This is a genomic window from Neorhizobium sp. T25_27 (assembly GCF_002968565.1).
Classification (GTDB): domain Bacteria; phylum Pseudomonadota; class Alphaproteobacteria; order Rhizobiales; family Rhizobiaceae; genus Neorhizobium; species Neorhizobium tomejilense.
The window spans coordinates 274,848-329,541 of the sequence record NZ_PVBJ01000005.1 but is presented as its reverse complement, the minus strand read 5'-3'; the positions used below and the strand labels follow the sequence as shown (position 1 = coordinate 329,541).

General features: G+C 62.0%; 56 protein-coding genes and 3 tRNA genes (1 of these 59 running past the window's edge). 26 read left to right on the top strand and 33 right to left on the bottom strand.

The features are described from left to right. Positions 1 to 477: the 5' portion of a hypothetical protein gene (locus tag C5J24_RS17350; protein ID WP_105419517.1), read on the bottom strand. The gene continues 174 nt to the left of window position 1, outside the view; the window shows 477 of its 651 coding nt (coding positions 1-477); its start codon is at positions 475 to 477; its stop codon lies beyond the left edge, outside the window. Position 478: 1 nt separating this feature from the next. Further along, entirely contained in the window at positions 479 to 787 is a 309-nt protein-coding gene (locus tag C5J24_RS17345; RefSeq protein WP_105419515.1) for a DUF3572 domain-containing protein, read from the bottom strand. Between the two features lie 132 nt (positions 788 to 919). On the opposite strand from C5J24_RS17345, the gene C5J24_RS17340 reads away from it, so the two are divergent. Further along, positions 920 to 1,291, top strand: a complete 372-nt coding sequence (locus tag C5J24_RS17340; RefSeq protein ID WP_007765577.1) for a response regulator — start codon at positions 920 to 922, stop codon at positions 1,289 to 1,291. A gap of 16 nt (positions 1,292 to 1,307) precedes the next feature. Further along, positions 1,308 to 2,678 carry a PleD family two-component system response regulator gene (locus C5J24_RS17335; protein WP_105419513.1) on the top strand — a complete coding sequence of 457 codons (1,371 nt, stop codon included), beginning with the start codon at positions 1,308 to 1,310 and terminating at the stop codon, positions 2,676 to 2,678. 836 nt (positions 2,679 to 3,514) lie between these two features. On the opposite strand, the gene rpmG is transcribed toward C5J24_RS17335, so the two are convergent. The 6 genes from rpmG to topA form a co-directional block, all read right to left on the bottom strand. Beyond that, on the bottom strand, positions 3,515 to 3,682 hold the full coding sequence (gene rpmG, locus C5J24_RS17330; RefSeq protein WP_003547442.1) for a 50S ribosomal protein L33: 168 nt from the start codon (positions 3,680 to 3,682) through the stop codon (positions 3,515 to 3,517). 91 nt (positions 3,683 to 3,773) lie between these two features. Next, the gene (locus C5J24_RS17325; protein WP_105419511.1) at positions 3,774 to 4,958 is read right to left on the bottom strand and encodes an MFS transporter; all 1,185 of its coding nucleotides are present in this window, start codon (positions 4,956 to 4,958) and stop codon (positions 3,774 to 3,776) included. A 10-nt stretch (positions 4,959 to 4,968) separates the two neighbouring features. Continuing rightward, the gene (locus C5J24_RS17320; protein ID WP_105419509.1) at positions 4,969 to 5,655 is read right to left on the bottom strand and encodes an NUDIX hydrolase; all 687 of its coding nucleotides are present in this window, start codon (positions 5,653 to 5,655) and stop codon (positions 4,969 to 4,971) included. Beyond that, positions 5,652 to 6,104, bottom strand: coding sequence for a DUF983 domain-containing protein (locus tag C5J24_RS17315; protein WP_105419507.1), 453 nt, complete (start codon positions 6,102 to 6,104; stop codon positions 5,652 to 5,654). The genes C5J24_RS17320 and C5J24_RS17315 overlap by 4 nt, the downstream gene beginning before the upstream one ends. 1 nt (position 6,105) lies before the next feature. Further along, a complete protein-coding gene (gene rnr, locus C5J24_RS17310) occupies positions 6,106 to 8,460 on the bottom strand; it encodes a ribonuclease R (RefSeq protein ID WP_105419504.1) in 2,355 nt (784 codons plus the stop codon). Then, entirely contained in the window at positions 8,457 to 11,132 is a 2,676-nt protein-coding gene (gene topA / locus C5J24_RS17305) for a type I DNA topoisomerase (protein ID WP_105419503.1), read from the bottom strand. Before topA ends, rnr begins: the two co-directional genes overlap by 4 nt. Before the next feature lie 245 nt (positions 11,133 to 11,377). Between topA and C5J24_RS32385 the strand changes: the two genes are divergently transcribed. Beyond that, entirely contained in the window at positions 11,378 to 11,584 is a 207-nt protein-coding gene (locus tag C5J24_RS32385) for a hypothetical protein (RefSeq protein WP_105401045.1), read from the top strand. Here C5J24_RS32385 and dprA read toward each other — a convergent pair. The 6 genes from dprA to C5J24_RS17270 all read right to left on the bottom strand — a co-directional run bounded on the left by dprA (position 11,564) and on the right by C5J24_RS17270 (position 16,236). Beyond that, positions 11,564 to 12,706: a DNA-processing protein DprA gene (gene dprA, locus C5J24_RS17295; protein ID WP_105419501.1), complete on the bottom strand. Its 1,143-nt coding sequence runs from the start codon at positions 12,704 to 12,706 to the stop codon at positions 11,564 to 11,566. The two genes, C5J24_RS32385 and dprA, sit on opposite strands and share 21 nt — an antisense overlap. 13 nt (positions 12,707 to 12,719) lie before the next feature. Then, entirely contained in the window at positions 12,720 to 13,382 is a 663-nt protein-coding gene (plsY, locus tag C5J24_RS17290) for a glycerol-3-phosphate 1-O-acyltransferase PlsY (RefSeq protein WP_105419499.1), read from the bottom strand. Beyond that, positions 13,351 to 14,637 (bottom strand): dihydroorotase, encoded by a 1,287-nt coding sequence (locus C5J24_RS17285; protein ID WP_105419497.1) that lies wholly within the window; start codon positions 14,635 to 14,637, stop codon positions 13,351 to 13,353. The genes plsY and C5J24_RS17285 overlap by 32 nt, the downstream gene beginning before the upstream one ends. Next, positions 14,634 to 15,575 carry an aspartate carbamoyltransferase catalytic subunit gene (locus C5J24_RS17280; RefSeq protein ID WP_046667737.1) on the bottom strand — a complete coding sequence of 314 codons (942 nt, stop codon included), beginning with the start codon at positions 15,573 to 15,575 and terminating at the stop codon, positions 14,634 to 14,636. The genes C5J24_RS17285 and C5J24_RS17280 overlap by 4 nt, the downstream gene beginning before the upstream one ends. Before the next feature lie 74 nt (positions 15,576 to 15,649). Then, the gene (locus C5J24_RS17275) at positions 15,650 to 15,964 is read right to left on the bottom strand and encodes a type II toxin-antitoxin system RelE/ParE family toxin (protein ID WP_105419495.1); all 315 of its coding nucleotides are present in this window, start codon (positions 15,962 to 15,964) and stop codon (positions 15,650 to 15,652) included. Between the two features lie 5 nt (positions 15,965 to 15,969). Continuing rightward, complete coding sequence (locus C5J24_RS17270; protein WP_105419493.1) at positions 15,970 to 16,236, bottom strand: type II toxin-antitoxin system ParD family antitoxin; 267 nt, start codon at positions 16,234 to 16,236, stop codon at positions 15,970 to 15,972. A 160-nt stretch (positions 16,237 to 16,396) separates the two neighbouring features. Between C5J24_RS17270 and C5J24_RS17265 the strand changes: the two genes are divergently transcribed. After that, the gene (locus C5J24_RS17265) at positions 16,397 to 18,049 is read left to right on the top strand and encodes an acyl-CoA dehydrogenase family protein (protein WP_105419491.1); all 1,653 of its coding nucleotides are present in this window, start codon (positions 16,397 to 16,399) and stop codon (positions 18,047 to 18,049) included. Here the strand turns inward: C5J24_RS17265 and C5J24_RS17260 are convergent. Together C5J24_RS17260 and C5J24_RS17255 are read right to left on the bottom strand one after the other, a co-directional pair. Further along, positions 18,031 to 18,966, bottom strand: a complete 936-nt coding sequence (locus C5J24_RS17260; RefSeq protein ID WP_105419489.1) for an AEC family transporter — start codon at positions 18,964 to 18,966, stop codon at positions 18,031 to 18,033. The two genes, C5J24_RS17265 and C5J24_RS17260, sit on opposite strands and share 19 nt — an antisense overlap. Before the next feature lie 200 nt (positions 18,967 to 19,166). Next, positions 19,167 to 19,433, bottom strand: coding sequence for a hypothetical protein (locus tag C5J24_RS17255; protein WP_205836953.1), 267 nt, complete (start codon positions 19,431 to 19,433; stop codon positions 19,167 to 19,169). A 181-nt stretch (positions 19,434 to 19,614) separates the two neighbouring features. On the opposite strand from C5J24_RS17255, the gene C5J24_RS17250 reads away from it, so the two are divergent. The 3 genes from C5J24_RS17250 (at position 19,615) to C5J24_RS17240 (ending at position 21,431) form a co-directional block, all read left to right on the top strand. Further along, positions 19,615 to 20,259: a TetR/AcrR family transcriptional regulator gene (locus tag C5J24_RS17250; RefSeq protein WP_046636606.1), complete on the top strand. Its 645-nt coding sequence runs from the start codon at positions 19,615 to 19,617 to the stop codon at positions 20,257 to 20,259. Between the two features lie 65 nt (positions 20,260 to 20,324). After that, positions 20,325 to 20,810: a group II truncated hemoglobin gene (locus C5J24_RS17245; RefSeq protein WP_105401052.1), complete on the top strand. Its 486-nt coding sequence runs from the start codon at positions 20,325 to 20,327 to the stop codon at positions 20,808 to 20,810. A gap of 294 nt (positions 20,811 to 21,104) precedes the next feature. Next, positions 21,105 to 21,431, top strand: coding sequence for a DUF6105 family protein (locus C5J24_RS17240; protein ID WP_105419487.1), 327 nt, complete (start codon positions 21,105 to 21,107; stop codon positions 21,429 to 21,431). On the opposite strand, the gene ruvX is transcribed toward C5J24_RS17240, so the two are convergent. Continuing rightward, complete coding sequence (gene ruvX / locus C5J24_RS17235; RefSeq protein ID WP_046667735.1) at positions 21,374 to 21,862, bottom strand: Holliday junction resolvase RuvX; 489 nt, start codon at positions 21,860 to 21,862, stop codon at positions 21,374 to 21,376. The two genes, C5J24_RS17240 and ruvX, sit on opposite strands and share 58 nt — an antisense overlap. A 130-nt stretch (positions 21,863 to 21,992) precedes the next feature. Between ruvX and C5J24_RS17230 the strand changes: the two genes are divergently transcribed. The 4 genes from C5J24_RS17230 (at position 21,993) to C5J24_RS17215 (ending at position 24,960) form a co-directional block, all read left to right on the top strand. Beyond that, complete coding sequence (locus C5J24_RS17230; RefSeq protein ID WP_105401054.1) at positions 21,993 to 22,694, top strand: metal-dependent hydrolase; 702 nt, start codon at positions 21,993 to 21,995, stop codon at positions 22,692 to 22,694. A 109-nt stretch (positions 22,695 to 22,803) separates the two neighbouring features. Then, positions 22,804 to 23,091: an Asp-tRNA(Asn)/Glu-tRNA(Gln) amidotransferase subunit GatC gene (gene gatC / locus C5J24_RS17225; RefSeq protein WP_105401055.1), complete on the top strand. Its 288-nt coding sequence runs from the start codon at positions 22,804 to 22,806 to the stop codon at positions 23,089 to 23,091. Between the two features lie 57 nt (positions 23,092 to 23,148). Beyond that, a complete protein-coding gene (gene gatA, locus C5J24_RS17220) occupies positions 23,149 to 24,630 on the top strand; it encodes an Asp-tRNA(Asn)/Glu-tRNA(Gln) amidotransferase subunit GatA (protein WP_105419485.1) in 1,482 nt (493 codons plus the stop codon). Positions 24,631 to 24,693: 63 nt separating this feature from the next. Beyond that, entirely contained in the window at positions 24,694 to 24,960 is a 267-nt protein-coding gene (locus tag C5J24_RS17215) for a hypothetical protein (protein WP_105419483.1), read from the top strand. A 236-nt stretch (positions 24,961 to 25,196) separates the two neighbouring features. Here C5J24_RS17215 and C5J24_RS17210 read toward each other — a convergent pair whose 3' ends face one another. Both C5J24_RS17210 and C5J24_RS17205 read right to left on the bottom strand, forming a co-directional pair. Next, on the bottom strand, positions 25,197 to 26,057 hold the full coding sequence (locus tag C5J24_RS17210; RefSeq protein ID WP_105419481.1) for an NmrA family NAD(P)-binding protein: 861 nt from the start codon (positions 26,055 to 26,057) through the stop codon (positions 25,197 to 25,199). Positions 26,058 to 26,233: 176 nt separating this feature from the next. Further along, positions 26,234 to 26,491: a YjhX family toxin gene (locus C5J24_RS17205; RefSeq protein WP_105401058.1), complete on the bottom strand. Its 258-nt coding sequence runs from the start codon at positions 26,489 to 26,491 to the stop codon at positions 26,234 to 26,236. 283 nt (positions 26,492 to 26,774) lie between these two features. On the opposite strand from C5J24_RS17205, the gene C5J24_RS17200 reads away from it, so the two are divergent. Beyond that, positions 26,775 to 27,284, top strand: coding sequence for a GNAT family N-acetyltransferase (locus C5J24_RS17200; RefSeq protein WP_105419479.1), 510 nt, complete (start codon positions 26,775 to 26,777; stop codon positions 27,282 to 27,284). Here C5J24_RS17200 and C5J24_RS17195 read toward each other — a convergent pair. Then, positions 27,281 to 27,604 carry a DUF1294 domain-containing protein gene (locus tag C5J24_RS17195; RefSeq protein WP_105419477.1) on the bottom strand — a complete coding sequence of 108 codons (324 nt, stop codon included), beginning with the start codon at positions 27,602 to 27,604 and terminating at the stop codon, positions 27,281 to 27,283. The two genes, C5J24_RS17200 and C5J24_RS17195, sit on opposite strands and share 4 nt — an antisense overlap. A gap of 141 nt (positions 27,605 to 27,745) precedes the next feature. On the opposite strand from C5J24_RS17195, the gene gatB reads away from it, so the two are divergent. From gatB to C5J24_RS17170, 5 genes are all read left to right on the top strand, one after another. After that, positions 27,746 to 29,251, top strand: coding sequence for an Asp-tRNA(Asn)/Glu-tRNA(Gln) amidotransferase subunit GatB (gatB, locus tag C5J24_RS17190; protein WP_105419475.1), 1,506 nt, complete (start codon positions 27,746 to 27,748; stop codon positions 29,249 to 29,251). Positions 29,252 to 29,256: 5 nt separating this feature from the next. Continuing rightward, the gene (locus C5J24_RS17185) at positions 29,257 to 29,763 is read left to right on the top strand and encodes a GNAT family N-acetyltransferase (protein ID WP_038542070.1); all 507 of its coding nucleotides are present in this window, start codon (positions 29,257 to 29,259) and stop codon (positions 29,761 to 29,763) included. Positions 29,764 to 29,786: 23 nt separating this feature from the next. Further along, positions 29,787 to 30,248: a GNAT family N-acetyltransferase gene (locus tag C5J24_RS17180; protein ID WP_105419473.1), complete on the top strand. Its 462-nt coding sequence runs from the start codon at positions 29,787 to 29,789 to the stop codon at positions 30,246 to 30,248. 103 nt (positions 30,249 to 30,351) lie between these two features. Further along, the gene (locus tag C5J24_RS17175) at positions 30,352 to 30,750 is read left to right on the top strand and encodes an NADH:ubiquinone oxidoreductase subunit NDUFA12 (protein ID WP_046636622.1); all 399 of its coding nucleotides are present in this window, start codon (positions 30,352 to 30,354) and stop codon (positions 30,748 to 30,750) included. 76 nt (positions 30,751 to 30,826) lie between these two features. Then, positions 30,827 to 31,246: a DUF2155 domain-containing protein gene (locus C5J24_RS17170; protein WP_046667898.1), complete on the top strand. Its 420-nt coding sequence runs from the start codon at positions 30,827 to 30,829 to the stop codon at positions 31,244 to 31,246. A gap of 7 nt (positions 31,247 to 31,253) precedes the next feature. Here C5J24_RS17170 and aat read toward each other — a convergent pair whose 3' ends face one another. The 6 genes from aat to C5J24_RS17140 form a co-directional block, all read right to left on the bottom strand. Beyond that, positions 31,254 to 31,871: a leucyl/phenylalanyl-tRNA--protein transferase gene (aat, locus tag C5J24_RS17165; RefSeq protein WP_105419471.1), complete on the bottom strand. Its 618-nt coding sequence runs from the start codon at positions 31,869 to 31,871 to the stop codon at positions 31,254 to 31,256. 8 nt (positions 31,872 to 31,879) lie between these two features. Next, positions 31,880 to 33,226: an acetyl-CoA carboxylase biotin carboxylase subunit gene (gene accC / locus C5J24_RS17160; RefSeq protein ID WP_046636624.1), complete on the bottom strand. Its 1,347-nt coding sequence runs from the start codon at positions 33,224 to 33,226 to the stop codon at positions 31,880 to 31,882. 8 nt (positions 33,227 to 33,234) lie between these two features. Then, on the bottom strand, positions 33,235 to 33,690 hold the full coding sequence (gene accB, locus C5J24_RS17155) for an acetyl-CoA carboxylase biotin carboxyl carrier protein (RefSeq protein ID WP_105419469.1): 456 nt from the start codon (positions 33,688 to 33,690) through the stop codon (positions 33,235 to 33,237). Between the two features lie 28 nt (positions 33,691 to 33,718). Further along, on the bottom strand, positions 33,719 to 34,156 hold the full coding sequence (aroQ, locus tag C5J24_RS17150) for a type II 3-dehydroquinate dehydratase (protein ID WP_105419467.1): 438 nt from the start codon (positions 34,154 to 34,156) through the stop codon (positions 33,719 to 33,721). A gap of 132 nt (positions 34,157 to 34,288) precedes the next feature. Continuing rightward, a complete protein-coding gene (locus tag C5J24_RS17145; RefSeq protein WP_105419465.1) occupies positions 34,289 to 35,065 on the bottom strand; it encodes a DsbA family protein in 777 nt (258 codons plus the stop codon). 304 nt (positions 35,066 to 35,369) lie between these two features. Next, positions 35,370 to 38,336, bottom strand: coding sequence for a ribonuclease E/G (locus C5J24_RS17140; protein WP_105419463.1), 2,967 nt, complete (start codon positions 38,334 to 38,336; stop codon positions 35,370 to 35,372). Between the two features lie 685 nt (positions 38,337 to 39,021). On the opposite strand from C5J24_RS17140, the gene C5J24_RS17130 reads away from it, so the two are divergent. The 3 genes from C5J24_RS17130 (at position 39,022) to prfB (ending at position 44,184) form a co-directional block, all read left to right on the top strand. Then, entirely contained in the window at positions 39,022 to 40,212 is a 1,191-nt protein-coding gene (locus tag C5J24_RS17130) for an N-acetylmuramoyl-L-alanine amidase (RefSeq protein WP_371674541.1), read from the top strand. 256 nt (positions 40,213 to 40,468) lie between these two features. After that, positions 40,469 to 42,940: a penicillin-binding protein 1A gene (locus C5J24_RS17125; RefSeq protein WP_105401066.1), complete on the top strand. Its 2,472-nt coding sequence runs from the start codon at positions 40,469 to 40,471 to the stop codon at positions 42,938 to 42,940. A gap of 112 nt (positions 42,941 to 43,052) precedes the next feature. Next, positions 43,053 to 44,184, top strand: a protein-coding gene (gene prfB, locus C5J24_RS17120) for a peptide chain release factor 2 (RefSeq protein WP_105401067.1) whose coding sequence is annotated in 2 segments (ribosomal slippage) — positions 43,053 to 43,121 and positions 43,123 to 44,184 — 1,131 coding nt in all. Because the reading frame shifts where the segments join, the coding sequence is not laid out codon by codon here. 80 nt (positions 44,185 to 44,264) lie between these two features. Here the strand turns inward: prfB and C5J24_RS17115 are convergent. Then, positions 44,265 to 45,470, bottom strand: a complete 1,206-nt coding sequence (locus tag C5J24_RS17115; RefSeq protein ID WP_105419461.1) for a multidrug effflux MFS transporter — start codon at positions 45,468 to 45,470, stop codon at positions 44,265 to 44,267. A 170-nt stretch (positions 45,471 to 45,640) separates the two neighbouring features. On the opposite strand from C5J24_RS17115, the gene C5J24_RS17110 reads away from it, so the two are divergent. After that, positions 45,641 to 46,297: a TetR/AcrR family transcriptional regulator gene (locus C5J24_RS17110; protein WP_105419666.1), complete on the top strand. Its 657-nt coding sequence runs from the start codon at positions 45,641 to 45,643 to the stop codon at positions 46,295 to 46,297. Between the two features lie 47 nt (positions 46,298 to 46,344). On the opposite strand, the gene C5J24_RS17105 is transcribed toward C5J24_RS17110, so the two are convergent. Continuing rightward, complete coding sequence (locus C5J24_RS17105; RefSeq protein WP_046636633.1) at positions 46,345 to 47,118, bottom strand: NAD kinase; 774 nt, start codon at positions 47,116 to 47,118, stop codon at positions 46,345 to 46,347. A 251-nt stretch (positions 47,119 to 47,369) separates the two neighbouring features. Between C5J24_RS17105 and C5J24_RS17100 the strand changes: the two genes are divergently transcribed. From C5J24_RS17100 to C5J24_RS32205, 3 genes are all read left to right on the top strand, one after another. After that, a tRNA-Thr gene (locus C5J24_RS17100) sits at positions 47,370 to 47,445 on the top strand. Between the two features lie 620 nt (positions 47,446 to 48,065). Further along, on the top strand, positions 48,066 to 48,272 hold the full coding sequence (locus tag C5J24_RS17095; RefSeq protein WP_105419459.1) for a hypothetical protein: 207 nt from the start codon (positions 48,066 to 48,068) through the stop codon (positions 48,270 to 48,272). 398 nt (positions 48,273 to 48,670) lie between these two features. Beyond that, entirely contained in the window at positions 48,671 to 49,069 is a 399-nt protein-coding gene (locus tag C5J24_RS32205) for an oxidoreductase (RefSeq protein ID WP_105401072.1), read from the top strand. 54 nt (positions 49,070 to 49,123) lie between these two features. On the opposite strand, the gene C5J24_RS17080 is transcribed toward C5J24_RS32205, so the two are convergent. From C5J24_RS17080 to rlmB, 5 genes are all read right to left on the bottom strand, one after another. Beyond that, a complete protein-coding gene (locus C5J24_RS17080) occupies positions 49,124 to 50,017 on the bottom strand; it encodes a transglycosylase SLT domain-containing protein (protein WP_371674499.1) in 894 nt (297 codons plus the stop codon). A 115-nt stretch (positions 50,018 to 50,132) separates the two neighbouring features. After that, entirely contained in the window at positions 50,133 to 50,519 is a 387-nt protein-coding gene (locus C5J24_RS17075; protein WP_105419455.1) for a hypothetical protein, read from the bottom strand. Between the two features lie 60 nt (positions 50,520 to 50,579). Beyond that, positions 50,580 to 51,884 (bottom strand): UDP-glucose/GDP-mannose dehydrogenase family protein, encoded by a 1,305-nt coding sequence (locus C5J24_RS17070; RefSeq protein WP_105419453.1) that lies wholly within the window; start codon positions 51,882 to 51,884, stop codon positions 50,580 to 50,582. A gap of 172 nt (positions 51,885 to 52,056) precedes the next feature. Further along, on the bottom strand, positions 52,057 to 52,845 hold the full coding sequence (cysQ, locus tag C5J24_RS17065) for a 3'(2'),5'-bisphosphate nucleotidase CysQ (RefSeq protein ID WP_105419662.1): 789 nt from the start codon (positions 52,843 to 52,845) through the stop codon (positions 52,057 to 52,059). 86 nt (positions 52,846 to 52,931) lie between these two features. Then, a complete protein-coding gene (gene rlmB, locus C5J24_RS17060) occupies positions 52,932 to 53,810 on the bottom strand; it encodes a 23S rRNA (guanosine(2251)-2'-O)-methyltransferase RlmB (RefSeq protein ID WP_105419451.1) in 879 nt (292 codons plus the stop codon). A 202-nt stretch (positions 53,811 to 54,012) separates the two neighbouring features. Between rlmB and C5J24_RS17055 the strand changes: the two genes are divergently transcribed. Together C5J24_RS17055 and C5J24_RS17050 are read left to right on the top strand one after the other, a co-directional pair. After that, a tRNA-Tyr gene (locus C5J24_RS17055) sits at positions 54,013 to 54,097 on the top strand. A gap of 25 nt (positions 54,098 to 54,122) precedes the next feature. Beyond that, a tRNA-Gly gene (locus C5J24_RS17050) sits at positions 54,123 to 54,196 on the top strand. Positions 54,197 to 54,694 lie beyond the last annotated feature (498 nt).

Sequence of the window (54,694 nt, the reverse complement as noted above, 5' to 3'; positions counted from 1 at the left end):
CGCCATGTCGTCGATGAAGACGCAGGGCAGGGGACGTCCGGCATGCAGGCGCTGCATGATCGGACCCTTGGGCTCTTCGCTGGCGATCAGCGGGAAGGTGAGGCCGATCTGGTCGAGAAGCCGGCGGCGGTGGTCGCGATAGCGCGGCGGCATGGCGGTGAGGAACACGATGTCCGCATCGTCCGACAGCGTCTGCAGTGTCTGGACGACAAGTTCGGTCGGGATCTGCCAGTTTTCCTGCGCCTCGAAAAAGGCTTCGATCAGCCGCCGCACCTGCGCAGGCTCGAGCGCCGTCTGGGTCTCGGCGGAGACGATATTGCCGGTAAGGCGGAAGGAGCGCGGCAGCAGTTCATGACCTTCGCCGCGCAGAAAATCCTGAAAGGGGGCCACGAAGTGCAGCACCACATCGTCGATATCGCAAACGACAAGCGGCCGGTCGCCGAGGCGCACATGGGAAAGGTCGAGGATCTCGCTCATCTCAATAGTCGCCGGAGTCGAGCCCGGGACCGGAATAATGCTGCCAGGCTGCTGCCACGGTCTCGGGTTTTGTACCCGTCGCCTCACAGAAGGCGAGCAGCGTCGGTTCGTGACCCATCAGGAAATCGATCATCCCCGCAAGAAAGCCCGGATCGTTTACCGCATTGCGCAGCTGGTTGGGCTGTACGCCGGAAAGGGCGAGGAATCGGCCCAGCATGTCGGGTTCGTTGGCGAGCCATCCGAGAATGGCGCCTGCCGTCTCTTCCGCTTTGGCTTCGTTGCTTCGAGCATTACCGGGATCGCGCCGCATTATCCGCCGAGTTACCTCTTTTTCAACTAAATGGCTTTACCGTGCCTGATAGGCGCTCTGTGGAATCGGCCGTTCCGGGAGCTTATATACTGAAGGCACTCATGCAAGCCGGGATTTAAGGAACGGATCGCTATGCCCAAACGGGTCATGATCGTCGAGGACAACGAGCTGAACATGAAGCTCTTCCGCGACCTGATCGAAGCATCGGGATACGATACCATCCAGACCCGCAACGGTATGGAAGCGCTTGATCTTGCACGGAAACATCGCCCCGACCTAATTTTGATGGACATCCAGTTGCCCGAAGTTTCGGGTCTGGAAGTCACCAAATGGCTGAAGGAAGACGATGAATTGCACGTCATTCCGGTAATCGCGGTGACCGCCTTTGCGATGAAGGGCGACGAGGAACGCATTCGCCAGGGCGGTTGCGAGGCCTACGTCTCGAAACCCATCTCGGTGCCGAAGTTTATCGAGACAATTAAAACATATCTCGGCGACGCGTGAAAACGGGACGGACCTCATGACGGCGCGGATACTGGTAGTCGACGATATTCCGGCGAATGTGAAGCTGCTCGAAGCCAGGCTTCTGGCTGAATATTTCGACGTCCTGACCGCCGACGACGGCTACAAGGCGCTGGCAATCTGCGACAGCACGCATGTGGACCTGATCCTGCTCGACATCATGATGCCCGGCATCGACGGTTTCGAAGTCTGCGAGCGGCTGAAGGGCAATCCGCGCACCGCCCATATTCCGGTCGTCATGGTCACCGCGCTCGACCAGCCCTCCGACCGCGTGCGCGGCCTGAAGGCCGGCGCCGACGACTTCCTGACCAAACCGGTCAATGACCTGCAGCTCGTTTCGCGCGTGAAAAGCCTGGTGCGGCTGAAGACGCTCAGCGACGAGCTGCGTATCCGCGCCGACACTGCCAGCAACATCGGGCTGGAAGACATGCTCAAGGGTGCCGACGGCCGCGAAGAGACGGCCCAGGTTCTGCTCGTCGATGGCCGCGCAAGCTCGCAGGAGCGCATCATCAAGGCACTGAAGCCGGTTGCCGGCGTCATTGCCATGTCCGATCCGCAGGCAGCGCTTTTCGAAGCGGCGGAGAGCCCTGTCGATATGGTGATCGTCAACGCCAATTTCGACGAATACGATCCACTGAGGCTCTGCTCGCAGCTGCGCTCGTTGGAGCGCACCCGCTTCCTGCCGCTGCTGCTGGTGACCGAGATGGGCGCCGACGATTTGATCGTGCGAGCGCTCGACCTCGGCGTCAACGATTATATCGTCCGGCCGATCGATCCGAACGAACTCGTTGCCCGCGTGCTCACCCAGATCAAGCGCAAGCGCTACAATGATCGCCTTCGCATGAGCGTCCGCCAGACGATCGAGCTTGCCGTCACCGACGGGCTGACCGGCCTCAGCAACCGGCGTTATCTCGACAATCACCTCAAGGTTCTGTTCAACCGGGCTGCCGCGCGCTCCAAGCCGCTGTCCGTCTGCATCACCGATATCGACCGCTTCAAGTCGGTCAACGATGCCTACGGTCACGATGCCGGCGACGAGGTGCTGAAGGAGTTCGCAGCCCGCGTCCGCTCGACCGTTAGGGGAGCCGATCTTGCCTGCCGTTACGGGGGTGAGGAATTCGTGGTGGTCATGCCCGATACCGACGCTATGTCGGCCGGAGCGATTGCCGAACGGCTGCGCAGCATCATCGAGAGCCAGCCGTTCCATTTGAAGACAGCGGGTATCATGCTCAACATCACCGCCTCGCTCGGCCTCGCCTGCAGCACGCAGGGCGCCGAAACGCCGGAACAGCTCCTGAAGCAGGCCGATCGCGCGTTGTATGAAGCGAAAAATGGCGGGCGCAACCGGGTGGTTGCCGCAGCCGCGTAGAGAATCAGCAGATACTGAAATTCCTGCCCCGCCTTCGCCGAATGGCGAAAACACCGAGAAAAAAGCGCCCGGTCCCCAGTTATTTTTGAGCGGAACCCAACTTTTTGTAGGTGCTAATTAATGGAAGAATTTCATGAACAGCTGTCAGTTAACGGGACTGCTGCAGCGCATTCAAGAAATTTCGAATGTATCCGCGCACTCTCAGATTTGCCGGCAGAGAATAGCTGTTTGTATTGGCTTTGAATTTTTTGCATGGCTGAGAAGATAGACAGTGCTCGCCAAGGATGTGCTTGAAAGTTGGAAGGCATTTCTGAGAGCTAGATCAAAGTAAGCATATAAAGCGCCGGGAGTAACTTTGGATTTATGCCAGGAAAATCGAAAAAATATCAGTAGCGGCCGCGGATTTTAACCAACAACAGTGAAGGATTCGGTTCGAGATTAAGATTGTGTTGATTTTCTTTTCGTTTTGCGCAATTTTGGCCCCGACCAGACAGTGTACCCGAAATGGTACATAGATACCCCATGATGCTCAGGTCCGCCGCATCTCCTGGGTCGTGGGGTCGGTCGACCGGCAGGCATACCAAAGCGGTTCCTCGTGCCGTGATTGCAGGCTGGTCGACCCCCATTTGAAAGCGCCGCTTCCAGTTTCTGGAGCGGCGCTTTTTCATTTCTACGCAGCCCGTCCCGCTCTGGATCACTCGGCTACCGCAACGGCCCGAAAATCAGTTCCGAATTCTGGAAAGCCCGCGGCAATGGGAGAATGCTGGGTAAAGCCCAAAAGAAAAGGCGCCTGGCCCTATCGGCCGGCGCCCTTCGACAACCCTCGGATCAAGGTCTTACTTGATCTTGGTTTCCTTGAACTCGACGTGCTTCTTGGCGACCGGGTCGTACTTGGTCTTGGTCATCTTGTCGGTCATCGTGCGGCTGTTCTTCGTGGTGACGTAGAAGAAACCGGTGTCAGCCGTCGACAGCAGCTTGATCTTGATGGTCGTAGCTTTCGCCATGGTGTTCTGCCTCTAAGAAAAAATGAAGCCGCGGACGCGGGTTGGGTCCACGGCGAAATCTGGCGCGAAATTACAAATCGCGCCCGAAAAGTCAACTCCGTTTTGAGCGGAAAAGCATTCGGCAGATGGAAACCAGCACATAGAAGCCAAAGAATCCCGCCAATGCCCAGGCAAAACCGTCATTGCCGGCGATATCGATGGCCGCGCCGATGCCCTGCGGGCCGGCAACAGTGCCGACCGCATAACAGAAGATGAAGGCTGCGTTGGCCGCGGCAAGGTCGGCTCCGCTGAGCCGCGATCCGAGATGCGCCAGGCCGACGGTATAGAGGCCGGAGACGCAACCGCCCCAGAAGAACAGGACCACGGCCATCATGATCCAGTTCTCGATCAGGAAGGGCAGCGCAAGCGATCCTGCGACGCCGAGCACCGCCATGGCGGTCAAGAGTGGCCGCCGATCCCTCAGCTTGTCGGAATAGAGGCCGAGCGGGATCTGGAAGGCCATATTGCCGATGCCCATCACCGTCAGCAGCAGGGCGGCCTGCTGCTCGGTCAGCGCAGACCGAATCGCATAGATCGGGAACAGCGACAGCCCGCCCGCCGAAACCGCGCCGAAGGCGAATACCGCCGCGGTCGCCGTCGGCACAAGGAAGATGTAGTGGAAGAAGTGCCGGTCCGGCTTGGTATCCAGCACGGGGCTTTCATTGCGGGCGATGAAGATCGGGATGATCGCCAGCATGATGATCGCCGCGCCGACCAGGAAGGGCAGGACGCCGTCGCTGCCGAGCGCAGAGAAGAGCAGGGGTCCGATCGCGAAGCCGATGGCCAGCACCGTGGCATAGATGCCGAGAACGAGCCCACGGCGCCGGGGAGGGGCCGCCTCGTTGATCCAGAATTCGGACAGGATGAAAAGCGTCGTCGTCGCGCCGTGGAAGGTGAAGCGCAACGGGAACCACATCCAGAAGGCATCCGCGTAGTAGAAGCCGATGGCGCTGACTGCGGCGACGAGCACCGCGAACATCATCGTCCGCGCCACGCCGTAGTCGTGAGCGATCTTGGTGGTGATCGGCGCGGCAGCCATGGAGGCGACGCCGGCCATGGCTGCGTTGAGGCCGATCAGGGTGGAGGAAATTCCGCGCTTTTCAAGAATGATGCTGAGGAGCGGCAGGCCGAGGCCGATGGCGATGCCCACTGCACTGATGGCGGATATGGCGGCGATCAGCGATGGCCAGTGAATCTTGTCGACATGGCCGTTGGCGTCTGTCGTCGGCTGAGCCATTCAATATTCCTTACAGTCGGCTGCGGACGAATCGTCCATGACGCATGAAGTAGAAGGACACCGGGCTTCCAAACGGTAAAGATGGATCGGAGACCCTCAGGTTTTTCACGTCCTCCAGAACCGCCTGCGTGATGCGCGGGAGTTTCAGACCCGAAAGCTCGGCAATGTCAAGCCAGCGCACGTCCTGAAGTTCGCTTGAATCGCCCAGGCGCGTCATGTCGAAGCGGGTTTCGTCGGCGAAGGTGAGAAAGAAGCGGGTATCGTAGCGCCGGACATTGCCGGGCGGCGTGATGGCGCGGGCGACATAGCGCAGGCGGGAGAGGTCGGCAGCGCCGCCGCAGGCAAGCCCGGTCTCCTCCTGGAGTTCCCTGAGGGCCGCGAGCGCCAATGCCCGGGCGCGGGCCGAGGTCATGCGGGCGGTGGTGCCTGCCGCCAGCTTTTCGAAGACGAGCGGGTCGAGGTCGGCGCCGAAGGGAAGGGCATGGTCGCGAGGGTCGCGCTTGCCGCCCGGGAACACGTAGACATCCGGCATGAAGACATGGCCGCTGCCGCGCCGGCCCATGAGGACCCGGGGAGCCACGTCCGAGCGATCGATCAGGATCAGGGAAGCTGCGTCCTTGGGCGCCACGCCGGCCACACGCGCATGCTTCGGCGCGTCCATTGCGAACGGAGCCTGTTCCTCGGCAGACGATGTCATGCGATCGGTCCGCCCCGGCCCGGATCGACGGCTTCGTCGTCCGTGCCATTGAAGCCGTGCATCTTCAGCGCCCATTGGAAGCCGATGACGCCGCCCTTGATCGGCTGGATAGTCAGAAGCGCCGCGAGGATCGCCAGCGGCACCCAGATGGCGAGATGCACCCAGGGCGAGACGCGAAGCGTCATGTCGGTCAGCATGTAGCCCGTCATCAGCACGTGGCCGACGACGACGATGACGAGATAGGCCGGCAGGTCGTCGGCGCGGTGATGATAGATTTCCTCGCCGCAGACGGCGCAGGTATCGACCGGTTTGAGGAACGCCCGGAACAGGCGGCCGGTGCCGCAGGCAGGACAGGTGCAGAGCAAGCCCCGCCTGATGGAGCGGCCGAGTGGCCTTTCGGCCTCCTGTGCGCCACCGTATCGGACCGTCTGTTCGTCCTGCTTCTGCATCCTATCTCCTTCGGCCGCTCCGCGGAGGCCGCGTGCCGGGTTGGGTCCGGCCACGCCGCCCCGATTTGTGGAAGGAGCGGATCGCGGTCGGCAATTTCTTGCCCTCGCTCAGCATCTCGAACTGCAGCGCGCCGGCAAGCGGGATGGCCTGTTTCAGCCGCACATCGACCGTATCGCCGATCTGGTAGCCCAGACCGGTCTTCTCTCCGGACAGCGCCTGATGCGCCTCGTCGTAGATGAAGTAGTCGTTGCCGAGCGTGGATATAGGTATGAATCCGTCCGCACCATAGGTCGGAAGCGAGACAAATAGTCCCGCCTTGGTGACGCCGGAGATCCGGCCGACGAATTCCTCGCCAATGCGCTCGGAGAGGTGATGGGCGATCAGCCGGTTGATCGTGTCGCGCTCGGCGGCCATCGCGCGGCGTTCGAAGGTCGAGATCTCGGCGGCGATATCGTCGAGCTGGGCCTCTTCCTCCGGCCTGATACCGCCTTCGCCCAAGCCCAGCGATCCGACCAGCGCGCGATGCACGATCAGGTCGGCGTAACGGCGGATCGGCGAGGTGAAATGCGCGTATTTCATCAGGTTGAGGCCGAAATGGCCGATATTCTCGGGGCTGTAGATCGCCTGGCTCTGGGAGCGCAGCACCATCTCGTTGACCATCACCTGGTGGGCGGTGCCCTCGGCTTTGGCGAGAATGCCGTTGAACGAGTTGGCGCGCATCTGGCCGCCCTTGGCCATCGGAATACCGAGCGTCGCGAGAAACTCGCGCAGCGTCTCCTGCTTGGCAAGCGAGGGCGTGTCGTGGATGCGGTAGATCAGCGCCTGGCGCTTTTTTTCCAGCGTCTCGGCGGCAGCGACGTTCGCCTGGATCATCATCTCTTCGATGAGTTTATGGGCATCGAGCCGGTCCGGCACGAAGACCCGGTCGACCGTGCCGTCGGGCTTCAGCAGGATCTTGCGCTCCGGCATGTCGAGTTCAAGCGGCTGGCGGCGGTCGCGGCCGCGCTTCATCACCCCATAGGCATGCCAGAGCGGCTTCAGGATCGGCTCGAGCAGTGGCCCCGTCTTGTCGTCCGGCTTGCCGTCGATCGCGGCCTGGGCCTGCTGGTAGGAGAGCTTGGCGGCGCTCTTCATCATAATCCGGTGGAAGGTGTGGCCGGCCTTGCGGCCTTCCTTCGAAAACACCATCCGCACCGCAAGTGCGGGCCGGTCCTCGCCTTCGCGCAGCGAGCAGAGGTCGTTGGAGATACGTTCGGGCAGCATCGGCACGACCCGGTCCGGGAAATAGACCGAATTGCCGCGCTTCAGCGCCTCGCGGTCGAGCGGCGAACCGGTGCGGATGTACCAGGAGACGTCGGCGATCGCGACGGTGACGATCACGCCGTCCGGATTGTCGGGCGAGGGGTCGAGCTCGGCATAGACGGCGTCGTCATGGTCCTTGGCGTCGGCCGGGTCGATGGTGATCAGCGGCAGCGAACGCCAGTCCTCGCGCTGCGCCATGGTGGCGGGCCTGGCTGCTTCGGCCTCGTCCATCACCTGCTTCGGAAAGATGTGCGGAATGCCGTGCGAATAGACGGCGATCATCGAGATCGCCTTTTCCGAGCCGATCGTGCCGACGATCGACAGAACCCGGGCGCGGGGAAGGCCGAAGCGGCCCGAACGGACCACTTCCGTCTCGACTAGGTCGCCATCCTTGGCCTCGCCGATATCGGCGGGCTCGATCACCATTTCCTCGCCGCGCCGGTCGATCGGCAGCAGGCGCAGTTCGCCATCGGCGAGCTTGTGGACGATGCCGAGCGAGGCCCCGCGGCGCTTGTCGATGATCTTGATGACGCGGGCGGTATAGGCAGGACCGGTCCGGTCCTTGTTGGGGAAGATCTTTGCCAGCACCCGGTCGTTGAGGCCTGCGGCAATCGCCCTGCCTTTGCCGCGACTGTCGGACGACTGGCGGATGAGTACCGCCGGCGCCGCACCCAGATCCTCCGGCCATTCGGCCGGGCGGGCGATCAGTTCGCCATCCTTGTCGCGGGTGGTGATGTCGAGAACGGTGACCGGCGGCAGCGCATCGGGACGGGTCAGCGACTTGCGGCTCTTCTTGAGAAGGCCTTCCTCCTCCAGCGTCCGCAGGAGATCCTTCAGTTCGACGCGGGTGTCGCCCTTTAGCCCGAAAGCCTTGGCGATCTCCCGCTTCGACCCCTTGTCCGGGTTTTCGGCGATGAATTCGAGCAGGACATCACGCGGCGGCACGGCACCGTGGATGATCACCGGCTTCTCCGTTGCGGAAGCGGCGTGACCGCGGGCAACCTTTTCGGGGCGTTTTCCCGGATGTCTCGATCTATCGCGTGGTTCTCTCACGTGCCTGTCTTCTTCGCCTTGGGTGCGGCCTTCTTCACCGGAGCTTTCGCCTTGGCGGCCGTCTTGGCTTTCGGTGCTGCCTTCTTGGTGTCGGTGGTCGTCTTGGCGGCGGCTTTCTTCGGCTTTGCCTTGGACGACGGCGCCTTGCCGCCCTTTTCGATGATGAAGGCCATAGCCTGCTCCATCGTCACCGATTGCGGGTCGAGCCCCTTCGGCAGCGTGGCGTTGACCTTGCCCCAATTGACGTAGGGGCCGTATTTGCCGTCACGCACGGTGATCGTGCCGCCGTCCGGATGGTCGCCGAGTTCCTTCAGTGCCGCAGGCGTGCCACGGCCGCGGCCACCGCCAGCCGCCACCTTGCTCTGCTTTTCGGCAAGCACGGTCACAGCGCGGTTGAGGCCGATCGAGAACACGTCCTCGATGCTCTCCAGGTTGGCATAGCTGCCGTCATGGAGCAGGAACGGCCCGTAGCGGCCAAGCCCTGCCGAAATCATCTTGGCTGATTCCGGATGTTTGCCGACGTCGCGCGGCAGGTTGATCAATGCCAGCGCCTTTTCGTGGTCGATGTCCTCGGGCTTCCAGCCTTTGGGCAGCGACGAACGCTTGGCTTCCTTGCCTTCGCCGCGCTGGATATAGGGGCCGAACCGGCCGGAACGCAGCGTCAGTTCCTCGCCCGTGTGCGGATCGGCACCGAGTGCCTTCGGTTCGTTGAGAGCGTTCGCTTCCGCATCCGCGCCGCCTTCCGAGGAAAGCTGGCGGGTGTAGTTACAGTCCGGATAGTTCGAGCAGCCGACGAAGGCGCCGTATTTGCCGAGCTTCAGCGACAGGTTGCCCGTGCCGCAGACCTGGCAGATGCGCGGATCGCTGCCGTCCTCCCGCTTCGGGAAGACCAGCGGCGCCAGCGTCTCGTTCAGCGCATCGAGCACGTTGGTGACGCGCAGTTCCTTGGTGTCCTCGATCTGGGCGAAGAAATCCTGCCAGAATTCGCGCAGAACCTGCTTCCAGTCCAGTTCGCCGGCAGAGATCTTGTCGAGCTTTTCTTCCAGATCGGCGGTGAAGTCGTATTCCACGTATTTCGTGAAGAAGCTTTCGAGGAAGGCGGTCACCAGCCGGCCCTTGGAATGCGGGATCAGCTTTCGCTTGTCCATCGTCACGTATTCGCGGTCGCTCAGCGTCTTCAGCGTCGCCGCATAGGTGGACGGCCGGCCGATGCCGAGCTCTTCCATCTTCTTGATCAGCGAGGCTTCCGAATAACGCGGCGGCGGCTCGGTGAAGTGCTGGCTGGCATTCACCTTGTTCTTGTCGAGCTTTTCGCGGGCATTGATCTCGGGCAGGCGACCATCTTCATCGTCATCCTCGCCCTTTTCGGCATCCTCGCGGTTGTCCACGTAGGCGCCGAGAAAGCCGTCGAAACGGATCACAGAGCCGACGGCGCGCAGGCCAGCCTTCTCGCCCTGGTTGTCGGCAAGGATCTCGACCGTGGTGCGCTCGATTTCGGCGGACGCCATCTGGCTGGCGATGCCGCGCTTCCAGATCAGCTCGTAGAGACGGGCCTGGTCGGCGTCGAGATAACGGCGCACCTGGTCCGGGGTGCGGGTGAATTCGGTCGGGCGGATCGCTTCGTGGGCTTCCTGGGCGTTTTTCGCCTTGGTGGAATAGAAGCGCGGCTTCTCCGGCAGGTAACGCTGTCCAAACTGGTCGACGATGGCGCTGCGGGCAGCATCGACCGCTTCCGGCGCCATCTGCACGCCGTCGGTACGCATATAGGTAATGAGACCGACCGTCTCGCCGCCGATATCGACGCCTTCATAGAGCTTCTGCGCCACCTGCATGGTGCGCGAAGCGTTGAAGCCGATATTGGAGGAGGCGGCCTGCTGCAGCGTCGAGGTGGTGAAGGGCGGGCCGGGGTTGCGCTTGACGGGCTTCGCCTCGACCGTATCGACCAGATAGGTCGCGCCGTCGAGCAGCGCCTTCAGGCGGTTGGCGTCCTCGCCGTTCTTGATCGAGCGGGCCTGCAGCCGCTTGCCGTCGGCCGAGACGAGGCGCGCCTCGAACTCGTCGCCGCGCGGGGTGCGCAACAGCGCCGACAGGTTCCAGTATTCTTCCGAGACGAAACGTTCGATCTCCGACTCGCGGTCGCAGACGAGCCGCAGTGCAACCGACTGCACGCGGCCTGCCGAGCGTGCGCCCGGCAGCTTGCGCCACAGCACCGGCGACAGATTGAAGCCGACCAGATAGTCGAGGGCGCGGCGGGCGAGATAGGCGTCCACCAGCGGCACGTCGATATCGCGCGGATTGGCCATCGCATCGAGCACGGCCTTCTTGGTGATGGCGTTGAAGACGACGCGCTTGACCGGCTTGTCGCCGATCAGCTTCTTCTTCTTCAAAAGGTCGAGCACGTGCCAGGAAATGGCTTCACCTTCGCGATCCGGGTCGGTCGCGAGGAACAGGCCGTCCGAGCCTTTCAGGGCATCGGCGATATCCTTCATGCGCTTCTGGGAGGCGCTATCGACTTCCCACAGCATTTCGAAGTCCTGGTCGGGAAGTACGGAACCGTCCTTGGCCGGGAGATCGCGCACATGGCCGAACGAGGCGAGAACCTTGTAGCCGGGGCCGAGATACTTGTTGATTGTCTTGGCCTTGGCGGGAGATTCTACGACGACAACATTCATTTTGCTTCTCTGCAATAGAGGCTTGGCCCGGAACCTTTGCAGTCCAGGCGGAAATCTGACCTCCCGACATGGAGGGCGTTTGCCTCGCGGTCAAGGGGCGTGTGCCAAATTATAGGGTACAACGAGATGCAACCACAGGAAGATTTACAATTGGTTGCAATCTTAAATAAATGCGATATGGTCCCTCGCATACCTCGAGGTGAATTTATTTGGACCGGTGGCCGACTTTTTTGACAGGATAGAATATGATTTCCCGAAGTGAGACAAACGGCCGGCGTGAGGACGATACCAGGGAGAGTATAGCCTATATAAGGCAGATGCTCGGAGAGCTCCGGCAGGTCGCCTTGGGAGAGGGAGCCGATATGCTCTGTTACCTCATCGAGATGGCCTATGTAGAGGCGGGGGATGTACAGGCGGGCCGGCGTCCCCGCTCAGTCTTCCATCGCGATTGAAACCAGACCGCCGACATGCCGATGCAGCCGGCCGGCGAGATCAAGTTCCAGCAGGATGAGATAGACGGAAGAGGCGGGCAGTTCCGTGTGGCGGATGATGTCGTCCACTTCGACCGGCGTCGGCCCCAGCGCCGAAACGATGATCGCCCGGTCGTCGTCATTGGGCGGCAGTATGTCGCTGAACTTCTTGGGCTCTTCCACCACAGAGCCGCTGAACAGATCGAGTTGCGAGAGCGGCGCCAGGGCTTCGATGACGTCGGCAGACCCGGTTGTGACGATGGCGCCCTGTTTCAGGAGCCCGTTGGTGCCGTGGCAGCGCGGATCGAGCGGCGAGCCGGGAACGGCGAAGACAAGCCGTCCGAAATCGGTCGCCATCCTGGCGGTGATCAGCGAGCCGGAACGCTCCGCTGCCTCGACCACGACGACGCCGAGCGAAATGCCGGATATCAGCCGGTTGCGGCGGGGAAAATCCCGTGCGCGGGGCTCCCAGCCGAAGGGCATTTCACTGACGGCAAGGCCTGCACCCTCGGTGATCTCGTCGAGCAGAGGCACGTTCTCCGGAGGATAGGGCTGGTCGAGCCCGCCGGCCAGCACCGCGATCGTTCCGGTTTCCAGGCTGGCCCGATGGGCGGCGGTATCGACGCCGCGGGCAAGGCCTGACGTCACCGTATAACCGGCCCGGCCGCAATCCCTTGCGATCATCGCCGCGAACTTGGCGCCCGATATCGAAGCGTTGCGTGATCCGACGACGCCGACCGACGGACGTGTCGCGGCGGAAAGGTCACCTTTCATGGCAAGAAGCGGTGGCGCGCCTTCGATCTGGCGCAACGCCGGCGGATAGTCCGGTTCGCCGATGCCGATGAAGCGAGCCCCAAAGCGATGAGCGGCTTCGAGTTCGCGTTCAGCCTCCTCCACCCCGGCAATCCTGATCGCTCTGGTCGCTCCGCCGCGGGCGGAGAGTTCGGGTAGCATGGCAAGAGCGTTTTCCGCCGAGCCGCAGTGGTTGATGAGATCTCGAAACGTGGCGGGGCCGACATTGTCCGAACGGATCAGCCTCAGCCAGGCGATCCTTTGCCTCTCCGTCAGCGCAATTCCTGTTCGTTTCGCGCTGCCGTCCGGCATTGTTTCCCCCGGTCTATCCCTTTTGGCCGATCCTGCTTTCGGTGCCGGCAATCAGCCGCTTGATATTTTCTTCGTGCTTCCACCAGGAAATCGCGGTCATGACGGCCAAGACGAGCGCGATCTTCGGCTCGTTTAAGAACCACAGCACAACCGGAATGACAAGAGTTGCAACCAGAGCGGAGAGCGACGAATATTTGCTGATCTTGGCGACGCCGAGCCAGATCGCCGCAAACACCAGCACCATCCAGGGAGCGACGCCGAGCAGCGTGCCGATATAGGTGGCGACGCCCTTGCCGCCCTTGAAACCGAGCCAGACCGGGAAGAGATGACCCATGAAGGCCGCAAAGCCGGCAAGCAGGCCGGCTTCTTTCCCGAACAGATACCAGGCGATCAGCGCAGCGACGGTCGCCTTCAGCGCGTCGAGCAGCAGGGTGGCCGCGGCAAGCTTCTTGTTGCCGGTGCGCAGCACGTTGGTGGCGCCGATATTGCCCGATCCGATCGACCGGATATCGCCGAGGCCCGCCGCACGGGTGAGGATCAGGCCGAAGGGAATGGAACCGAGCAGATAGCCGAACACCAGCGCGGTCAGTGCGATCGGCAGAGTGATCTGCCAGTTGAAGAGTTCACTCACGCCCGTGCTCCCCTTAAAGCGTGTAGACGCACTTGCCGGCCACATAGGTGGCGACGGCGCGGCCCGAGAAACGCGCGTCTTCGAACGGCGTGTTCTTCGACCGCGACAAGATCATATCCTTCGAAACGATCCAAGGCTCGTCGAGATCGATCAGCGTGATATCCGCCTTGGCGCCGGGCTTCAGCGTGCCGGCATCGAGGCCGAAGATCTGCGCCGGCCGGGTCGACATCGCATCGATCAGCCGCATCAGCGGCACGCGGCCGTCATGGTGCAGGCGGAGTGCGGCCGCGAGCAGGGTCTCGAGGCCGATCGCCCCGTCCTCGGCATCGGCAAACGGCAGGCGCTTGGTATCGACGTCCTGTGGATCGTGCGAGGAGACGATGATGTCGATCGTGCCGTCCGCGAGCGCATCGGCCATCGCCACGCGGTCGTCCTCGGAGCGCAGCGGCGGCGAGAGCTTGAAGAAGGTGCGGTACTCACCGATGTCGTTCTCGTTGAGCGCCAGGTGATTGATCGAGACGCCGCAGGTGGCGTTGGCCCCGCGGGCGCGGGCGACGCGCATGGCTTCGGCCGATTCCGCCACGGAGATCTTCGCCGCGTGGTATTTCGCCCGCGTCAGGCCGGCGATCCTCAAATCCCGTTCGAGCGGGATGATCTCCGCTTCCTTCGGCACACCGGACAGGCCGAGCCAGCTCGCGAACAGGCCCTCGTTCATCACGCCGTTTCCGAGATATTTTTCGCGCAGTTCCAGCGAGACGACCGCATCGAACTCGCGCGCATAGGTCATCACCCGGCGCAGGAGCAGCGTATCGGAAAGCCCGTGCCGGCCGTTGGTGAAGGCGACGGCGCCCGACTGCTGCAGCAGGCCGATCTCGGTCATTTCCTTGCCGGCCAGCCCCTTGGTGAGGGCGGCGGCCGGATGGACGTTGACGACCGCCTTGTCGCGCGCCGTCTTCTGCACGAATTCGACCAGCGCGATATCGTCGATCACAGGATCGGTGTCGGGCATCATGATGAAGGAAGTGACGCCGCCGGCCGCCGCCGCCCGGCTTGCCGATTCGATCGTTTCGGTGTGTTCGGCGCCCGGTTCGCCGACATAGACGCGGGCATCGACGAGGCCCGGCGTCGCGACGAGGCCCTGGCAGTCCCGAACCGTCGCGCCTTCCGGCGCGCCCTGGTTCTGGGCATCCTTGCCCGATGCGAGGATGCGGCCGTTGGCGCCGATGATGATCGTGCCGGTCTCGTCGAGATTGCGCGACGGGTCGATGATGCGGAGGTTCTTCAGCACGGTAGGGGTCATGCGCGTTCTCCCTGGTTCTGGGAGACGAGCAGGGCCTCCATCACGGCCATGCGGACCGCGACCCCCATTTCCACCTGTTCCTCGATGACGCTCTGCGGACCATCGGCCACTTCGGATGCGATCTCGACGCCGCGGTTCATCGGGCCGGGGTGCATGACCAGCGCATCCGGTTTGGCAGCCTTCAGCTTTTCGGCATCGAGCCCGTAGAAGCGGAAATATTCGCGCACCGACGGCACGAAGGCGCCGGCCATTCGCTCGCGCTGCAGGCGCAGCATCATCACCACGTCGGCATCCTTGAGGCCTTCTTCCATGGAATGAAAGACCTCCACGCCCATGTCCCTGATGCCGGAAGGCAGCAGCGTCGACGGCGCCACCACGCGAACCCGCGCGCCCATGGCGTTGAGCAGGAGAATATTAGAGCGCGCGACGCGCGAATGCAGCACGTCGCCGCAGATGGCGACGATGATGCGCGACAGCTTGCCCCTGGCGCGGCGGATGGTCAGCGCGTCGAGCAGAGCCTGGGTCGGATGCTCATGCTGGCCGTCGCCGGCATTGATCACCGAGCAGGCGACCTTTTGCGCCAGAAGTGCGGCGGCCCCGGCCGAGGAATGACGCAGCACCAGCACGTCCGGGCGCATGGCATTCAGCGTCATCGCCGTGTCGATCAGCGTTTCGCCTTTTTTCACCGAGGAATTGCCCACCGACATGTTCATCACATCGGCGCCGAGGCGTTTGCCGGCGAGCTCGAAGGACGATTGTGTACGGGTGGAAGCTTCGAAGAACAGGTTGATCTGGGTGAGACCACGCAGCGTGGAGGTCTTTTTCTCCCGCTGCCTCGAAATCTTCACGGCCTCGTCGGCCTTGTCGAGAAGAAAGGTGATATCCTGTTCGGTTAGGCCCTTGATGCCAATCAGATGGCGGTGAGGGAAGAAGACCATGGACACGTCTCCGCTTGCGTTCGGCGGTCTATAAGGTCTGACGGCAGGAGCCGCAAGCGGGCGCGGGGTTTATCTCACTGCTTGTTTGAGAGTATGGCTTCGTAGTCCCGGCCACGATAGAAGATGTTGAGGACTTCCACCGTGTCTCCATTTAAGCGGTAGAGAATGACTGCGCTCCGCTCGAACGGCACGAGACGCACTCCCTCTCCAAGGTCGCCGCGGGAAATGCCGCCTCTCGGAACGTCGCTGATGCGCTCACAACGCTCGAAAATCCTGTCGGTAAAACTTTGGGCAGTCGCCAGGCTCTGGCTGATGTCGAGGACATAGAGAAATATTGAGTCAATATCGCGAAGAGCTTCCGGCCTATATGTTACCGGAAGGTGCTCCATCGCAGCTAACTTTTGTGCCGCGCATAAAGGGCATCGAGATGCTGGCGAACCTCGGCACCCGTCAAGCTGGGGCGCGGGTCGTCGATCGATTTTCGCACCCGCTGGCGAATCGCTTCGATCCGGCTTTCCTGGTCTTCGTCTTCTCGCAGCAGTGCGCCGACGGCAGCACGCATGGCGTCATCCGTAGAGCTGTAGCGCCCGGACTCAACCCACTCCTTGATGGCGTCAGCCATATCGTCAGGCAGCGTGATGCTCAGTTTTTGTTCGCCCATGACAAAGCCTTATCTCCGCCGTTTGAAAATACGATGAAAGGCTGTGTTTCGCAAATGCTACGACCGTTTCTCAATGTGGGTGCGGCCTTTTGTTGAGAACGCCAGAAATCCTGAGCGGGCGCCGTTCCCAGGCCCGGTAACTTCCGCTAGAACCCGTTTCATGAACCAGATGTCGCGCGCCGAAGAAAAATTTGCCGAACTGAACCAGCCAAAACCCTGGTCCGGCATCAATGCCTACCGATCCGATCCGCTGGTCGTCGACCTGACGAGCACGCTGAACCGCACCATCCGCGAGGAATACGACCAGCTCGGCCGTTACGTGACTTCGCCGGAGGCGCAGGAACTGGCGCGCATGGCGAACGAGAACCCGCCGAAGCTGAAGACCCACGGTCCGCGCGGCGAGCGGCTTGACGTCGTCGAGTTTCATCCGGCCTGGCATGCGCTGATGCGCCGTTCGATGCAGACCGGCCTGCATTCCTCGGTCTGGGAAAACATCCCCGAAGCCAAGGGCCACGAGCACAAGGCGCGGGCGACACGATTCTATCTGTCGGCGCAGCTCGAATGCGGCCATCTCTGCCCGCTGACCATGACCAGCGCCTCGATTGCCGCACTGATGGCCTCGCCGCGCGTACAGAAGGAATGGGCGCCAAAGATCCTGTCGCGCAAATACGATTCGACGAATCGCCCGGCCCTGCAGAAGAGCGCGGTGACCCTCGGCATGGGCATGACCGAGAAGCAGGGCGGCACGGACGTGCGCGCCAACCGCTCGACCGCCGAGCGGGTCGGCGAGGGCATCTACCGGCTCTCCGGCCACAAGTGGTTCATGTCGGCGCCGATGAGCGACGGTTTCGTGATGCTGGCCAAGACCGGCGACGGGATCGGCTGCTTCCTGGTGCCGCGGCTGCTCGAGGACGGGTCGGCGAACGGCCTGCAGTTCCAGCGCTTGAAGGACAAGGTCGGCAATCGCTCGAACGCGTCCTCCGAAGTCGAATTCACCGATGCGTTCGGTTATCTGCTTGGCGAACCGGGCGGCGGCATCCGCACCATTCTTGACATGGTGACCCTGACGCGGCTCGATTGCGCGCTGGCATCTGCCGGCATCATGCGCGCCTCGCTCGCCGAAGCGGTCCACCACACCCGCGGCCGCAGCGTCTTCGGCAAGAAGCTCGTCGATCAGCCGCTGATGACGCGCGTGCTTGCCGACATGGCGCTCGATGTTGCCGCGGCGACGGCGCTTAGCTTCCGGCTCGCCGACTCCTTCGATCGGGCGGCCAGCAACCCGGCCGACGCGGCTTTCGCCCGGGTCATGACGCCGGTCATCAAATACTGGAACTGCAAGATCGCGCCCGCGCTGATCTACGAGGCGATGGAGTGCATCGGCGGCAACGGTTATATCGAGGAACGGCCGATCGCCCGGCATTACCGCGAGGCTCCGGTCAATGCGATCTGGGAAGGCTCGGGCAATGTGATGGCGCTCGACGTGCTCCGTGTCCTGTCGCGCGGGCGGGACCTGTTCAACACGGTGCTCGCCGGTTTCGAACGGGATCTCGGTCCTGCGGGCCGAAAGACGGTCGAGGTTCTGCGCGCCGCCATGGCGCTCTGCGAGACCGACGAGGGAGCTGCTCGGCTTCTGGTGGAGCAGCTTGCACTTGCGGCTGCGGCCGCCGAACTGGTGCGGCTCGGTGCCGGCAAGATCGCCGACGCTTTCCTGGAAACGCGGCTCGCCGGCGGCTGGCGCTCGACCTACGGCATGCTCGATGCCCGGTTCGACGCTCGCTACATCGTCGACCTGCTTTATCCCGCAGCGACGTAGGCGACAGCCGTCATCACGACAGGAATGGTGAGGAACGAGGCGACGACCTGCAGGGTCGCCGCCGCCGCATACATGTCCGCATCGCCGTTCAGCTGTTTCGCCAGCAGATAGCCGTTCATCGCGGTCGGAACCGCGGCACTCAGTGCCAGAAGCACGAGGGCGCTGCCCTGGATGCCGCACAACATGCCGACGCCCACGGCGACGATCGGGAAAGCGATCAGCTTCAAGAACACGGCGAGGAGAGTGATCGGCCTCGGCTTGAGCGCGTCCATGACCCGCAGGCCGGCGCCGACCGTGATCAGACCGAGGCTGAGCGAAGCCTGCGACAGCAGGTCGACCGCCACCATCACCGGTTCGTAGATCGAAATGCCGGCGACGTTGACGACGATGCCGAGCGCCGTCGAGACGATCAGCGGATTGGTGCAGACTCTATAGAAGATGGCCTTGTAGTTCCGGTCGTGGCCGGAGAACCACAACAGCACGGTCACATTGATGAAGTTGAGCGGAATGATGATCGCCGCCATCACCAGGCCGACCATGGTCAGGCCCTGCTGGCCGTAGGTCTTTGCGGCGATCGCCAGCGCCATGAAGGCATTCCAGCGCGTCGCCGTCTGGAACAGCGAGGTATAGGCCGGCCCGCCGACGCGCAGGTTCCGCAGCAGAGGCCATGCCAGCAGCAATCCGCCCGACATCACCAAAACGGAAACGATCGCCGCGAAACTGACCGTCAGGGTCTCGGTATTCGAAAAGTCGGCCTTGGCCATCGTCGAAAACAACAGGGCCGGAAACATCACCCAGTAGCTGCACTGTTCGAGCCCGTCCCAGAAATCGGCATTGATGATCGGCGCACGTTTCAATCCCACGCCGAGGAGGACGAGAAGGAAGATCGGCAGAACGCTTTGGAAGACGATGAGCATGGAGGATGGCACGTCGGTGGGAGGATAGATCTCGTTAGTCCTCCCATGCCGAGAGTGCAATGCGCAGCCCCGCAAAATCAGGTGCTGCGCGCGCAATCCTGTGCATGGGCACCGAGACCGCTTGCGGCGGTTGACGGCTCGGACTATCGCGGTTGAAGATTGAAACCGAAACAGGCGGAAAATGCTCCAGATCCCTGAAGTCACAGCGCAACAAGGTTCGGTCGCCAAGGTGCGCAGCCGCGCCGGAAAACGGAAACGATCGCCGCGAAACTGACCGTCAGGGTCTCGGTATTCGAAAAGTCGGCCTTGGCCATCGTCGAAAACAACAGGGCCGGAAACATCACCCAGTAGCTGCACTGTTCGAGCCCGTCCCAGAAATCGGCATTGATGATCGGCGCACGTTTCAATCCCACGCCGAGGAGGACGAGAAGGAAGATCGGCAGAACGCTTTGGAAGACGATGAGCATGGAGGATGGCACGTCGGTGGGAGGATAGATCTCGTTAGTCCTCCCATGCCGAGAGTGCAATGCGCAGCCCCGCAAAATCAGGTGCTGCGCGCGCAATCCTGTGCATGGGCACCGAGACCGCTTGCGGCGGTTGACGGCTCGGACTATCGCGGTTGAAGATTGAAACCGAAACAGGCGGAAAATGCTCCAGATCCCTGAAGTCACAGCGCAACAAGGTTCGGTCGCCAAGGTGCGCAGCCGCGCCGGCACCGAGCGGGCGATCTTCCTGGCGGCTCGCGCGCTGCTTGCCGAACAGGGTTTTCAGGGTTTCGGCATCAACGCAGTGGCGCGCCGTGCAGGCTGCGACAAACAGCTCATCTATCGATATTACGGCGGTCTCGACGGGCTGATCGAGGCGATCGGCGCCGATCTCGGCACCTGGGTCAAGGACCGCATCCCGGAAGATACCGGCGGGATGTTCCTGCTGACCTACGGCGACCTGATGGAGAAACTCTCCATCTATTTCATGGAAGCACTGCGCGACGACCCGCTGGTCTGCAAGATCGTCGCCTGGGAGGTCTCGCAGGATACGCCGCAGGTCCGCCGGTTGTCGGAAGCCCGCACCAAGGCGCTCGGCAAATGGCTCGAAAAGATGCGCGGCTCGCTGACACCGCCCAAGGGCGTCGATGCCGCGACCACCAATGCGCTGCTGTTTGCGGCAATCCAGCACCTGGTGATCTCCGCCGCCGTGAGCGGCCAGTTTGCCGGCATGGCGCTCAAGACCGAGAAGGACTGGGATAAGGTCGGCAACGCGCTCCGCCGCCTGGTCCGCGCGATCTACGGCTGATCCGTGGCCAAGTCTTGAAGCCATGACGTCTGCCTCATATCTCTTGGGAAGACGGAGGGAACGCCATGACAGTGCCAACGCTTTATGAATGGATCGGCGGCTTCGATGCGCTCTTGCGTCTCACGACGGAGTTTTATCGACGCGTTCCGACGGACGACCTGCTCGGTCCGGTCTTTTCCGGGATGGACCCGGAACATCCACAGCATGTAGCCATGTTCATCGCAGAGGTCATTGGCGGGCCGAAGCTCTATTCGGAGCAGCGTGGCGGTCATCCGGCGATGGTGCGCCATCATCTTGAAAGGCACCTGACCGAGCCGATGCGCCGGCGATGGATCAACATCCTGCTCGATACCTATACGGATCTCGAACTTCCGGCCGACCCGGAGTTCACGTCTGCGCTGGTCGGCTATCTCGAATGGGGAACACGGCTTGCGGTCGTTAATTCGCAGCCCGGAGCCAAGGTTTACGAGCATGCCCCGATGCCGACATGGGGATGGGGCGAGACCGGCGGTCCTTATATTCCGAAGAAGCCGAAATCGCCGGCTGCCTGACCTGCTTTATCCACAGGCGCCCTTGCGAAATTAACCATCTCCCTCGGTTTCCGTTGCGGCAAATCCGTGCGGGCTTAAGTTCGGTGTTAACGCACTGTTAACTACGACGTTCGCCGAGTATCCGCGTATGGGAACTGCAATCCGGAATATAGCATTGCTGATCGTCATGACGACGGTCTTCGCGGCGCTGGCCATGGATATTGCCATTCCCGCATTGGCCCTGAGCCTTATGGCTCTATCGAGATGGCTCGTGTCTCTGGAACCGTATCCGGTAGAGTCGAGAGGGAGGACTGCATGAAGTGGTTCGTGATTTTGTGGGCCGGTCCGGTCCTGCTGCTGACCAGCTGGTACGGGCTTTCCTATTACGACATGAGCTTCGGCTTCTTCATGCTGACCCGACAGACGCATGATCTTGTCTTCCAGATCTACGGCAATATTCTTGGCATTCCGCCGGAAACCATTCCGCCATTGGTGGCGCGCGCCATCGCATTCGACAGCCTGGTCGTGTTTGCGATTATCGCCTTCCGCAAGCGCCGCGAGATCGCCGCCTGGTGGAGCAAGCGTCAGCTGGCGAAATCGGTCTCCCTGCCGAGCGACGAGAGCCTGTCCAGAGCGCCCTGAAGAATGAAGCTTGCCGCGGCGGAATCGATCCGCTCGGCACGTTTGGCCCGCGACACGTCCATTTCCAGAAGCGCCCGCTCGGCGGCCACCGTCGACAGCCGCTCGTCCCAGAAGACGAAGGGCAGGGCGGTCTTTTCCGACATCGAGCGCACGAAGGCGCGCGTCGCCTGGACGCGCGGACCGGCCGAGCCGTCCATGTTCGTGGGCAGGCCGATCACGAAGCCCGCCACTTTTTCCTTCTCGGCAAAGGCGAGCAGCACTTCGGCATCCTTGGTAAACTTCACCCGTTTGATGACCGGACGTGGCGTGGCAAATCGGCGGCCGAGATCCGACATGGCGAGCCCGATCGTCTTGGTGCCAAGGTCGAGCCCGGCAATCGCCTGTCCGGGTTTAAGAGCCTCAGCCAGTTCCTCGATGGTCATCACTGTCATGCGTTCTTCATCCCGGGGATCCAAATAGCGTGTCCAGAGCGGGTTTGTCCCACCCTCTGTCCCACTTCCCTTTAGCCTCATATCGGCTATGTGTCGTCATTATCTCACATCATTTCGAGGAGAGTTTTCCATGAAGATCACCTGGCTCGGCCATTCCGCATTCCGCATCGAGACCGCCAAGGCCAAGATCCTGGTCGACCCGTTCCTGACCTATAACCCCGCCTTTGCCGGCCAGGATATCAAGGCTGCTGCCGAAGGCCTGACCCATATCCTGCTGACCCACGGCCATGGCGACCATGTCGGCGACACGATCCAGATCGCCAAGGAAACCGGTGCCGTCGTGCTCGCCAACTACGACCTCGGCGTCTGGCTGGCAAAGAAGGGCGTCGAGAAGCTCGAAATGGGCAATACCGGCGGCACGATCGGCTTCGACGGGTTCACCGCCACCTTTACCAATGCGCTGCACTCGTCTGCCTCGCTGACCGAAGACGGCGTTTCGCACTGCCTCGGCAATGCCAATGGTCTGATGCTGCATTTCGACGACGAGCTCTCCGTCCTCCACATGGGCGATACCGACATCTTTTCAGACATGGCCCTGATCAACGAACTGCACCAGCCGGATATCGGCATCGTGCCGATCGGCGACCGTTTCACCATGGGCGGTGCCGTCGCTGCGCTCGCCTGCCAGCGTTTCTTTGATTTCAAGCACGCGCTGCCTTGCCATTATGGCCTGCCGGGCGTCGACCAGACGCCGGAAAAGTTCGTCAAGGGCATGGAAGGCTCCCGCACCCGGGTCGAGACGCCGGCGCCGGGCGGCAGCCTGACCTTCTGAATCGCATCCTTTCAGGCGGCGCGCCTTCGCAAAATGAGGCGCGCTCCCTGTTGCGAAGGGCGGGCATGGCCATTATAGCGAAGGGGAAATTTCCCATCGGAGTTATGCCATGTCCGTCGATCTCGCCACCGTCAAGCGCGTCGCGCGCCTTGCCCGCATTGCGGTCACCGAGGAAGATGCCAATCGCATGGTCGGCGAGCTGAACGGCATCATCAATTTCGTCGAGCAGCTTTCCGAAGTCGATGTCACGGGCGTCGAGCCGATGACGTCGGTCACCCCGATGGACATGCGCAAGCGCACAGACGCCGTCACCGATGGCGACAAGGCTGACGATATCGTCGCCAATGCGCCTTCTACCGACCATAATTTTTTCCTGGTGCCGAAGGTCGTCGAGTGAGCGCTGGATAGCGCCCCGCCGAACCTCCTCCTCGTATTCGAACCGTTTGAAGAGCCCATGACCGAACTCACCAGCCTCACCATTGCCGAAGCCCGCGAAAAGCTCGAAGCCAGGGAGTTCACCTCCGTCGAGCTGACCGAGGCCTATCTTTCCGCGATCGATGCCGCCAACTCGGTGTTCAACGCCTATGTGGCCGTGACGCCGGAAAAGGCGCTCGGCATGGCGAAGGCTTCTGACGAACGCCGTGCCGCAGGCACTGTCGGCGCCCTGGAAGGCATCCCGCTCGGCATCAAGGACCTGTTCGCCACCCGCGACGTCCATACCCAGGCCTGCAGTCACATCCTCGACGGCTTCCTGCCTAAATACGAATCGACCGTCACCCAGAACCTCTGGGACGACGGGGCGGTCATGCTCGGCAAGCTCAACATGGACGAGTTCGCAATGGGCTCCTCCAACGAGACCTCTCACTATGGCGCCGTGGTCAACCCGTGGCGGGCCAACGGTTCCAACCAGCAGCTCGTGCCGGGCGGTTCTTCCGGCGGTTCCGCCGCTGCGGTGTCTGCATTCCTGTGCGCCGGCGCTACCGCGACCGATACCGGCGGCTCGATCCGCCAGCCGGCCGCCTTCACCGGCACCGTCGGCATCAAGCCGACCTATGGCCGCTGCTCGCGCTGGGGCACCGTTGCCTTCGCATCCTCGCTCGACCAGGCCGGCCCGATCGCCCGCGACGTACGCGACGCCGCGATCATGCTGAGGTCGATGGCGTCCGTCGATGCCAAGGACACGACCTCTGTCGATCTGCCGGTGCCGGATTATGAAGCCTCGCTCGGCCAGTCGCTGAAGGGCATGAAGATCGGCATTCCGAAGGAATACCGCGTCGAGGGCATGCCGGAAGAGATCGAAAAACTTTGGGCTCAGGGCATCGCCTGGCTGAAGGATGCCGGTGCCGAGATCGTCGACATCACCCTGCCGCACACCAAATACGCGCTGCCGGCCTATTACATCGTCGCTCCTGCCGAAGCCTCGTCGAACCTCGCCCGTTACGACGGCGTGCGTTACGGCCTGCGCGTCGACGGCAAGGACATCGTCGACATGTACGAAAAGACCCGCGCTGCCGGTTTCGGCACTGAGGTCAAGCGCCGCATCATGATCGGCACCTACGTTCTGTCGGCCGGTTATTACGACGCCTATTACCTGCAGGCGCAAAAAGTCCGCACGCTGATCAAGCGCGACTTCGAAATCGTCTTCGACGCCGGCGTCGATGCGATCCTGACGCCCGCCACCCCATCGACGGCCTTCGGCATCGCCGACGAGGACCTCGCGTCCGATCCGGTCAAGATGTACCTCAACGACATCTTCACGGTGACGGTCAACATGGCCGGCCTGCCGGGCATCGCCGTTCCGGCCGGCCTCGACGCCAAGGGCCTGCCGCTCGGCCTGCAGCTGATCGGCAAGCCGTTCGAGGAAGAAACTCTGTTCCGCACCGCCCATGTCATCGAACAGGCCGCCGGCCGGTTCACGCCGGCGAAGTGGTGGTAAGCGGACCGATCATACGGAAAATGACGGCCGCCGATCATCGGGCGGTCGCCGGGGAGGTGGTTCATGGCTAAGACGGATCTGGCAGGATTGATCGAAGCGTTCGATCGCCTCGCGGCCGATGGTTTCGCCATGGGTGCGGACTGGCAGGCGGTGCACGAGATTTGCCAGGCCCATGAGGGCGAACAGCCTTTCGACTGGGGCCACGCTCTCTGTCACCGCATCGAAGGCGACGACTGGAACGCCGACTACTGGTACCGCCGCGCCGGCAAGCGACGTGCGAACTCGATCGCCGAGGACTGGACGGCGATGAGGGCTGAGCTTTCGGCTTAGAGCCTCGTCCGAGAATGGGGTTGGAAGGACCCGGAACAACCATCAAGTCTGCCAAGGCATTTCTCTACGCCGCATCCATCATGACGCTTGTCCGAAGAATTGCACGCCGCTTATGAATCTCACTTCGCCTCTGCCTCTCATGCGAGGATTGCAAACAAGCGCCTTGGGTGGACGGCCGGCCTAGCATCCAAGCGGCCTTTGGCGGTCTCGCTTTCTTTTTCGTCCATCTGGGCGCGTTAGGATGAGTCACGAACAAGCTTATCTATGTAGGTCTGGAGCGAGATCGATCCTCGAATTGGATCCGCGGGGTATTCGGGACCATCGGCGGTGAGAGCCGTCATCCTTGCATACGAGTGAGCCGCCGCGTCGGAGAAGCCCAGACTGCGATATGCGCCTTCCCAGTTTTCCCGCGGGATCACCTCGATGCGAACGGCCCGGCCGAGGGCGGCGGCGAAGGCTGCGGCGACATCAGTGGGAGAGTACCGTTTCGGCCCCTCAACGGGGTGTATGCCGATCTGTTCGATCGGCTCCTGCAGGAGCCGCGCCGCCACCCTTCCCAGATCCTCCGGCGCGACCATCGGGAGCGTGAGATCGGCAGGGAGCATGGTCGACAGCACCCCGTCCTTAGTGACAGGCCCCACCATCGTATCCCAGTTACTATAGTAGTAGGCTGCGCGGATGACACTGGCAGGTATCGGCTGGTTCATCAGGCCCGCTTCCAGTTCGTAAAGGATGTTGAGATCGCCGCATTCCTCGCCCGGCTGCGCGCCCATGGTTGATTCCGCCACTACCTTCTCCAGCCCGGACCCTTCGATCGCGTCGAGTAGGCAGCGGACGGTCTCGCGTTCCTCCCGGTCCGTATCGCTCGAGATGTCAGCGTTCGGGTTTAGGAGGAAGGCCCGCTTCCCGTTGCGGAACACCTCACGCAGCGACGTCACGTCGTGGACGTCGGCGACGGCGACCTCCGCCCCCCGCAGTCGCCATGCGCCGGCCTTATCGGAGTTTCGCGTGACGACCGTGACAGCTTTGCCTTCTTCGAGCAACGTCTGTGCCACGGCGGAGCCGACGTGCCCCGTTCCGCCAACAACGATGTACATTTGCCATTTCTCCAGCAGTGATGTGGCGCATAACCCTTCGCCCCGTTCAAAGGTTCCCTTTTGGCATTTGGCGGCTTCCCCAGCGTCTTCTTTCGACGTCACCGAAAAAGCATATCGCTGGTAATCTTGATTTGACAGCCGCGCGTCGAGGACGACGCGCGGCCTTTCATCCGATTTCACCGATTGTCCTGCTCGGCCCTCACCAGCACCAGACCCCTTTCGGTGATGCGGTAAGGCCTACCGCCCTGAGACTTGATGGCTCGTTTCTGCTTGAGCTTACGGAAGGTGGTGAGGTCTAAACCCGAGAAGACCCAGCCCTCGCGGGTGACCAGCTGGAGTTTTTCGATCTTGCGGTTCTGATCGCGGGTGATGTCGATCCTGCCGCCCTGGGCGAGCAGGTGGAGAATGCGCTGTTCGGCGCGGGAAATATCCATTGTCTTTTGATGTCCGGAGAAGCGCTCGCAAACGAGCGCACAAAAACGTTGCCGGCGTCGCGTGACGTCGGGGTTCTCGTTTTTGTCTGGGCCGGCGCGGCTTTAAGAGCGGGGCCGGCCCCTCAGCAGGTCTCTACGGAAGAGAACATCAAAACTCCATCGATACGAAATCCGCACTAGGCGCGTTTTCCCGAGCCGTCAAGCGCCTGACCGAAACGCCCTAGATGTTGCACTGGTCAAAGCGCAGACTCAGTGGTCTACTAAGGCTGCAGCAGGGGAAGCTATGGCCCATATTCGCAATGCGCGTGAGGACGAGGTGGATATCCTGGCGGAAATCGGCTTCCGCTCCTGGGAGAAGGCCATGATTTCGATCGGCGAGATGACCGATATGCGCTCCAGCGCCCGCACTGCCTTCCAGAATTTCACGCGTTCCTCCTGGCTCACCATCACCGTCGTCGAACAGGCCGGCAACCTTGCCGGCTGGGCGGCGCGCGAAAAGCTCGACGAACTGATTTCCGACTTCTGGATCGATCCGGCCTTCCAGGGCCACGGCTTCGGCCGGGCGCTTCTCGTCGAGGTCGAGGCCGAGATCGTCCACCAGGGGTTCGAAGTCGCCCGCGTCGAGACCCACGCCCGCAATGCCGAGGCGGTCGGCTTCTTCGAGAAGCTGGGCTATTCCATCAACTGGCTCTCGACCATCTATTCGCCGAAGATCGACCGGGACGTGCAGTCGGTCGGCCTGTCGAAGCGCCTCGTCGCGGAAGCGCCGGATACTTACGGGCCAAGCTTCTAGATTGCCCGAGCGATCCTTGCGATTGCTGCCCGCGTTAGTTCCGGCGCAAGTAGCCATGATGCCGCACCGAGCGTGTGAAGAGCGACTATGATCATCAGCAGCGTGCGAAAAGGTTCCTTGCGTGTCTTGTGCCGCAGCATCTGCTGCGCGGTCACGGCGCCCAGGCTGCCGCCGATAAAGGCTATACCCAGGAGCGTACGCTCGCTGATCCGCCATGTGCCATCGATCGCAGCCTGCTTGTCCCACCAATAAACGCAAAATGCGATGACGTTCAGGAGTAGATATAGGATAAATAGCGCGAGTGGGGTTGATAGCTCCATTTCGCAATTTCACCAGAACCTAATTAAAATCAGCTGAACTACAGCACTCCACAGCGACCCCTGCGCGCAGCAAGCCTTGCACCGCAACGCCATTTGCTCTACCTCCAGAAAACGCAATAGAGACCATTTCACGAGCATCAGATGACCCTTGTCGACGTCCGCACGCCTGATCCGAAACGCTTCATTCCCGGTGCCACCGGCGACTGGGAAGTCATCATCGGTTTGGAGGTGCACGCCCAGGTCCTCTCCAATTCCAAGCTGTTTTCAGGCGCCTCGACCGAGTTCGGCAAGCCGGCGAATTCGAACGTCTCGCTCGTCGATGCGGCCATGCCGGGCATGCTGCCGGTCATCAACGAGGAATGCATCAAGCAGGCGGTACGCACCGGCCTCGGCCTGAAGGCGCAGATCAACAAGCGCTCCCTGTTCGACCGCAAGAACTATTTCTATCCGGACCTGCCGCAGGGTTACCAGATTTCCCAGTACAAGGATCCGATCGTCGGCGAAGGCAAGATCGTCATCTCGCTCGGTCCGGACCGCCAGGGCCAGTTCGAGGATATCGAGATCGGCATCGAGCGACTGCATCTCGAACAGGATGCCGGCAAGTCGATGCACGACCAGCATCCGACCATGTCCTATGTGGACCTGAACCGCTCCGGCGTGGCGCTGATGGAGATCGTCTCGAAGCCGGACATGCGCTCTTCCGACGAAGCCAAGGCCTACATGACCAAGCTCCGCTCGATCGTGCGTTACCTCGGCACCTGCGACGGCAACATGGACGAAGGCTCGATGCGCGCCGACGTCAACGTTTCGGTGCGCCGCCCGGGCACCGAATTCGGCACCCGCTGCGAGATCAAGAACGTCAACTCGATCCGTTTCATCGGCCAGGCGATCGAATACGAAGCGCGCCGCCAGATCGGCATTCTCGAGGACGGCGGCTCGATCGATCAGGAGACCCGCCTCTTCGACCCGAACAAGGGCGAGACGCGCTCGATGCGCTCCAAGGAAGACGCGCACGACTATCGCTATTTCCCGGACCCGGACCTGCTGCCGCTCGAATTCGACGATGCCTTCATCGCCGAACTGGAGCGCCACCTGCCGGAATTGCCGGACGACAAGAAGGCTCGTCTCGTGCGCGAGCTCGGCCTGTCGATCTACGACGCCTCGGTTCTGGTGTCCGAAAAGGCGATCGCCGATTATTTCGAGGCGGTTGCCGAAGGCCGGGACGGCAAGATCGCCGCCAACTGGGTCATCAACGACCTGCTGGGCGCCTTGAACAGAACCGGCAAAGACATTGAAGAGACTCCGGTTTCCCCGGCCCAGCTCGGCGCCATCATCGACCTCATCAAGGCCGAGACGATCTCCGGTAAGATCGCCAAGGACCTGTTCGAGATCGTGCTCGCCGAGGGCGGTGACCCGGCCGAAATCGTGGAGAGCCGCGGCATGAAGCAGGTGACCGATACCGGCGCGATCGAGGCCGCGGTCGACGAGATCATCGCCGCCAATCCGGACCAGGTGGCCAAGGTCAAGGCCAAGCCCACGCTCGCCGGCTGGTTCGTCGGCCAGGTCATGAAGTCGACCGGCGGCAAGGCCAACCCACAGGCCGTCCAGGCGCTGGTCAAGGCGAAGCTCGGGATCGAAGAGGAGTAGGCCCGATGGTCTACTTCGTCCGCACCGCTGGAGAAGCTGACGTCGAGCAGATCCGCGCCCTGCTGGCGGCGACCTTTCACGATACCTACGATCCGTTCTACGGGGCCGACAAGGTCAGGAGAATGGTCGACGGCTGGCATTCTCCGGGCGCCGTCAAGGCGCGTATCCAGAAGCGCGGCGGCGAATTCCTGGTCGCCGACAACGGCAAGGATATCGGCGGCATCGGTTATGCCGCGATGTATCCGAAAATGGTGAAGACGGCGATGCTGCACCAGCTCTACGTCAAGCCGTCCTGCCAGAACGAGGGCATCGGCCGTGATATCTTCGCCGAGCTCGAAACCTGCTTTCCGGATGCCGAGATCATGCGGGTCGAGGTGGCGCTGCCGAACGTGCGCGCGATGTCCTTTTACGAAAGGCTCGGGTTTTCCGAGGTCGACAGGATGGAAGAGTGGGGTGCCCCCAATTCCGGCCTGCCGGCGATCATCATGGAGAAGCGGCTGGAGTTGCGCTGACCCACCCGGAGAGGACTTTTTGCATGGCCGATATCGTCATCCGCAGAGCGCGGCAAGCCGATCTCCCCGAACTCATCGCCCTGTTCGCGGCGGATGACGTCGGCGGCCATGGCGACACGACCGATGAGGCCGCCTTCGACGATTACCTGCGTGCCTTCAACGTCATCGACGCCTCGCAGAACGAGCAGCTTTTCGTCGCCGAGCTGGAAGGCGAGGTGGTCGGCACGTTCCAGATCCTCTTCAACCGCACGCTGACGGGAAGGGGATCGCTGTCGATGATCCTGGAGGCGGTGCAGACGCGCGGCGACATGCGCGGCAAGGGCATCGGCGCGCAGATGATCGGACACGCGATCGAGGAAGCCAGGCGCCGCGATTGCCGCCAGGTCGCACTCACCTCCAACATGGCTCGCACGGATGCGCATCGCTTCTATGAACGGCTCGGCTTCGCCAAAAGCCATTTCGGCTTCAAGATGAAGCTCAAATGACCGTGCGCGACATTTGGAACCACTGGACATCGAAGGCGTCAGGCGGCATAAGCGGATCAGCCAATTCGATCGTCATCCTGTTTGCCAAGCCGACGGAACATCCATGAAAAACCTCCTGCTGCAGATCTTCACCTGGTGGAACGGACAGACCATGGGCACCCGGTTCTTCACCTGGCGTTTCGGCAAGAAGGTCGGCGAAGACGAACTCGGCAATATCTATTACGAAGGCCCGATGACTTCCTGGGGCAAGCCGAAGCGTTGGGTGATCTACAAGGATTACGCCGAAGCCTCTGCGATTGGCCCCGGCTGGCATGGCTGGATGCATTATCGCACCGACGTTGCTCCGTCGCAGGAAGATTACAAGGCCCGCGAATGGGAAAAGGCGCACAAGCCGAACGGCACCGGCACGCCGCTTGCCTATCGCCCGCAGGGCTCGCTTGCCGCCACCGGCGAACGCCCCCGCGTCACCGGCGACTACGACGCCTGGACGCCCGGCAACTGACACCTGTTTTGGCCACAATCGCACTCTAGGTCTCGACGCCGACGGGATCGCCGGGACGGGAAGCATAATGGGATTGATGACGGTTTTTCCACGCAAGCAAATGATCGGCGCGTTGACCGCGCTGGCATCCGTGCTCGCGGCGGATGGTGTATCTGCGGCGCGGCTGAACAACCCGGTCGCGGTCTTTGCCGGCATCGACAAGATCACCGGCCGCATCACCACGTTCGACGTCTATGTCAACGAGACGGTTCAGTACGGCGCGCTGCAGGTGACGCCGAAGGTCTGTTATTCCCGCGACGAGACGGAAGCCCAGAAGATCGATGGTTTCGTGGAAGTCGACGAGATCACCCTCGACCGCAAGATCCGCCGGATATTCACCGGCTGGATGTTCGCCGACAGCCCCGGCCTCAATGCCGTCGAGCATCCGATCTACGACGTCTGGCTGACCGGCTGCAAACAAAAGTCCGACGTGCCGCCGCCGAAGGCGACCAACTGATTTTCCGTTAAAATTTCAGATGCGGGGAATCGACGGCGATTCTCAAGAGCTTGAGATAGTCGTCCTTGGGGATGTCGATTGCGCCGAACGTCTTCAGATGTTCGGTTGTGAACTGTGTGTCGAGCAGGGTAAAGCCGTTTTTCCGGAGCCGCTCGACAAGGTGCACGAGGCAGATCTTGGAGGCGTTCGTGCGCCTCGAAAACATGCTCTCGCCGAAAAAGGCCGAGCCGAGCGAAACGCCATAGAGACCGCCGACCAGTTCATCGCCCTCGAAGGCCTCGACGCTGTGCGCGTGGCCCATGCGGTGCAACTCGTTGTAGAGCTTGCGGATCGTGGAGTTGATCCAGGTGCTCGGCCGGTCGCCGGCCGGCTCGGCACAGAGTGCGATCACCCGTTCGAAAGCCGTGTCGAAGCGGATGTCAAGCGGTGTCCTGCGAACCGCCTTGGCCAGGCTTTTGGAGAGATGGAAGGCATCGAGCGGCAGGATGCCGCGCATTTCCGGTTCGACCCAGAAGATTTCCGGGTCGTCGGCAGATTCGGCCATCGGAAAAAGTCCGATGGAATAGGCGCGCAACAGGATTTCCGGGGTTATCGCCGGGTAATATCTGCCGCGTCGCCCTGCCATCGATCTCCCTAATGCGTCTTGTCGCCGGCGAGATATTGCTCCAGCCAGTGTATGTCATAATCGCCGTTGGCGATATCCGGATTGTCGACCAGATCCTGGAAAAGCGGCAGCGTCGTCTTGATGCCGTCCACGACGAACTCGTCCAGCACACGCCGCAGACGCATCATGCATTCGACGCGGGTGCGTCCGTGCACGATCAGCTTGCCGATCAGGCTGTCGTAATAGGGCGGGATCTTGTAGCCGGCATAGGCGCCCGAATCGACGCGCACGCCGAGGCCGCCCGGTGCATGGAAATGCGTGATCGTGCCGGGCGACGGCACGAAGGTGCGCGGGTCCTCGGCATTGATGCGGCATTCGATGGCATGGCCGGAGAACACGATGTCTTCCTGACGCACGGACAGGCCGCCGCCGGAGGCAACGCGGATCTGCTCGTGCACGAGGTCGATGCCGGTGATCGCTTCGGTGATCGGGTGTTCGACCTGAAGACGGGTGTTCATTTCGATGAAATAGAACTCGCCGTTTTCGTAGAGGAACTCGATCGTGCCGGCGCCGCGGTATTTCAGCTTGCGCATCGCATCGGCGCAGACTTCGCCGATCTTCATGCGCTGCTCGACATTTAGGGCAGGGGAATTGGCTTCTTCCCAGACCTTCTGGTGGCGGCGCTGCAGCGAGCAGTCGCGTTCACCGAGATGGATGGCATTGCCTTCGCCGTCACCGACGACCTGGATTTCGATATGGCGCGGTTTCCCGAGATATTTTTCCATGTAGACGGCATCATTGCCGAAAGCGGCGAGCGCTTCGGAACGGGCAGTCGACACGGCTTCATCGAGGTCGGCTTCGGTCTTGGCGACCTTCATGCCGCGTCCGCCGCCGCCGGCCGTCGCCTTGATCAGAACCGGGAAACCGATCTGGCGGGCGATTTCCATCGCGTTCTCGGGCTTCACTTCGCCGTCCGAACCGGGAACGACGGGGATGCCGAGTTCCTGCGCGGTCTGCTTGGCGGTGATCTTGTCGCCCATGATGCGGATATGATCGGCGGTCGGGCCGATGAAGGTGATGCCGTGCGCGTCGAGGATATCCGCGAACTTGGCGTTTTCCGACAGGAAGCCGTAGCCCGGATGCACGGCGTCGGCGCCGGTGATCTCGCAGGCGGCGACGATCTGGTGGATATTCAGATAGCTGTCGCGCGACGGCGGAGGGCCGATGCAGACGCTTTCGTCGGCAAGCCGGACGTGCATGGCGTCGGCGTCCGCAGTGGAATGGACCGCGACGGTCGCGATGCCGAGTTCCTTGCAGGCGCGAAGCACGCGAAGCGCGATTTCACCGCGGTTGGCTATGAGGATCTTGGAAATCATGGATGCGCCTACTCGATGACGACGAGCGGCTGGCCGTACTCGACGGGCTGAGAGTCGTTGACCAGGATTTCCGTGACCTTGCCGGAGCGCGGCGACGGGATCTGGTTCATCGTCTTCATGGCCTCGATGATCAGCAGCGTCTGGCCTTCCTTGACGGTGGCGCCGACTTCAACGAAGGCGCGCGAACCCGGGGCCGGGGAGAGGTAGATGGTGCCGACCATCGGCGCAGTGACCGCGTTCTTATTGTCCTGGATTGCGGGCGCTGCTACGGCTACGGGCGCTGCAGCCGGGGCATAGGCGGGCGCTGCGACCGGAGCCTGGACATATTGAGTGGTACCGACGCGCGATACACGAATACGCACATCGTCCTGTTCGACTTCGATCTCGGTGAGGTCGGTATCGTTGAGGATGTTCGCGAGGTCGCGGATCAGTCCCTTGTCGATACCGTTCTTCTTGTCAGACATGGCAAACCCTATTGTTCTGTTTATCTTGTCAGGCGGTAATGGATTTCAAGGCGTGCAGCGCCAGAATGTAGCTCGCGGTGCCAAAACCGCAGATCACGCCCTTTACCGCCGGTGCGATCATCGAATGATGGCGGAATTCCTCCCGCGCGTGGACATTCGAGATATGAAGCTCGATCACCGGCACGGAGATCGCCTTGATGGCGTCGTGCAATGCGATCGAGGTATGGGTATAGGCGCCCGCGTTGATGGCGACGCCGACGGCCTTTTCATTGGCCTCGTGCATCCAGTCGATCAGCACGCCTTCATGATTGCTCTGGCGAAAATCGACATCGAAGCCGAGTTCCCTGCCGGCGGCGATACAGTCCTTCTCGACGTCCTTCAGCGTGGCCGCACCGTAGATGCTCGGCTCGCGCTTGCCCAGCATATTGAGATTGGGGCCATTGAGGACGAAGATCGTCTTGCTCATCACTGATCTATTGTTCCATGCAGAAATTCAGGGGCCACCTATAGACCGCCGACGCGGCAAGGGAAAGCCCCCGCCGCGCCGAAAGCCCGCGAGTCCACTGCGATGGAACATCTGCGCTCGGGAGGTGTCCTGTCAGCAGGTCGCCTTGCCGCAGGCACGCACGTTGGCGACCTTCTGTTCGATGGTTTCGAGGCCGACGGCGCCGAAGACGGCTTCGTCGCCGACCACATAGGTCGGCGTGCCGGTGATGCCGATCGCGTTGGCGAGCCGGTAGGCGTCGCGCACCAGGTCGTCGTTCGGTTGGTCGGCCATGGACTTGCGGATCGCCGCCTCCTTGACGCCGAGGGCGCTTGCGACCGCAATGGCGGTCGCTTCCGAAGCGTGCGGCTTGCCGCTAAGCAGTTCGCGATGGAATTCCGCATATTTTTCCGGCGCGACCAGGCGCACGGCGTTGGCCACCCGGTGGGCGGCGACCGAGTCCGGACCGAGGATCGGGAATTCCTTGAGGATGAAACGGACGTTCTTATCCTTGGAAAGGATGTCGTCCATGTCCGAGAGCGCCCGCTTGCAGTAGCCGCAATTGTAATCGAAGAATTCGACGACCGTGACGTCCCCCTTCGGATTGCCAAGCGTGATGTCGGTTGGCGAGGAGAAAATCGCCTGCTTGTTGTCCGCGATCCCCCTGGTCGACTGCTCGACGCGCTGGGTCTGCTGCTTGGCCTCCAGCGCGTTCTGGACCTCGACCAGCACTTCCGGGTTCTGCAGCAGGTATTCGCGGATGAACTGGCCCATTTCCTTCTTCTGCTGGTCGTCCAGGGCGAAAGCCGGGGCGGTCGCGGAAAGTGCCAGCGCCAGCATCGAGCCGGCGGCCAGTGTCTTGAAAACGGGCGTCTTGAACAGGCGGGTCATCCATATCCTCTTGGTCGGCACACGAATCCCGCGCACCATTGTTGCGGTTTGTGCCCAAAGTAAGCCAGTCGGGCTTTCCAAAAAACCTCAAAATCATGTCCAGGCGGTTTCCGCCAGTTCACAACTGCGTATGACGCCTGGCCGGACGGCGGACCTGATGCTGGAATGGAGTCTGATTTCAACAGGCTAGCCACGTTTTCGGAATCGCTTCGGCAGGCGGTTGATCCAGTTTCTGAGGTTCAGGGCAGGGCAGAAATAAAAACGGCCGCGTCTTGCGCGGCCGTTTCGTCGGTTCTCGTCAGGCTCAGAAGAAGCCGCGGCGCTGCCACCAGCCGGCCTTCTTCGGCTTCGATGTATCGCCTTCGGCCTCGGGCGCTGCCACGGGATCGGAGCTCTTCACCACCGCCTCGACGGAGGAGGAGATGTTCGATGCGCGGTTGGCCCGTGCCGGCTTTGCTTCGCCGTTATCGGCCTGCTCGGCCTCTGCGACGGGAGCTTCTTCGGCAGGCGTGGCTTCAACCGGAGCGGCTTCGGGAGCCTGCGGCTCCTGGCCGAGCGCGGCTTCGACCTGCTCGACGACGGTTTCCACCGGAGCCGGAACAACCGCAGCCGCTTCTTCCGCAGCCGGTGCGTCGGTCGCAGTCGCCGCCTTGCCACGACGCGAACGGCGCGGCTTGGCTTCCGGCTTGCCGCCAGGTGCTGCTTCCGCCTCGGCGGGAGCCGGGACAGCCTCGACGGCAGCCTCTTCGGAGGCTTCCGCTACGGCTGCTGCCGGCACTGCCGCGACGTCTTCGCTGGATGCGTCTTCGTCGGCCGCTTCGCCGTCCTCCGAAGCGCTCAGCTCCTGTCCGTCCTCACCATTGCGATTGCGACGACCACCGCGCTTGCCGCGGCGGCGGCGCTTGCGGCGGTTTTCTTCCGAGTCCGAATCGGCGGCAACCGTTGCGTCGGATGCTTCGCCGGCTTCGGAAACGTCGTCCTCGCCTTCGTCGCCGTCCTCGTCGCCATCGGCCATGTCGTCGTTGCCGCCCTGGGCGGTCTGGGCGTCACCGCCCTTTTCTCCACGGTTGCGACGACGCCGGCGGCGCTTGCGCTTGCGGCCGTTCTGGTCGTCGCCCTGCTGCTGTGCGCGCTCGGCACTGGCTGCTGCCGGCTGCGCCGCCGCTGCGACGGTCTCTTCTTCTTCGTCCTCGTCGGCCTCGATGACGATGTCGTCATCGTCCTCTTCGACGGGGATGGCCGCGAACTGCATCAGGCTTTCGATCTTGACCGGGTTTTCGACCGGCTCGCCACGATCGATCGCGAAGTGGCTGGAGCCGATGCTGACATCCGATTCGATGAAGATCGAGACGCCGAAGCGGTTCTCGTAATCGACGATGCTGGTGCGCTTGTGGTTCAGGAGATAGAGCGCGATCTCCGGCGTGGTGCGCACGGTGATGTCATGCGTGGTGTTCTTGAGCAGATATTCCTCGACGCCGCGCAGCACGTGCAGGGCGACCGACGACTGCGAGCGCACATGGCCGGTGCCGCCGCAATGGGTGCAGATCTGCGTCGTTGATTCGAGAACCGAGGCGCGGATGCGCTGGCGCGACATTTCGAGCAGGCCGAAATGCGAGATGCGGCCGACCTGGATGCGGGCGCGGTCGTTCTTCAGGCAATCCTTCAGCCGCTTCTCGACGGCGCGGTTGTTGCGCTTTTCTTCCATGTCGATGAAGTCGATGACGATCAGGCCGGCAAGGTCGCGCAGACGAAGCTGGCGGGCGACTTCTTCCGCCGCTTCCAGATTGGTCTGGAGCGCCGTTTCCTCGATCGAATGTTCGCGGGTCGAACGGCCGGAGTTGACGTCGATGGCGACGAGCGCTTCCGTCTGGTTCATGATCAGGTAGCCGCCGGACTTCAGCGTCACCTGCGGCTGCAGCATGCGGTCGAGCTGCGCTTCGATGCCGGAGCGGGCGAAGATCGGATGCAGGTCGCGATAGGGCTGGACCACCTTGGCGTGGCTCGGCATCAGCATCTTCATGAAGTCTTTCGCTTCACGATAGCCTTCTTCGCCGGAGACGATGATCTCGGAAATGTCCTTGTTATAAAGGTCGCGGATCGAGCGCTTGATCAGCGAGCCTTCCTCGTAGACGAGGGTAGGGGCGGTCGAGCTCAGTGTCAGCGTGCGGACGTTTTCCCAAAGGCGCATCAGGTATTCGAAGTCGCGCTTGACCTCGACGCGGGTGCGGTTCGCACCGGCGGTGCGCAGGATCACGCCCATGCCCTGCGGCACGTCGAGTTCGCGGGCGATTTCCTTCAGGCGCTTGCGGTCCTGCGGCTGGGTGATCTTGCGGGAAATGCCGCCGCCACGCGCCGTGTTGGGCATCAGTACCGAATAACGGCCGGCGAGCGAAAGATAGGTGGTAAGGGCAGCACCCTTGTTGCCGCGCTCTTCCTTGGCGACTTGCACGAGCAGGATCTGGCGGCGCTTGATGACTTCCTGGATACGGTACTGCTTGCGCGGCTTGCGCACGACGCGGTCCGGAACTTCTTCCATGGCGTCTTCGGCACCGACCGATTCGATCACTTCCTTCTCGCCGTGGTCGTCATCGTCGTCGTCATCGAAATCGTCGTTGCGGCCACCGCGGCGGGCATCGACGTCTTCCGAAATCGAATCGGTCTCGACCATCGCGGCCATTTCGCCGGGCGTCGAACCGTCGTCGTCATTGTTCTCGGAGGAAGGAGCGCCTTCGCCTTCGGATGCGCCGGCTTCGAGAGTGGCTGCTTCTTCCGCCGGCTTCTTGCGGGCGCGGCTGCGGCGTGGCTTGGCCTTCGGCTTTTCCGTCTCTTCGGCAACAGCCTCGACCGGGCTTGCCTCGGCTGCTTCCGCGCCGGCTTCGCTTGCTGGCTCGGCGGCAGGGGTGGAAATGCCGATATCCGGCTGTTCCTGGTGGGCTGGATCGACCACCGGATCAGCGGCTTCCGCCTCGGCGATCTTGCGCTGATCCTCGGCTTCCTGCTGCATCAGCGCCTGACGGTCGGCAAGCGGAATCTGATAATAGTCGGGATGGATTTCGGCGAAGGCGAGGAAGCCGTGACGGTTCCCGCCGTAGTCGACGAAAGCGGCCTGCAGTGAGGGTTCGACCCTCGTCACCTTCGCCAGATAGATATTGCCGCGTATCTGTTTCTTATGCTGCGATTCGAAATCGAACTCCTCGATCCGGTTACCGCGAACGACGACTACGCGCGTCTCCTCTTCGTGAGACGCGTCGATAAGCATTTTGTCTGCCATTGAAATTCTGCTCCTCGGCGCCGCCGGGAGAATGCAGAAAAGCCTGCCACGAGGACAGGCCCGTCATGCAATGCGGTCGTTGCGCCGGATAAAGATGTTCCCGTCAGGTGCGGTTGTGACGGCAACCGGAAAGATGACGGGGAGCGTTGCTCCCTCGGTCTCTCCAGGTTCTGAAAATTGTGCCGCGACATCAAAAACCAAACGAGAATGACGATACCATAGGCCCGCATGGGCCCGATGAATGTGCTCCGCATGAGCGGTGGGTGGCACGCCACCCGGTATTATTCCGGCCACCGCCGGTTGGATCGTGTATCAGGAAAAAGTGTAGCGACGGCGGATGACTGTCGGTCTTCGGCGCCAGGTCCTGAAAAGGCTGGCCAGCCTATCGGCAGACTATCCCGTCAACACTTTAACCCTCACGGGCGTTGTATGGTTTATCTGTCACAATAGCAAGGGAAAAGCCAAGTTTGCCATATTCTCGATGGAATTAGACCCCTTATGGATGGCAGGGAACGGGCGGTTGATTCGCATCTTTTGACATGCAAATGCCTTCTAGAACGGGCACTTTGATGCGGGTTGCCCGACAGGCGGCGGGGCTTTGAATGCGAGTGGCGTTTTGAGGGCGGATCTAAAGGCAAGCGCAGCGACGGCCTGCGGCGGAAGCCTGCAGAGTTTTTTTGCGCGAATCGCTTGCGCGGTTCTTCTTTTGGCAACCTTCGCCGCGACCCTTCCCCTGAGTTCCGCCCGCGCTACGCCGCAGCCGCCGCTTCTCGCCTTCAGCGCGCGGGTCGCCGGCGACGAAGCGCGCACCCGGATCGTCATCGAATTCGAGAAAAAGCCGGAATTCTCCGTCCACTACGTCGCTGCGCCGGAGCGGGTGATCGTCGACCTGCCGGCGACCGCCTTCGGGTTCCCCGCCGAGGATCTGGCCGCGCGTGGTCTCTTCAAGGACATCCGCTACGGCGCGATGGGTGAGTCGAGCGCCCGCATCGTGCTGACCGCCAAAAGGCCGGTGAAACTGTCGATTGCCGAGGTCCAGTCGAACGACAACGGCAGCTACAGGCTGGTTCTGGATGCGGAAATGGCCTCCAGGGAGGTTTTTGCCGATCTGGTGAAGACCCAGAACTGGGCGACGCCGACGGCGGCGGTTCCGGACGCGCTGGCGATGGCCGAGAAGGACAATGTCTTTACGGTTGCTGTCGATGCTGGGCACGGGGGGATCGATGCCGGCGCGACGGGGGCGGGCACCAAGACGCCCGAAAAGACCATCACACTTGCGTTCGCCAAGACGCTTGCCGAACGATTGAACAAGGTCGAGGGTATCAAGGCCGTCCTGACCCGCGACGACGACACGTTTCTTTCGCTCTCCGAGCGGGTGACGCTCGCCCGCCAGGGCCACGCCGATCTCTTCGTGTCCCTGCATGCCGACACGCTCGGCCAGAAGGACATTCGCGGCGCGACCGTCTATACGCTGTCTGACAAGGCCTCCGACCGCATGGCAGAAAACCTCGCCGCCCGCGAAAACCTGTCCGACGAGCTTGCTGGCTATACGCTCCAGAGCGGCCCGCCGGAGGTCGCCGATATCCTGCTCGACCTGACCCGGCGCGAGACCCAGGCGTTTTCGACCGCGCTCGCCACCAATGTCGTCCAGTCCTTCGAAGGGCAGATCGGGCTCATCAACAATCCCCACCGCTATGCGGGCTTCCAGGTTCTGCGCGCGCCGGACATTCCCTCCGTGCTCCTCGAACTCGGCTTCCTGTCCAATGTCGAAGATGAAAAGCTGCTGCTGGATGAGTCGTGGCGGTCGAAGGTGATCGATCGCATGGTCGACGCCATCAAGCGCTATCGTGCCCGCGCGATGGCGAACGGCGGCTGATTTCGTGCGCTCCGCGTGGCGCCGGTGCCACAGGCATCGGGGAATATCGCGCGGGGGAGGGCGGACGCCGGAAATCGCATCTAAGAGCCCTATTTTACTCACATTCAGGCGGTTATTCGATAATCTCTCAGATGCAACGGATGGCGGACGATCGACCCGCTTTCGCCTTGCGCTGGTGCAATCACCGTGCAAAACGCCTCTAACCATGCGATGGTGTGTTTCACGCGCCGAATGAAAGCTGAACGGTAGCTCCGATATGGTAAGATTGATTGGTTATCTCTTTGGTTTGGCCTGCGTCCTGTTTCTGGTCGTGGCTGCCGGCGTGGGTATCTACCTCACCGGGATGACCAAGGACCTGCCGAACTACGAGGTGCTTGCCTCCTACGAGCCGCCGGTCGCTACCCGCGTGCATGCAGGCAACGGCGCTCTGATGGCGGAATACGCCCGCGAACGGCGTCTCTTCCTGCCCATTCAGGCGGTGCCGGACCGGGTCAAGGCGGCCTTCCTGTCCGCTGAAGACAAGAATTTCTACAGCCATCCCGGCATCGACATCACAGGCCTTGGGCGCGCCGTCCTCTCCAATCTCCAGAACCTGGGTTCCGGCCGTCGCCCCGAAGGTGCCTCGACGATCACCCAGCAGGTGGCGAAGAACTTCCTCCTCTCTGCCGACCAGACGATCGACCGCAAGGTCAAGGAAGCGATCCTCTCTTTCCGCATCGAGCAGACCTATTCGAAGGACAAGATCCTCGAACTTTATCTGAACGAGATTTTCTTCGGTCAGAACTCCTACGGCATCGCCGGCGCAGCACTCACCTATTTCGACAAGTCGGTGACCGAGCTGACGACGGCCGAGGCAGCCTATCTTGCTGCCCTTCCGAAGGGTCCGGCCAACTATCATCCCTTCCGCCGCGAAAAGGCAGCGCTCGAGCGCCGCAACTGGGTCGTCGACCGCATGGCCGAGAACGGCTACATCACCCAGGCCGATGCCGAGGAGGCCAAAAAGCAGCCGCTCGGCGTCAAGCAACGCCGGACCGGCGCCCATGTTTTCGCATCGGATTATTTCTCGGAAGAAGTGCGACGCCAGATCATCGAGCGTTACGGCGACAAGTCGCTCTATGAAGGGGGGCTTTCGGTCCGCACCTCGCTCGATCCCGACCTTCAGGTCATCGCCCGCGCCGCCCTGCAAAACGGTCTGGTGGAATATGACGAGCGCCGCGGTTTCCACGGGCCGGTCGCTCAGATCGCTGTGACTGGTGCCCCTGGAAGCTGGGATTGGGGGCCGGAACTTGCCAAGCAGAAGTCGCTTTCGGACGTGCCGGAATGGAAGCTCGCCGTCGTCACCGAGGTCTCGGCAAAGTCTGCCACGATCGGCCTCCAGCCCTCGGCGGATGCGGCCGGCAAGGTCGACGCGGCTCGCGAGATGGGTACGATCAACGGCGACGACATGAAATGGGCCTATAGGGACTCGACCAATACCCGCAAGCCGGCGAAATCGCCGGACGGCGTGCTGAAGCCGGGCGACGTCGTTTACGTGGAGCCGATCAATCCGCAGGCCAAGACCTACAGGCTGCGCCAGCCGCCGAAGGTCCAGGGCGGTTTGGTCGCCATGGACCCGAATACGGGCCGCGTTCTCGCGATGGCCGGCGGCTTCTCCTATTCGCAATCGGAATTCAACCGCGCCACCCAGGCAATGCGCCAGCCGGGTTCGTCGTTTAAGCCCTTCGTCTATTCGGCAGCGCTCGACAACGGCTATACGCCGGCCTCGGTCATCCTGGACGCGCCGATCGAGATCGTCTCCGGTGGTCAGGTCTGGCGGCCGGAAAACTACGGCGGCGATTCAGGCGGCCCATCGACGCTGCGCATCGGCATCGAAAAGTCCCGCAACCAGATGACCGTGCGCCTGGCGCAGGACATGGGCATGGAGCTGGTCGCCGAATATGCCGAGCGTTTCGGCATCTACGACAAGATGCTGCCGGTGCTGGCCATGTCGCTCGGTTCCGGCGAAACGACGGTCATGCGCATGGTTTCGGCTTATGCGGTCATCGCCAATGGCGGCAAGCAGATCAAGCCGACCGTCATCGACCGCATCCAGGACCGTTACGGCAAGACCATCTTCCGTCACGAGGAGCGCGCCTGCGACGGCTGCAACTTCAATGACTGGGCCAACCAAGAAGAACCAAGCATCGTCGACAACCGCGAGCAGGTTCTCGACCCGATGACCGCCTACCAGATCACTTCGATGATGCAGGGCGTGGTCCAGCGCGGTACGGCAGCCGGCAAGATTCCGGTCAAGGACCGCGACGTCGCCGGCAAGACCGGCACTACCAATGACGAAAAGGACGCCTGGTTCGTCGGCTTCACGCCGAACTTGGTCGCCGGTCTTTATGTCGGCTTCGACACGCCGGCACCGCTCGGCCGTGCCGGCACCGGCAGCGGCCTTGCCGCGCCTATTTTCGGCGAGTTCCTCGCCCAGGCCGCCAAGCTGACGCCTGCCGAAAAGTTCCACGTGCCGGACGGCATGCAGCTCGTCGCCGTTAATCGCAAGACCGGCATGGCGGCCATGGAAGGCCAGCCCGACACGATCGTCGAGGCCTTCAAGCCAGGCACCGGCCCGGCCGACGTCTTCCAGGTCATCGGCGATGGCGAATACATGACCCAGGACCAGATCTTCACCAACTCGCCCCAGGCGCAGCAGGCTGTCACCTCCGGCATGCCGGGTCTGTTCTGATCGCTATCCGAAGCGGCAGCCTTGTCGGCAGGCCCGGGCTTTACATCCGGGCTTGCTGCAACTATGTCCACGGCACTTAAAACCCCAACACAAAGAGCGAAGAACAAGCGCCATGCGTGCGGAAATCATCAATGTAGTCGACGAAATCAAGCAGGCCATAAGCCTGCTGAGGAGGCATCTTTGACTGGGATCAGGCGGTAAGACGACTGGACTGGTTGAACAACAAGTCGGAGGATCCGAACCTCTGGAACGATGCTGCGGAAGCGCAGAAGCTGATGCGCGAGCGCCAGCAGCTCGACGACGGCATCAATGGCGTCAAGGCCATGGAGCAACAGCTCAACGACAATATCGAACTCATCGAACTCGGTGAGGAAGAGGGCGACGAAGCGATCGTCAAGGAAGCCGAAGAGGCGCTGAAGGCGCTGATGGCGGAATCCGGGCGGCGCCAGGTCGAGGCCATGCTGTCGGGCGAAGCGGATGGCAACGACACCTACGTCGAAGTCCATTCCGGCGCCGGCGGCACGGAAAGCCAGGACTGGGCGAACATGCTTCTGCGCATGTACACCCGCTGGGCCGAACGCCAGCGTTTCAAGGTCGAGCTTCTGGAAGTGCATGACGGCGAAGAAGCGGGCATCAAGTCGGCGACCATCCTCGTCAAGGGCCACAATGCCTATGGCTGGCTGAAGACCGAATCGGGCGTCCACCGCCTGGTCCGCATTTCGCCCTATGACAGCAACGCCCGCCGCCACACCTCGTTCTCGTCCATCTGGGTCTATCCGGTCATCGACGACTCGATCAACATCGAGATCAACGAGAGTGATTGCCGCATCGACACCTACCGTTCGTCGGGCGCCGGTGGCCAGCACGTCAACACGACCGACTCGGCGGTGCGCATCACGCACATGCCGTCGGGCATCGTGGTGCAGTGCCAGCAGGAACGCTCGCAGCACAAGAACAAGGCCAAGGCCTGGGACATGCTGCGTGCGCGGCTCTACGAAGCGGAGTTGAAGAAGCGCGAGGATGCGGCGAACGCCGAGGCGGCTTCCAAGTCCGAGATCGGCTGGGGCCACCAGATCCGCTCCTACGTTCTGCAGCCCTACCAGATGGTCAAGGACCTGCGCACAGGCGTGACCAGCACTGCGCCGGACGACGTGCTGGACGGAGATATCAATCCATTCATGGAAGCTGCCCTGGCGCATCGCATCAGCGGCAAGCCGGATGTGGATGTCGCTGACGTCGATTGACGATCCGCGGAAGAATCACAAACGAAAGCGGCCGGACCTTGCGAGGTCCGGCCGCTTTTTTGTTGGAGGAGGCGGGTGGATTATTCCGCCGCGGCTGCCATGGCGCCTTGGCGGCTGCGCAGCACGACAAGCGACAGCAGGAAGACGACGACCGAGCACAGCGCGATGACCGTCACCATCGGCAGCGAAGTGCCGTCGACGAACAGGCCGCCGAGGCCGATCACGACCGCCGAGGTCACGAACTGGATCGTGCCCATCATCGCCGACGCCGTGCCGGCGATCCGGCCGTGATGTTCGAGCGCCAGCACCGCCGCCGTCGGGATGACCATGCCGAGGAAGCCGTAGCCGCCGAACAGGAAGGCGGCCATCACATCGAGGCGGTCGATGCCGAGCGAGGTGACGAGCGCCAGAAGAACCATCATCGTGGAATACCCGAACACCGCGCCGCGGATCACTTTCCGCAGCCCGATCTTGCGGGAGAGCCAGCCGTTCAGCTGCGACATGCCGATGAAGGCGACCGCATTGCACGAGAAGACGATACTGTAGAACGTCGGCGACAGGCCGTAATGCTCGATCAGCACGAAGGACGAATTCGCCACGTAGATCATGTAGCTCGACATGCCGAAGGAGGCGATCAGCACCAGCCCGAGATAATAGGGATCGCGGAGCAGTGTGCCGTAGGACCTGAGCGCGCCGGCGAGGCTGCTTTCGCTGCGTGCAGCCGGCAGGCGGGTTTCCTCAAGGAAGAACACCGCAACGACGGCCCCGACGGCACCGGCGCCGACCATGACCCAGAAGATCAGCCGCCAGTCGCCGAACACGGTGACGATGCTGCCGGCAAGCGGAGCGAGGATAGGCGAGACGCTGAACACCAGCATCAGCCGCGACATCAGTTGGGCGGCGGCGGGACCGGTATGCAGGTCGCGGACGATGGCGCGGGAGATGACGACGCCGGCGCAGGCGCCCATGCCCTGCAGGAACCGGAAGGCGATCAGCCACTCGATCGACGGCGACAGGGCGCAGCCAACCGCCCCGATGGCATAAAGTGCGAGGCCGACATAGAGCGGCTTCTTGCGGCCGAACATGTCGGAGACCGGGCCGTAGACGATCTGCGAAACCGCCATGGCGACGAAGAAGGAGATCAGGCTCGCCTGCACCTCATGGCTGTCAGCATTGAGGTTTACGCTGATGGTCGGCAATGCCGGGAGATACATGTCGAGGGCGAAAAGCCCGATAGCGGAGAGCAGCCCGAGCGACAGGGCATGCGAAGGAGCTCTGCTTTGCATTTGGAAAAAACCTTTCCCGTCACCACATCTGCCGTGGTAACGGCAGAGCGAAGACGATTATGGGAGATGAATATGAGAGCCGGCCGCGTTTGGGAGGATAGGCCTAAACAATCATGTAAATTATTTTGGACACAATTGTCCAATTCGTCAAGCCCCGCTATAGTGATGTCATGAAAAATTCGTCTGCCGAACTTCCGCGCGATTACGACACCTGGCCGCCGGCGCAGAACAAGCGCCAGGCGATCCTCAACGCTGCAGCCGATGTTTTTGCCCAGGAAGGCTTTGGCGGTGCCAGCATCGATGCGATCGCGGCAAGGGCAGGGGTATCGCGCCAGACGATCTACAATCAGCTGGGCGACAAGGATAATCTTTTCAAGGTCGTGGTCGCCGAAATCACCGACCGCTCCAGCGCCGGTTTCTTTCGAGTGCTCGACACTTTCCCCGTGGCGCCGCAGGATATCGAGACGGAACTGACGCAGTTTTCGGCCCAGCTCCTGCGCAAGGCAATCTGCGACCCGAACGGCCGCTGGCTGCGCAAGGTGGTCGAAACCGAAGGCGCCCGCTTCCCCGAGCTTTTCGAAACCTGGAAGGAATACGGGCCGGGCAAGAAATATCCGGCGATTGCGGCCCGCCTGGCGCAACTCGCTCACGGCGGTCATCTCGAGATCGACGATCCGGCGCTTGCCGCCCGCCAGTATATGGCGCTTCTGGCGGCCGACCTTCGCTACGACCAGCAGATGGGCCGCCAGACGCCGGAATCGGAAATCGACCAGATGGCGGCGAACGCCACCCGCACTTTTCTGCGCGCCTTTACACCGAAGCGCTGAGCCTCACGCGAGGGCAACAGGTTTCATCTGCGTGAGCTGACGCTGAGTCAGTTGTTGAACTGCTCGGCGAGAATCCGGTCGGACCAGGAATGGTTGGGATCGGAGAGGATGCGGGCGGTGATTTCGGTCGATTGCGCCACCCGCACCTTCAGCACCGACTTCACCTCGGTATTGTCGGCAACCGCATTGACCGGCCGCTTCTCGGGTTCGAGGATGTGGATATCGACGCAGACGTGGTTCGGCAAAAGCGCGCCGCGCCACCGCCGCGGGCGAAATGCCGAGACCGGCGTCATGGCGAGCAACGGCGCCTCCAGCGGCAGGATCGGCCCATGCGCCGAGAGATTGTAGGCGGTCGAACCGGCGGGCGTGGCGATCATCAGCCCGTCGCAGATCAGTTCCTCCAGCCGCACATGGCCGTCGATCTCCACCCTGAGCTTGGCCGCCTGATAGGATTGCCGGAAGAGATAGACCTCGTTGATGGCAAGGGCCACCGACGTCGAGCCATCCTCGTTGACCGTCGTCATCTTGAGCGGATGAAATTCGTTCTCGATCGATTCGGCCACCCGCTCGTGGAGTTTCTGTGCGCGATAATCGTTCATCAGGAAGCCGACCGAACCGCAGTTCATGCCATAGACGCTTTTGCCCGTATTGATCGTGTCGTGCAGCGTCTGCAGCATGAAGCCGTCGCCGCCGAGCGCGACGATCACGTCGGCTTCCGCGGTGGGCACGTTGCCGTAGAGCCTCACGAGTTCCTCCAGCGCGGATTGTGCTTCCGGGGCCGTCGAGGCGATGATGGAGAGCTTGTTCGTCTGGGACGACATGAACGGGCCTTTAAGGGTGCCGCCGCCCGAGGGGCCGCGCAAGGGACGCTGAAACCATTTGAGCTAACACGAGCCTATGACAGGACCATGCCGCCCGGACGGCATTAAGTACAGGAAAAACAGGCTTTTGGACAAGCGCCTTGCGCCATCGCCGGTGAGTGAAGCAACCCAGCTCGAATGCACGCCATCTCATGTTGCGGCGATTTTCTCTTTACAGGAAGGGAAAATCTGGTAACTCCCCACTCGAAAGTGCCCTTGTAGCTCAGTTGGTAGAGCACCTGATTTGTAATCAGGGGGTCCCGGGTTCGAACCCTGGCGGGGGCACCACTTTTTTCTCTATCCGTTTCAATATGTTAGTGCGGGCTTTTAGTTCGGATACGGCGGCAATGTTGCATTTCGTGTTGCAAGCGGCTCCCCTTCATTTCCAGTGAGTTCCCCATAGCCCCGGCAAATCCATGCGACATGGGATGCAACATGAACCAAAAAAGATGCTACCGCCAGACGCCACAATGCGAACGATAATGGCAGACCTGAAAGCTCCGGCCGAATTCGTCCGGGCGGTGTTCGCGAACATGGCCGGCTATCGGCAGGACTGCCAAGTTCGACTTGCGTTGGATACTCGCGCGAGTTCTCCGGATTATTAGATAGAGTTTTTCATCTACGACGACGTTGACGGCGAAGAAGTGGCTTTCCCTCAGACTGCAGCGGTCTTCAATGGCAGAAACCATCGAGAGGTAACTTATGATGGGACGGAACTAGCAAGGCCGTGGTCCACGAGAGCCATGACCCATTCTGAAGTTCGACAGCTTCATGGTGAGCTACGCGGCATATTTCCTGTGCCTTGACACGAGCGCGCGCCGTGGCAAGTTGCCCTTGTCGCTGTGACTTGACGCCCGCGTATAGCCTGTCAGTTTGTGCGGATTGATGGGGTAAAGATGAAAGCCACAATGATCCTCGAAGACGGGACTGAGTTCGCCGTTAGTCTGTCCAGGTCATCATCCAATGGAGGTTTCGCGGAGGTCGACGGCGATCCGAACTATCTTTCGGCCGCCATCGCAAGCGAAGGGGTTAAGCTTCGCAGAGAAGACGGTGAGCTCAAGAACGTGACAGTCGATGTGCTCGGCGGCCGCTTTAGAGTTCGGACCATCTCCTAAGCCGCCCGCCTGAACCATCCGTCGAACACCTCGGCGGTCAGGTAGATGACGTTGGAGGGCCTGTCCTTGACGGGTTGCCCCTTCCTTCGAGTTCGGAACTCATCGGATTTATGTTTGGACGAACAGAAGCGAGCGTGCTTGTTCTTTGATCCGAACACCCTCTGGCACCAGACGCACGTGCAGAGAAATCTCTTCCTGGCATCCGGCATCAATTTTTCCTCATCGAGATCGCCGTGGCGTCTGCGGCGGGCCTGGCTGATGCCTGCGTCAGCGGCGACTTTTGCCCCGCCATCGTCCGCAAGCCTGAGATGTCTGCACAGAACCTCGGAAACCTTATGCGGTCGGCGGGGTTAGACGGCCGTAGGGCATGTTTGGAAAGTCCCACGAGAGGAAACCCAATGTTTGTAAAGATACTCACCGTTGGCGCACTGTCGCTAGGTCTCGCCACTGCCGCGGTCGCCCAGTCGGGCTCGGGAACCGGATCAGGATCCGGCGGCGCTACTGGCTCAGGTTCTGCGGGAACCAGCGGAGCCGTTCCGGGTTCGGGCGCCAGCGGCTCCGGCTCCGGCACGCTCAACGGCAATACCACGACTCCGCTGAATGGCGGCGGGTCAGGCGCGCTTGATTCCAATACGACCGGCAGCACGACCGGCGATTCCGGCGGTTCCAAATGCCCGCCCAACAATCTATCGCAGGGTACCGGCTCCGCCACGACCAACAACCTGCCGCAGGGTTCCGGCTCCGCAACGCCCAATGCGGACGGAACTCTGGCGCCCGGGCAGGCACAAAACTGCTGATCGGGAATCATGTGCGGCGAGCGGAAGGCCTGCCTTCGCTTGCTGCATGCCGCTTCAGTTTCTGAAAACCGTGCAGGGCACCGCGTGTGCCCTGATCTTCGTACACAAATCGGTCGCCTCGGCTCTGGTGGCACGACCGATCCGCGCCGCATAGCGCGGGCGATAGCCGAAATTGCCCCGTTTCTGCCGCACGACGAGCGCCCGTTCCGCGTTGAGCGGCGCCGGCAGCCTGCCGATCGCGTTGGCAAACAGCTGGCTGGCGATATTCGGATTGTAATGCGCGGAAAGCTGCACGCCCCATGGCGCCCAATCCGCCGATGCGATCAGAACGGTCTCGTTGAGCCGCCTCGTGGCGGCGAGCTGTATGCATCCGTCGATGAAGGTTTTCTGCGGGGCGAGGGCCTGGGCCGCCGTTTTTGGCGGATTGTCCCTCCATGTCTCCGCCGGGTGACCGGTAATCGCAAACACGTAGTCGCGCGTCTCGATCGGCAGCCGGCCGACCTTCAGGAAGGTTTCCAGCCCTGCTTCGCCGGCATTATAGGCCGCGGCAGCAAGGCCGAGATTGCCGAAGCGGTTGCGCAGGTCGCTCAGATAGAGCGAGGACGCGGCAAGGGCTTCTATGACATCGAAGCTGTTTTGCAGGCCGCGGATCTTCGCGGTCGCCGGCATGAACTGGGCGATACCTTCCGCGCCTTTCGGGCTCACCGCGTTCGGCCGAAACAGGCTCTCTCGCCAGATCAGGCGCGCAAAAAATTCCGGCGGCAGCCCGCTCGTTACCGCCAGTAGCTCCATGACATGGCAGAGATCCTCGTTGTAGGCGTCGGGACGGATGCACAATCGGCCGATCTCATCCGACGCCGCACGCTCGTATCGGCATTCGGGGGCGGCCGTCTCTTCCGCAGCATGGATGCTCCCGCCAAAGGGAGCGACGGCCAAAGACAAGCCCAAACCCGTTTGGCCCAAACCTGTTTGCATGAGACGGCGAAACATCATCGACATGCAATATGCCCAATCACGTCGCGGCTTGAAAGCCTTCGGCGGCAGGAACAGGCGACCGGAATGCCTATCGCCTGGATTGCTCCAGAAGAGACTGGCAGGACTGGTCCAGCGCGACGAAATCCGCTTCCGCCATCGATTGCGTCTTTTCCAGCATCTGCTGCGTCTGTTTCTCGAAAAGCGCCGTCGTTTCGTTCCGCGGATAGTGATTGTCCTGCAGGATCACCAGCGCGGCATGCATATGCTCTTCGTCGCGGGAAACGGTGCCCTCGGCCGTGTCGCTCTTGCCGAACTCCTTGGCCATGATCTTGCGCATCGAATAGAAGGCCGAACACGATATGTGTTGTTCGGCAGAGCGTACCGGCTGGGACTGGGTCTGGGTCTGGGCCAGCGCCGCCGGCGATGCGGTCAGCACTGCGGTCATGGCCCAGACGATTTTCGCTTGCGTGGTCATGCGACACAATCCTTGGGCTGAGCCCGAGGTTCCCGCCGGCCCGCCGTCTTGGCGGCTATTCTAGCGCAGTTTTCCGACGCCGGAATAGGCAAAGCCGTGCGCTTCGACTTCCGGCGCTCGATAGACATTGCGCAGGTCGACGAGGACGGGGCTCTTCATGACGGACTTCAGGCGTTCGAGATCGAGCGCGCGAAATTCGTTCCACTCGGTCACCAGAACCGCCACATCCGCGCCTTCAGCGGCCTGATAGGGGCCGCTGGCAAATTCGATATCCATCATCTGCCTGGCGTTTGCCATGCCTTCCGGATCGTAGCCGGACACGATCGCGCCTGCATCCTGCAGCGTCTGGATGACGGCGATCGCCGGGCTGTCGCGCATGTCGTCGGTATTCGGCTTGAAAGTCAGCCCGAAGACGGCGACCTTCTTGCCGCGCACGTCGCCGCCGGCTGCCGCGATCACCTTGCGGCCCATGGCGCGCTTGCGGGTATCGTTGACGGCGATGGTGGTTTCGATGAGGCGGACGGGGCTGTCATAATCCTGAGCGGTCTTTGCGAGCGCCAGCGTGTCCTTGGGGAAGCACGAGCCGCCATAGCCGGGGCCGGCATGCAGGAATTTCGAGCCGATGCGGCCGTCGAGGCCGATACCGCGCGAAACGTCCTGGACGTCGGCGCCGACGCGCTCGCAGAGGTCGGCCATCTCGTTGATGAAGGTGATCTTCATCGCCAGGAAGGCGTTTGCGGCGTATTTGATCAGTTCGGAGGTGCGGCGGCTGGTGAAGAGGAGCGGCGACTGGTTGAGATAGAGCGGACGGTAGACTTCCGTCATCACGCCGCGGGCGCGCTCGTCGGAAAGGCCGACCACGATCCGGTCAGGACGCTTGAAGTCCTCGATAGCAGCGCCTTCGCGCAAAAATTCCGGGTTGGAGACGACGGCGAAATCCGCATCCGGATTGGTTTCGCGGATGATCCGCTCCACCTCGTCGCCGGTGCCGACAGGAACGGTCGATTTAGTGACGATGACGGTGAAGCCGGTCAGCGCTTCGGCGATTTCGCGCGCAGCGGCATGGACATAACCGAGATCGGCATGGCCGTCGCCGCGGCGCGATGGCGTGCCGACCGCGATGAAGACGACATCGGCATCGGCCACTGCGGGGCCGAGCTCCGTGGTGAAGGAAAGGCGCCGGGATTTGACGTTCGATTCGACCAGCGCCTCGAGGCCCGGCTCGAAGATCGGGATGACGCCTTGTTTCAGCGCCTCGATCTTTTCGGCGGCCTTGTCGACGCAGATCACGTCATGTCCGAAATCCGCAAAGCAGGCTCCCGACACGAGGCCGACATAACCCGATCCAACCATCACAATACGCATCAATAATCCTCATCCTTATCCGGCAATCGCACGCGCAGCGGTTTCCTAAGCGCATCCGAAAGGGAATGCAACGCGTCGGCTTGGCTGCCTTTCACAGGCCTGGGGCGGGCGTTACCCCCGGCAGGCCGCCCTGACCGGCCAATGTTACCGGGTGATGACAATAGGACGACGGCTAGGAGTTTCCAGGCCGCGACCCCCAGGCGATGAAATCGGGATTGGCGAAATCCAGCACGTCCGCGCGGCCGGTCTTGCCATAGGTAAGCCGCGCCCCATCGAGCGTGACCGTGGCCCCGCCCGCGGCACGGAGCACGGCGTCGCCGGCGGCCGTGTCCCATTCCATGGTCCGGCCGAAGCGGGGATAGAGATCGGCGGCACCCTCTGCCAGCAGGCAGAATTTCAACGAGGAACCAATGCTGCGGATATCGGCGGCGCCTGATTTTTCGAGAAAGGCCTCGGTCTCGGCGGAATTGTGAGAGCGGCTCGCGACGCAGATCGGCCGGCTCCCGACCGGCCTTGCGACGATCGGCTCCCGGCTCGTCACCGCGAAATCGTCATCGACGACGAGTTTTTCCGCCCGCCCGCCGCCGCCGAGATAGGCGACCTTGAGGGCGGGGGCATAGACGGCGCCGAGGATCGGCGCGCCGTTCTCGATCAGCGCGATGTTGACGGTGAAATCCTCACGGTTGTTGATGAATTCCTTGGTGCCGTCCAGGGGATCGACAAGGATGAAGGAGCCCCCTTCGATCGACGGGATGCGTCCCATCGCCACAGATTCTTCCGCGATGACCGGAATCTCCGGAAAGGCTCGGGCGAGTTCGGCGAGGATGATCTCTTCAGCCCGCTCGTCCGCCTCCGTGACCGGGGACCGATCGGCCTTGTAGCTGGTGTTCGGCCCCGCCCTGTAGATGTCCAGGATGGCCTTGCCCGCGAGCAGCGCGGCTTTTTCGAATGTAGCGAGCATGAATTCCATGGCGGCTGGTCACGTCGGTTGCGTAAGACTTCCCATGACACGTTTGCCCCGCGCTTGGGAGTCTTAAACGGCGCAGGTCAACCCACCTTGGCGAGATGCTGCTGTGTCGCGTAGAGCGCGATCGCGGCGGCGTTCGAGACGTTGAGCGACTTGATGGCGCCCGGCATATCGAGACGGGCAAGCGCGTTGACCGTCTCGCGGGTCTTCTGCCGCAGTCCCTTGCCTTCCGAACCGAGCACCAAAGCGATCCGGCCGCCGGCAAACGTGCCTTCGAGCGGGGCGGGGCCGTCCGAATCGAGCCCGATCGTCTGGAAGCCGAGCCGGTGCAATTCCTCGATCGCATCGGCGAGATTGGTAATCTGTATATAAGGTATCAGTTCCAGCGCCCCGGAGGCGGATTTGGCGAGCACGCCGGATTCGGTCGGGCTATGTCTCTGGGTGGTGATCACCGCGCCGGCGCCGAAAGCGACCGCCGAACGCATGATCGCCCCGACATTGTGGGGGTCGGTCACCTGGTCGAGGACGAGGAGAAGCGGGCTCTCTTTCAGGCCTTCCAGCCGGCGGACGGGCAGGGGGCGTGTTTCCAGCATCACGCCCTGATGGATGGCCTCGGGGCCGAGCACCTTGTCGATATCCTGCGGCGAGACGAATTCGACCGGAAAGGACAGCGTCTCCGGCTCGCCGATATCGAGCCGCGCGAAGGCGTTCTGGGTCACCGACAGCTTGATAGGCTTGCGCTCGGGATTGTCGAGGGCGGCGCGCACCGTGTGCAGGCCATAAAGGAAGACCTGTTCCGCCTGAAGCTGCGGCGGCTTCCAGTCCTTGTTAGACTTCGGCCGCTTCAAGGGCGGCGTCGGAATTTCTCCGCGCTCGCGCTTGGAGTCGCGCACCGCGCGCCGAAGCGTCGCATAATGGGTGTCGCGGGTGGATTTGTCTTGTTTGTCGTCCTTGCTCATCAGGCCTTATAGCCATCCTCGCTCTCCGGGCAAAGCCCTCGACGGGGAGGCGGATCGAAAGAGCGACTGATTTATTTTCGTCATTTTTGCTTCTTCCTCGTGTTGACAGACGAGAACGAGGCGGTCATATACGCGGCGCAGATCAAGGGGCAACAAGCTTCAAGGTCTGACGAACTTGGTCTCACGATCCGGACGAAAAACTGGAGAGATGCCCGAGTGGTTAAAGGGGACGGACTGTAAATCCGTTGGCTCAGCCTACGTTGGTTCAAATCCAACTCTCTCCACCATTCGTCTCTGATCGGACACCACACCGCGGGTATAGCTCAATGGTAGAGCAGCAGCCTTCCAAGCTGAATACGCGGGTTCGATTCCCGCTACCCGCTCCATAATCTCAACGATTTACAATAACGGCTTGCCAATCGGTGCAACGCTTTCCTGCGTCCTTGACGAAGCGGGTCCGGCGATTGCGCGGCTTGCGCCGTGCTTGTGGGACACCAGAAGCTTCCATCGACCGGAACGAGGTGCGGGTCCCGCATCGATTTGGGCCGCGCATTCGGCGCGAGAGCCTGCCGGTAGGTACGGTAGCTAACAAACGATCCCGGAACAAACTTCTGTGTTATACTGGCGTCATCAAGGCGGACCTAGAGCCCCGCGGCCTTACCCGGCCGCGGGGCTTTTTGCGCTTATGACGCTCGTCAATTCGCTGAAGCCCGGAGTTGGAGCCGGTCTGGATCTTGAACTGAGCGCGTGCTGAACCGGCCGCCCCGGGGCATTTTCAAGCCGATTTCGCCTGCTCCCCTTGTCCGGGCGCGCGTCGTAATTATGTCTTGCGCATTCTAGTGGAAAGCCTTAAACGGCGACACCAAACCCGGTCGCCGGGTCCA

What these genes read in the sequence shown, in the direction of transcription:
- C5J24_RS17140 (WP_105419463.1), bottom strand. Translation starts at nt 38,336, where the DNA reads ATGGCAGACAAAATGCTTATCGACGCGTCTCACGAAGAGGAGACGCGC.
- accB (WP_105419469.1), bottom strand. Translation starts at nt 33,690, where the DNA reads ATGTCTGACAAGAAGAACGGTATCGACAAGGGACTGATCCGCGACCTC.
- C5J24_RS17325 (WP_105419511.1), bottom strand. Translation starts at nt 4,958, where the DNA reads ATGGCTCAGCCGACGACAGACGCCAACGGCCATGTCGACAAGATTCAC.
- C5J24_RS17095 (WP_105419459.1), top strand. Translation starts at nt 48,066, where the DNA reads ATGATCCTCGAAGACGGGACTGAGTTCGCCGTTAGTCTGTCCAGGTCA.
- C5J24_RS17245 (WP_105401052.1), top strand. Translation starts at nt 20,325, where the DNA reads ATGACAGTGCCAACGCTTTATGAATGGATCGGCGGCTTCGATGCGCTC.
- C5J24_RS32385 (WP_105401045.1), top strand. Translation starts at nt 11,378, where the DNA reads ATGATTTCCCGAAGTGAGACAAACGGCCGGCGTGAGGACGATACCAGG.
- C5J24_RS17285 (WP_105419497.1), bottom strand. Translation starts at nt 14,637, where the DNA reads ATGACCCCTACCGTGCTGAAGAACCTCCGCATCATCGACCCGTCGCGC.
- C5J24_RS17280 (WP_046667737.1), bottom strand. Translation starts at nt 15,575, where the DNA reads ATGGTCTTCTTCCCTCACCGCCATCTGATTGGCATCAAGGGCCTAACC.
- C5J24_RS17205 (WP_105401058.1), bottom strand. Translation starts at nt 26,491, where the DNA reads ATGGATATTTCCCGCGCCGAACAGCGCATTCTCCACCTGCTCGCCCAG.
- C5J24_RS17200 (WP_105419479.1), top strand. Translation starts at nt 26,775, where the DNA reads ATGGCCCATATTCGCAATGCGCGTGAGGACGAGGTGGATATCCTGGCG.
- C5J24_RS17115 (WP_105419461.1), bottom strand. Translation starts at nt 45,470, where the DNA reads ATGCAAAGCAGAGCTCCTTCGCATGCCCTGTCGCTCGGGCTGCTCTCC.
- C5J24_RS17335 (WP_105419513.1), top strand. Translation starts at nt 1,308, where the DNA reads ATGACGGCGCGGATACTGGTAGTCGACGATATTCCGGCGAATGTGAAG.
- C5J24_RS17270 (WP_105419493.1), bottom strand. Translation starts at nt 16,236, where the DNA reads ATGGGCGAACAAAAACTGAGCATCACGCTGCCTGACGATATGGCTGAC.
- C5J24_RS17185 (WP_038542070.1), top strand. Translation starts at nt 29,257, where the DNA reads ATGGTCTACTTCGTCCGCACCGCTGGAGAAGCTGACGTCGAGCAGATC.
- accC (WP_046636624.1), bottom strand. Translation starts at nt 33,226, where the DNA reads ATGATTTCCAAGATCCTCATAGCCAACCGCGGTGAAATCGCGCTTCGC.
- C5J24_RS17075 (WP_105419455.1), bottom strand. Translation starts at nt 50,519, where the DNA reads ATGACCACGCAAGCGAAAATCGTCTGGGCCATGACCGCAGTGCTGACC.
- gatC (WP_105401055.1), top strand. Translation starts at nt 22,804, where the DNA reads ATGTCCGTCGATCTCGCCACCGTCAAGCGCGTCGCGCGCCTTGCCCGC.
- C5J24_RS17345 (WP_105419515.1), bottom strand. Translation starts at nt 787, where the DNA reads ATGCGGCGCGATCCCGGTAATGCTCGAAGCAACGAAGCCAAAGCGGAA.
- ruvX (WP_046667735.1), bottom strand. Translation starts at nt 21,862, where the DNA reads ATGACAGTGATGACCATCGAGGAACTGGCTGAGGCTCTTAAACCCGGA.
- dprA (WP_105419501.1), bottom strand. Translation starts at nt 12,706, where the DNA reads ATGCCGGACGGCAGCGCGAAACGAACAGGAATTGCGCTGACGGAGAGG.
- plsY (WP_105419499.1), bottom strand. Translation starts at nt 13,382, where the DNA reads ATGTGGCCGGCAAGTGCGTCTACACGCTTTAAGGGGAGCACGGGCGTG.
- C5J24_RS17340 (WP_007765577.1), top strand. Translation starts at nt 920, where the DNA reads ATGCCCAAACGGGTCATGATCGTCGAGGACAACGAGCTGAACATGAAG.
- C5J24_RS17070 (WP_105419453.1), bottom strand. Translation starts at nt 51,884, where the DNA reads ATGCGTATTGTGATGGTTGGATCGGGTTATGTCGGCCTCGTGTCGGGA.
- rpmG (WP_003547442.1), bottom strand. Translation starts at nt 3,682, where the DNA reads ATGGCGAAAGCTACGACCATCAAGATCAAGCTGCTGTCGACGGCTGAC.
- C5J24_RS17110 (WP_105419666.1), top strand. Translation starts at nt 45,641, where the DNA reads ATGAAAAATTCGTCTGCCGAACTTCCGCGCGATTACGACACCTGGCCG.
- C5J24_RS32205 (WP_105401072.1), top strand. Translation starts at nt 48,671, where the DNA reads ATGTTTGTAAAGATACTCACCGTTGGCGCACTGTCGCTAGGTCTCGCC.
- C5J24_RS17315 (WP_105419507.1), bottom strand. Translation starts at nt 6,104, where the DNA reads ATGCAGAAGCAGGACGAACAGACGGTCCGATACGGTGGCGCACAGGAG.
- cysQ (WP_105419662.1), bottom strand. Translation starts at nt 52,845, where the DNA reads ATGCTCGCTACATTCGAAAAAGCCGCGCTGCTCGCGGGCAAGGCCATC.
- C5J24_RS17265 (WP_105419491.1), top strand. Translation starts at nt 16,397, where the DNA reads ATGAACCAGATGTCGCGCGCCGAAGAAAAATTTGCCGAACTGAACCAG.
- C5J24_RS17250 (WP_046636606.1), top strand. Translation starts at nt 19,615, where the DNA reads ATGCTCCAGATCCCTGAAGTCACAGCGCAACAAGGTTCGGTCGCCAAG.
- topA (WP_105419503.1), bottom strand. Translation starts at nt 11,132, where the DNA reads ATGAATGTTGTCGTCGTAGAATCTCCCGCCAAGGCCAAGACAATCAAC.
- C5J24_RS17105 (WP_046636633.1), bottom strand. Translation starts at nt 47,118, where the DNA reads ATGTCGTCCCAGACGAACAAGCTCTCCATCATCGCCTCGACGGCCCCG.
- C5J24_RS17145 (WP_105419465.1), bottom strand. Translation starts at nt 35,065, where the DNA reads ATGACCCGCCTGTTCAAGACGCCCGTTTTCAAGACACTGGCCGCCGGC.
- C5J24_RS17170 (WP_046667898.1), top strand. Translation starts at nt 30,827, where the DNA reads ATGACGGTTTTTCCACGCAAGCAAATGATCGGCGCGTTGACCGCGCTG.
- C5J24_RS17215 (WP_105419483.1), top strand. Translation starts at nt 24,694, where the DNA reads ATGGCTAAGACGGATCTGGCAGGATTGATCGAAGCGTTCGATCGCCTC.
- C5J24_RS17175 (WP_046636622.1), top strand. Translation starts at nt 30,352, where the DNA reads ATGAAAAACCTCCTGCTGCAGATCTTCACCTGGTGGAACGGACAGACC.
- rlmB (WP_105419451.1), bottom strand. Translation starts at nt 53,810, where the DNA reads ATGAGCAAGGACGACAAACAAGACAAATCCACCCGCGACACCCATTAT.
- C5J24_RS17275 (WP_105419495.1), bottom strand. Translation starts at nt 15,964, where the DNA reads ATGGAGCACCTTCCGGTAACATATAGGCCGGAAGCTCTTCGCGATATT.
- C5J24_RS17125 (WP_105401066.1), top strand. Translation starts at nt 40,469, where the DNA reads ATGGTAAGATTGATTGGTTATCTCTTTGGTTTGGCCTGCGTCCTGTTT.
- C5J24_RS17240 (WP_105419487.1), top strand. Translation starts at nt 21,105, where the DNA reads ATGAAGTGGTTCGTGATTTTGTGGGCCGGTCCGGTCCTGCTGCTGACC.
- gatB (WP_105419475.1), top strand. Translation starts at nt 27,746, where the DNA reads ATGACCCTTGTCGACGTCCGCACGCCTGATCCGAAACGCTTCATTCCC.
- C5J24_RS17255 (WP_205836953.1), bottom strand. Translation starts at nt 19,433, where the DNA reads ATGCTCATCGTCTTCCAAAGCGTTCTGCCGATCTTCCTTCTCGTCCTC.
- C5J24_RS17210 (WP_105419481.1), bottom strand. Translation starts at nt 26,057, where the DNA reads ATGTACATCGTTGTTGGCGGAACGGGGCACGTCGGCTCCGCCGTGGCA.
- C5J24_RS17320 (WP_105419509.1), bottom strand. Translation starts at nt 5,655, where the DNA reads ATGACATCGTCTGCCGAGGAACAGGCTCCGTTCGCAATGGACGCGCCG.
- C5J24_RS17180 (WP_105419473.1), top strand. Translation starts at nt 29,787, where the DNA reads ATGGCCGATATCGTCATCCGCAGAGCGCGGCAAGCCGATCTCCCCGAA.
- C5J24_RS17260 (WP_105419489.1), bottom strand. Translation starts at nt 18,966, where the DNA reads ATGCTCATCGTCTTCCAAAGCGTTCTGCCGATCTTCCTTCTCGTCCTC.
- aat (WP_105419471.1), bottom strand. Translation starts at nt 31,871, where the DNA reads ATGGCAGGGCGACGCGGCAGATATTACCCGGCGATAACCCCGGAAATC.
- aroQ (WP_105419467.1), bottom strand. Translation starts at nt 34,156, where the DNA reads ATGAGCAAGACGATCTTCGTCCTCAATGGCCCCAATCTCAATATGCTG.
- C5J24_RS17195 (WP_105419477.1), bottom strand. Translation starts at nt 27,604, where the DNA reads ATGGAGCTATCAACCCCACTCGCGCTATTTATCCTATATCTACTCCTG.
- gatA (WP_105419485.1), top strand. Translation starts at nt 23,149, where the DNA reads ATGACCGAACTCACCAGCCTCACCATTGCCGAAGCCCGCGAAAAGCTC.
- C5J24_RS17230 (WP_105401054.1), top strand. Translation starts at nt 21,993, where the DNA reads ATGAAGATCACCTGGCTCGGCCATTCCGCATTCCGCATCGAGACCGCC.